The sequence below is a fragment of the Photobacterium lucens genome, from assembly GCF_009873615.1.
GTDB classification, from domain to species: domain Bacteria; phylum Pseudomonadota; class Gammaproteobacteria; order Enterobacterales; family Vibrionaceae; genus Photobacterium; species Photobacterium lucens.
In genome coordinates this window covers 1-57,671 of record NZ_SSMG01000391.1, presented here as the reverse complement: position 1 = coordinate 57,671, position 57,671 = coordinate 1, and the positions used below count along the sequence as shown (strand labels likewise).

The following is a 57,671-nucleotide window of genomic DNA, read 5'->3' as shown; positions in this document are numbered from 1 at the left end:
ATCGCTCAATATGACTATCAGTGGTGAGCGATAACTCGACTTCAACAATGATCCCAATCGCACCGTAACCACTAATGGTGCCATAGAATAGCTCACTGTGCTGCGTGGGAGAGGCAACAACGGCGGTGCCATCTTCTAATAACAGTAGGATTTCATTAACCGATAAAACCAAAGGCCCTAAACCAACATAGCGACCATGACAATTGACGCTCAGTGAGCCACCTACTGTGAAATTGGCATAGGTCTGCATGATTTTGACTGCCAGCCCATCATCTTTAATTGCTGCTTGTATATCTCGCCAACGAGCCCCAGCTTGAACACGGATTGTTTTGGCTTCGACATTAAGATCAAGAATGCGATTTAAACCTCGCATATCTATATGCAAAGAACCTTCATGGGCGATTTGTCCCCCCATACTATAACGTCCACCACCAATGGATATGGGTTTAGTGGTGGTGTTTAACATTGTTTGTAGCTGCTCTATTGTTCCTGGACTATAAACCTCATCCACTGCAATCGGGTAAAGCCGTGAAACTTCTTTGATGACATTGGTATAGTTTGGCTGCTGGCCTGCGTGAGCTTTATCGCTTAAGACATAACGCATTCTCAGCAAGATAGGTAAGCCATGCTGCTGATTGAGTGCTTCAGAGCCTGATTGTGACACTTGCGTAAAGCCGTAATCGTTATAGAAGCGAATAGCACCTTTATTGCACTCTGTCACATCTAACTCGATATAACGGTAACCTTGTTGTTTTAATTGCAGGCAAAGAGCATCAAGGATCGCCGTACCGATCCCTTGCCCACGGGCGGACTCACAAACCGCAATATTATTGATATAAAACGCTCCTTCTGAGGGTAAAGGTACATAGTCTTCTAGCGCGTTACGTACGGTTGTGAGCAGATGAGCTTTTAATGTTAGTGGTATTGCTATCAATAGCTGGATAGCGCCCATAAATTCTTGTTGTTTAAGCTGGTGGCGAGAATAGCCAAGCACCGCGCCTTTGATTTCGCTGTGTTGTGAATACGTCCAACCAAAGCGATAACTAAACAAACCACTAGAATGTGAATAGAGTTTTCGCAATACCGCTAATGCTGTGGCTTTATCGCCAAACATAAACTGCATCAGTTCATGGCTGCTGTCATAGATACAGTGGATAAGAGCGTCGCTATCAGACGGATTAGCGCGTTTGAGTGGGGATAATGAGGCTTGCTGTTGGGTCATAGTGTAATGCTTCCTATGCATGCCAAAGAAATGCTTCAGCTTTATAGTGAAAACAAGCAAGATCCAAGTGACTTAATAGCAGTATGTGTTGTTTTGGGATGGATGATTAAGCCTGTTGAAATATTTCGTGTGCTTGCAATACCGTATGGGATCAAATGTAAGTCTGGTTCATATTTAGTTTATTGTTAAATAAAAAGAATGAGACAGTCTTGCTGCTAAACGGATGAACAGATTGGTTCATAGTGGTATGATTATCGGCTGTTTTGCCTGTGATACTTGGATGAGTAATGAATTTTGACCGTATTGTGTGTTTCGACCTCGAAATGTGTTGTTGGAATGATGGCCGCACATCCAGAACCGGTGAAATCATCGAGATTGGAGTTGCCGAGCTGGATCTCAACACAGGAAAAATCGTTCGCAGAGCACAGCATTATGTGAGACCTGCCAAAGATGAAATCTCCCCGTTTTGTACTGAGCTAACCGGCATTAAGCCTGAAATTGTGGAAAAGAACGGTAAACCGCTTTCCGTGATCTTAAAATCGATCGAGCAGAAATTTGGTGGTCGCCATAAAATTTATGCCGCATGGGGACATGACGATCGTATTTTGAAAAAAGAGTGCTTAGCTAAAGATTTAAAAGTGCCGTTTCGAGAGTATTTGAACTTAGCAACCCTCTTTAAGCTGCAGCGTCATGTAACCAATAAGCGTTTAGGCCAACGTGCTGCGATGGAAATTGCAGGTGTTGAATGGGAAGGGCGTCAGCATTCAGGTTATGTGGATGCGTATAACTTGGCTCGCCTTGCAGCGACAATGTTTTGTGACAAAGAGTCCGATCAGGCTCAGTAATTGTTTGTTACCATCATTGAATGTGTTTTTGTAAAGCCGACTGATAAAGTCGGCTTTGTTGTTTATATACCCAAGTGACAGCCTTGTTCTTTTATTTATTAAAGAGTATTACCCAATGTCAGAACTTTATTCAAAACATGCCGTTAAGTACGATCAGGTGATCCAAGCAAATATCTACAATGCCATGTATGACTTTCCCATGATGAAGACACTAATTGGTGAGGTGCAAGGCAAAGATATTATCGATCTTGGTTGTGGCTCTGGGGTTTACGCCAACTATTTTGTTCAGCAGCAAGCAGGGCAAGTAACCTGTATTGATTATTCTGCAGAGATGATCGAATTAGTGAAAAACAAGCTGGGTAATAGGGTGAATGCTTACTCGCACAATGTAGCAGAAGGATTGCCTTTCGTTGCCGATCAAAGTGCAGATTTAGTCGTCAGTGCATTGATGATCCACTACCTTGAAGATTTAGCTGCACTTTGCCAAGAAGTCCATCGAGTACTCAAGCAAGGTGGAGAGTTTGTTTTTTCAACCCATCATCCGTTTGCTGATTTTGAATGTTCACTGTCTGGTAATTACTTTGAACGTGAGTTTATTCGTGAAACATGGGACACAGTAGGCGAGCCTGTTGAAGTGGCGTTTTATCGTCGCTCACTGGTGGAAATTACTCATGCGTTAACCGCTAACGGTTTTGTGATTACAGCATTAAGCGAAGGTGAGGTGTTGGAAGAAGCGAAAGCAATTTGTGAAAAGACGTATCAGTATTTAACCACTAAGCCTAACTTCTTGTTTGTTCGTGCTGTAAAAGCCTGATGTATTTCTCACCTCTCTACTTATCGAGAGAGGTGAGTACTTGCTACTCTTTGATCACTTGGGTACTTTCACCACGCTCTTGCTTATCTTGTTGCTGGGCAAAATCGGCAAGTTGTTGAAACTGAGTTGGCTGCCAAACAATGGCATTTTTAAGTGCTGGTGGTAGCTTGCTAAAGGTTGGTTCGTTGCCAACTTTGTGTAAATACAATTCAGCCCACTGAGTGCTGCTATCTCCGTTACTTAATTGGTTTGATAATGTCAGTGGGGTACCGCCTTTCACTCCATTAGGGTGTAACGTTAAGCCTAACTGATAGTCTCGTTTCATCACGACCCATTTTTGTGGTAAACGTGCTTCGTGATCCCACCATCGTCCATTTAGCTGCTGAATTTGGTGTTTAGTTTCTTGAGTTGAAACACTGCCTAATTGTTGTAACTGCGCGGCAAATGCTGTCGTCATCGCTTGGGCAAAGCCTTCTGGTGACAACTTAGGTTGTTGGGTTAACACTTGTTTAGCCGTAATAGCACCTAACATATTGGAATAGAGATCTTCGGGTGAAAAAGCTGAGACCAACTCAGGAAAGCCGATGATAGATTGATAGCCAAACCATTGGGCGATTTCATGCCATTGTGCTAAACGAAAAGCAAGTAATGCGGCAAGCGTTAGGCTGTATTCATGCCTTTCTTGCGTAGTAAGTGTTTGCTTACTTTCTTTAAGGCGAATATGGCGAGCACGTAATTCAGCAGGTAGGATAATACGATGATCTGTACCTAGATACTGGTGGATTTGCTGATATAAGTAGTAGGTAAAATCAGCGGTATCACGGACATGGGCGGTATCAATAAATCCGCCTTTTGTCGTGTAGATCAGCCCGTTAGTTTCATCACCCAACCCAAGTAAACTGGTGATCACGTTCTGAGAGCCATCATTGTAACGGTGTTTGCCGAGTCCTTTCTTATCAACAATATTTTCAACGGTAAAAAAAGGCACTGGTACCCCAAGCAACTCTGTTTTGAGATCTTGCCCAAAAGCACAGCAAGGACGCACCCCAACGGGCGCATCTAAAGCATGACTATAAGGACTCATGAGTAGAGCAATGAGGCTAAATCCTGCAAAAAATGGAGAGGTTATTTTCATTAAAAGGCTTCATTAATGTGAAAATAAAAACCTGAGCTGTCTTTACCAAGGGCATAATCAATACGAACATTGATCCGAGGCTTAAAAGCGAAACGATAGCCTACACCAAAGCTAGGCAATAACTTACTTGATAGTAATTGCTCACTTTTATTTGCAATATTACCGCCACCTAGCCAAGTCACCATACCATGACGATGATTAAAGCGATGTCGCCATTCTATTTGTCCTGATAGTAAATAACGATCACGGTATTGCCCTGTGTAGTAACCACGCATTCGTTCATCGTTACCCATCTCAGCATAGCCATACCAAGGAATATCACCATCTACTCGCTGCCCGTAGACATCCCAAGCCAGAATGTTATTGCTATCAAGTTGAACATATTGGCGGTAATTCAGGGTCAGGCGTGTGTAATTTTGATCAGAGCCTAATGCGGTTTTGTAATCGACCCATTCCGCAAACCACAATTGTCCACGGTATGGGTTGGGTTCAAAGTCTCGGCTGTCATATTCCAACGCAATGCTTATACCACTGCTTTGTTGATTTGAAAGTTTGTACTCACCAACCCCATTTGTCTTTTCTAAGGTTTGTTGTGAATAATGTTGATAGTCCCAACCTAAACTCACGTATTGATGAGGTAAAAACTGGTATGACACCTTTGGCGCAAGTTTGATTATCTGACCATTATACTCACGTTTATTGTTGTCGTTTTGTGCCGCAGCTTTTCCTACTCCCCAGTAATGTTGAGGGGAATGGCTGATCCATGCATCACAGATCAAGCGCAGTTTGTCTTGCTTTAAGTAGCTGCGATTTTCAACCCCTAAACCATAAGAGCCTGTTGAGGAGATGTAGGATTTGATTGCCAAGGTGGAATATGGTGTCTCTGGCGTCCAGTCGTTAGGTGAGTAAAGTCCTACTGCCGCCATACCAAACCCTACCCCTTGTTCTGGGTTAGCAAACGGCCCTGGCAATACTCCCCAATCAATACCTTCTGAAGTATCAATTGTTTCACTTGAACCAAGTTTTTCCAGCAGTTGATCTACCCAGCCGGACTGTGTTGTTTCAGCATGGGCTAGGTAAGAAAAGCTACTAACAATCAATAACGGGGAAAGCTGCCAAGGTTTCATGGTTGATCTCTGACCTAAAAACGAAAATCAATGGAGGTGAAAATACTGGTACGATCGCCAAAGCCGGCTTCAGCCAAAAAGTACAAACTTGGGCTGACTTGATATTGCATACCTACGATTGGGTTCCAAGGTGTCGACAGTTGTTGCTCGATATGGAAAGTGCCATCTTTCACTAAAGGATGTAATGCTGCGGGTAAATCTAAATCGGTGAGTTTTCCTGATAAAGATTGCTCAACGTTTTGATACATAGCGCCACCCCAAACTCGTAGTGGTACGCCTTGTTGATAAAAGTCGTAACCGATACGAGGACTGATCACCCATGCTGATATACTGCCGTCGATGACGGTTAGCTCAGTTTCGGTATAGCTAATATCAACTAAGCCAAAGATTTGCTTATATCCCCCCGCCAGTACTACACCACCACCATATAAGTAACCATCGAGATCAAGCTTGAAGTTATCTATACGACCTTTAATGTGGTGATCTGGACGATTGGGGAGTAAAGGCTTAATAGCAACATCGTAGTTTACTGCGGTCTCTGATGTGCCCGTCATCTTGCCACCGAGTACATACAGGTTCAGAAACGGAAATAACCACATATCAGCACGTAGGGTAACGACTTCACTGGTTTGTGAGCCTTGTTCAGCTTGCATATCGATATTACGCACAAAAGAAGGCAGTTCTAGACCATTAAAACCAATGCTCGTCACGTCAATGTTTTGCTCTAACGCCATGTAGCTTAAGTTAAAACCAATCGGTTTTGGGAGTTCATAGCCAAGAGCTTCCGCTTTTTCTTTCCAAAGAGGGAGAGTAAAAGATTGAGCGTAAGAGAAAGAAGAAGCTAACGTTAAGCTACCGAGCAGAAGAGAGTGCGTTAATCGCATGTGTGCTATGCCCATAAAAAGAGATAATGGCGCGCATTCTAAAGGGCTATTTTTATCTAGTATACGTAATAGCATGGCTATAACGTAACCAGATGTAACATAACTATACCTTTTTGTTTATAGGGCGATTTTATTTGCCATTTACTGCTTGCTTGTGGCGGAAATCACAGAATTAAACCTAAGTGTATTTCCGCTATGTTCGCTTTCCTTTTTGCCTGATTTGATAAAACACTGATTTATATATGGTTAATAAAAAAACTATGACATAGATCTGTTGTTTCTTTCCATTTCCACTTTGAAATGGAAATCAATCATCTACACATTAATGCAGCGTATTAATATGATGACTGCATTCAATAAGTGGTGACACTTATATTACTAAGGAGAGATAGAGTGTCTGGAAATAATTATTCGGTCGATTACAGTATTTATGAATTGGAATGCGAAGAAACCTATAAAAAAGCAATTTCACTTTTAAAAGAAAATAATATTTTTCCTGATGCTATTCAGCAACAAATGTTATTTACACACTTAAAAGCAATGGTTATTCGCTCTTATACAAAAGAGTCGCTACCAGAAATTGAAGTCGATATGTTTGAAGATATTTCCCCGCTATCTCATCAATTATCAGCAGATGTGGTTTCTTGGTTCCCTACCTTAGCGTACGAAGAAACCTATTTATTATCAGTCCACTTTGAAGTGGCAAAAGAAAACGAATTGACGTGTGAATTAGGAGCGTAATTATGACAACTATTAAAGTAGTGATCGGTGATCGTTTAGGTAAAGGTCAAAAAGTAGGTTTGGGTGTGGAAGCGGCTGGTGGCTCAGTGACTGTGATCCCTGGTATGGCAGCAGATATGAAGCTGGGTGATGTGATGCATCAAGAGCAAGCAGACTTCGGTATTTCATTCTGTGGTAGCGGTGGTGCAGGTGCAATTACGGCACAAACTAAATACGGTTACAAAGCACGTTACGGTATGCGTTCTGTTGAAGAAGGGGTAACGGCAATTAATGAAGGTTGTAATGTTTTAGGCTTTGGCTTTATGGATAAAGAAGAGCTAGGTCAAAAGTTAGTTGAAGCGTTTATTAAAAAGCATCACGGTTAATATGAAAAAATCTATTACTACGACGGTTGAAGTTAGTGGTAAAGGAAATACAAAACAATCAGCTTTTAGTTCTGCACTAAATAATGTTCAAAAAACAATTCTAAAAGAAACTAATAACGTTATTTTACGAATTGAACCCGTGGATGTTGAAATAATAAGTGCAGAACATAAAAAGACAACTGAGAAGTTTATGTTCTTTTTCTTACCACGAGAAAAATCTATTTATTCCATCACTATTAATGTCACAGTAAATATTACATTAATAGAAACAGATGAATTAAATTTCGAACAAATCTAATTATTAGCTACGAACATTATTTGTGTCTACATATAAAGGTATATAAATGTTCTTCATTATTTTAATAAAGTCACTAATTATTGGTGCATTAGTGGGTGTCGGTGTGGGTGTCGGCGCTGCTCGTATGTATCACGCTCCAACTATTCAAGGTATGGGCGCATTCCGTACCTTAGGGGAATTAAACTCGTGTGAAGGGGATCCAGCTTCTCACTTCTCTTTCGGTTTAGGCTTTTTCTTCAATGCTTGGGCATCATCAGTTGCTGCTGGTGCATTCACTCAAGACGTTGATCACCGCATCTTACCGAACTGGGGCGCAGCCGCATTGATGGTGAAAAACCGTGATGTTACCCAAACCCTACATGATCCGAAGAAGATGGGTATTGCCTGCGGCATCATCGGTATGATCGTCGTGGCATTTCTTAACTCAACCGCATCTGCAGTTCCTGAAAGCTTGCAAATTACCGCCGTTAAAGTGCTGGTACCAGCTGCAAATATGCTGGTTAACGTAGCAATGCCGGTGATCTTCTGGTTAGCAGCGATTGAAGCTGGTAAACGCTCTGGTTTTTGGGCAACGATTTTCGGTGGTTTGGCACAAATGATCATGGGTAACGCCGTACCTGGTTTGGTACTGGGTATCTTGATTGGTAAAGGTGTCGAAGACAGTGGCTGGAATAAAGTCACGAAAAGCATGTTGTTTGCCGTTATCACACTGTTTGTTCTAAGTGGTTTCTTCCGTGGCTTTGATATTGCGGTATTAGAATCCTTTAGCCTAACTGTGCCTGATTGGCTGCATTACATCCACGGAAGTATCAGCGGTAAATAACCGAGTCGGAGTTGAAGAAAATGGACGATAAATTAAAGAATAATTTTTGGTACGCTGACTGGTCTTTCCCATTCTTTGTTGGCTTGCTGTCATCAGGTGTTTTTGCTGGTACACACATGTACTACCTCTACGGTATCGGTGCTTTTAACGAGGTGGCTTTTGTTGCCATGTTAAGAGCGGGTATGGATACCGGTGTTTACGGTGCCGTAGCGGCGTTTGGTGCAAGTTTCCTTTTTGCTCGCATCATTGAAGGCTCACTGGTGGGTATCTTAGATATCGGTGGTGCGATTCAAACCGGTATTGGTTTAGGTGTACCAGCACTACTATTAGGCGCAGGTATTGTATACCCACTTGAAAACTTTGCAGCTTCACTGGTTGTGGGGTTCTTCCTTGGTGTCGCTATTGGCTATGTGATCATCTTAGCGCGTAAGTACACCATCAACCAAAGTAACTCGACTTACGGTGCCGATGTCATGATGGGCGCAGGTAACTCATCGGGTCGCTTCTTAGGTCCTCTGATTGTGTTATCAGCAATTGCAGCATCACTACCAATCGGTATTGGCTCTTTAATCGGTGCGCTTGCTTTCTATCAATGGAACAAACCTATTACAGGTGGTGCGATTATCGGTGCAATGGTGTTTGGTTCACTGTTCCCTGTTGCTATCAGTTAATCCTTGAAAGGTTGTGCTCTGCATGTTGGGTGCAGAGCACAATAAAGGCAAAGCAATGTATGACGTATTAATTAAGCAAGGCAAGTTAGTGAGTGGCGAAGTGGTGGATGTTGCGGTTCTGAACGGCAAGATTGCAGCACAGGGTCAGCTGAATGTAACAGCAAAAAAGGTGGTGGATTTAGCGGGTGATTTTTATATCAGCGCAGGATGGATTGATGGTCATACCCATTGTTATTCCAAATCACCAATTTATAACGATGAACCGGACTTAGTCGGGGTTGAGACTGGCGTTACCACCGTGATTGATGCTGGTAGCGTAGGTGCCGATGATGTGGATGATTTCTATCACTGTTGTCAGCAAGTAAAAACCAATGTTTACAGTATCTTAAATATTTCTCGAATTGGTTTGCTGCGACAAAACGAATTAGCCGATATGGCAGATATTGATGGTGAGTTAGTGAAACAAGCCGTCAATCAGTATCCCGACTTTATCGTTGGGATCAAAGCCCGAATGAGTGGCAGTGTGGTGGAAGCCAATGGTTTAAAACCGTTGATCAAAGCTAAAGAAATCCAACGTGATCAATGCCCATTACCTTTGATGGTACACATTGGTAATAACCCACCTAATTTAGATGACGTAGCGGATTTATTAGGTGAAGGGGACATCATTACCCATTGCTATAACGGCAAACCGAATCGCATTTTAACGGCAGAAGGTGAATTAAAACCGTCGATGCAACGTGCACTTGAGCGTGGCGTGAAACTCGATGTGGGACACGGTGGGGCAAGTTTTAGTTTTGCAGTAGCCGAGCAAGCGATTAAACAAGGGATTTACCCTGACATGATCAGCTCTGATATTTATTGTAAGAATCGTATTCATGGCCCGGTGCGCAGTCTCGCTCACATTATGGATAAGTTTTTAGCGATTGGTTTACCGCTACAACAAGTGATTGATTGCGTCACAGTAAACGCTGCCAAGTTACTGAAATTAGAAAATAAAGGGCAGTTAGAAATCGGCAAAGATGCAGATTTAACGTTTTTCCATTTAAACACTGAAACCGTTGAGCTGGTGGATTCTGACAATGATCAGCGCAGTGGCAAGACGAGCTTAAAACCTGCCGCAGCCATGGTTGCTGGCAAGATCATGGCGACAAATTACGGAGTAGGATTCGATGTCTTCAATTCATGAGAAATACCAATTAAAAGAAGTCATTAATGCGTCAGGTCGTATGACTATTTTAGGTGTTTCGACACCAACAGAAACCGTGATGGATGCGGTGCGTGATGGTCTTGGCCAGTATTTTGAAATGAAAGATCTGGTGGTGAAAACCGGTGCTTACATTGCCAAGTTGCTCAATGTAGAAGATGCGATTGTGGTTTCTTGTGCCTCTGCGGGAATCGCTCAATCTGTGGCTGCAGTGATTGTGAAAGACGATCCGTATTTACTCGAAAATCTACACGCTCACGCTCATAACGTGGCGTCAGAAATTGTGATGCCAAAAGGCCACAACGTTAACTTTGGTGCACCAGTCGGCACCATGGTGACATTAGGTGGTGGCACACTAAAAGAAGCGGGCTATGCCAATGAGTGTTCGCCTGCTCAGTTAGCCGCCATGATCTCCCCGCAAACAGCTGCGATTTTATACATCAAATCTCATCACTGTGTACAAAAGAGCATCTTATCCGTCGCAGAAGCGGCAGCCGTTGCCAAACAGCATAACTTACCTTTGATTGTGGATGCCGCAGCCGAAGAAGATTTGCAGTGTTACTACAACATGGGCGCTGATCTGGTGATTTACAGTGGTGCAAAAGCCATTGAAGGGCCAACCAGTGGCTTAGTGGTGGGACGTAGCCAATACATTGGATGGGTGCGTAAGCAGTCACTAGGTATCGGGCGTGCGATGAAAGTCGGTAAAGAAGGTATTTTAGGTTTAACCCATGCCATTACCGAGTACCTGCAAACAGAAAAAGAAACGGGTCAGCAAATGGTCGCCAAAATGGAACACTTTGTGGCGCAGTTAAATACCCTTAACGGCATTGATAGCCGTGTGGTTTGGGACAGTGCAGGACGTGACATTGCACGTGCAGAAATCCGTTTTAATGAAACGGTACTCGCAATGACAACGCCTGAGATTGTGGCACGACTTCAGGGCGGTGATCCTGCCATTTATTGTCGTGGCTACAAAGCCAATGACGGCATCATCGAAATTGATGTACGCAGTGTCACAAGCGCACAACTTGACGTTATTTATCAGAATATTAAAGCATTATTTTAAATTTGTAAGAGAACACCACTATGTCATTGAAAGCAAAATTCTACAAAAACCGCGTATGTTTAAACGTGCTGGCTGGCTCTATTGATAACGCTGCAGAAATCTATGATGCCGCAGAAGGTCATGTTTTAGTTGGCGTACTATCTAAGAACTACCCTGATGTACAAACAGCGGTGGAAGAGATGAAAAAATACAGCGATAAGATCAATAACGCTGTATCTGTTGGTCTAGGTGCTGGCGATCCAAACCAATCGATGATGGTTTCGCTGATCTCTCAGCATATTCAGCCACAACACATTAATCAGGTATTTACAGGCGTGGCAACCAGCCGTGCATTAGTTGGTCAAGATCAAAGCATTGTGAACGGCTTAATTTCACCAACGGGCACTGTGGGTATGGTGAAGATCTCAACCGGTCCTCTAAGCTCATGCAATAAAGAAGCGATCGTACCTGTGGAATCAGCGATTGCGATGCTGAAAGACATGGGCGGTAGCTCAGTGAAATACTTCCCAATGGGCGGTTTAGAAACCCGTGAAGAGTTCGCCTATGTTGCAAAAGCATGTGCTGAGCAAGACTTCTGGTTAGAGCCAACGGGCGGGATTGATTTAGAAAACTTTGAAGAGATCATGCAAATTGCGCTAGATGCGGGTGTCACTAAGATCATTCCACATATCTACAGCTCAATTATCGATAAAGAAACGGGCAATACTCGCCCTGAAGATGTACGTACTTTACTTGAGATGACTAAGAACTTGTTAAAGTAACGTGATCGGATTTAACGGGCCGGAAACGGTCCGTTAATATTTGTAAGTCTATGAAATATTGTGAAACAGTTAATATTTAGAAACCAATGTGAATATGATCGAGCTCTTATGACGCATTGTTTTCAAATGTTAGCCTCCGTAGTTAAACGGACATCATTTAACGGATTATTCAATGATTCAATTCCCTTATCCTCGCCTTAATTTAATTTTTGATGCACTGCTGAACCAAACGTTACCTCAGCAAGAGTTAGCGCAACGTTTTGATGTATCTACCAGAACGATCCGCACTGATATTTCAGCATTAAATGACACCTTAGCGCACTACGGTGCTCAGTTGTTATTGCGTCGAGGGGAAGGGTATTACATTGATATTTACGATCAGCAACGTTACAGCAATATCACCCAACAAACCCAACAAATGAAGCAGTCACCACGCAGTGTTAAAGATCGGGTGACACATTTGATGCTACGTTTATTGAACCAGCAAGATGGCTGTAAATTGGATGATTTAGCTAATCAGTGGTTTGTCAGTCGGACTTGTTTGCAAGCCGATATGACTGAAGTGCGTGAGTTGTTTCAGTCTTACCATTTAGAGATCGACAGCAAGCCCCATTACGGGCTGTTTGTGTTTGGTAAAGAGTCATCAATACGTGCCTGTATTGCCCATATCTTGTTTCAATTTAAGTCATCAGATCCGACGTTTATCAATTTGTGTGAGCTGTTTTACCCTGAGTGTGATTTTACTCAATTAGAGCAACCTCTTTTAACGGCCATGCAGCAGCACAGTATTAATTTGACCGATGAAGGGCTACATCAATTAACGGTTTACTGTGGCGTAGCGATCAGCCGTTTAAAACGAGGCTTAGGTTGCGATCAAACGCCTTGTGCTAATGTGCCCAATAATGCATTAGCGGCAGCTGAAGAAATTGCAGCGTTAATGGCTTCTGAAACTCAAACGACCATCGATCCTTGTGAGATAAATCATCTAGCGATCCAAATTGCTGCTCGTCGTGTCACAGGGATCAAACATTGGCATGTGGAAAATCGTAATGACAGTGATGCCGATGCGTTTATTGATCATTTACTGGTCTTTATTAACGATCACTTTAATTACAACCTGCTCAATGATCCGCAGCTAAAGCATGATCTTTTGGCGCATGTACACCCAATGTTACTGCGTGTTGAGCATCAAATTACGATAGCTAATCCACTGGCTGAGCATATAAAGCGTTATTATCCGCTTGCTTATGATATGACGGTGGGGGCGGTATCAAGCTGGGACGGGCGACAAATTCCGGATGGTGAAATTAGCTTTTTAGTGATGCATATTGGTGTTGGTATAGAACGTAACTATGTGCAGAAAAATGAAAGGCAGCCAACCGTGTTATTGGTGTGTGATTCAGGAACGTCAGTGATCCGGATGTTGGAATCACAATTGCTTAAAGCGATCCCGCAGTTGGTGATCCATAAAATGCACTCGATCCGTGAATATGATGCGTTGCATGAAGTTACCGAAGACTTTGTCATTTCTACTGAAAAGTTGGCGGTAAAAAATAAGCCGACCATGGAATTTTCACCGATCGCAAGTACCTTTCAATTAGAGCAATTGAATAAACTGGTGCATGAGAACCGTAACCATATTAATGCGTTAGGTAAGTTCTTTCAGCCGAGTTTCTTTTCTCGTATTGAAACACCAATGACCCAACATCAGCTTTTTGCACAATTGTCGGCAGAGTTAGAAGCAAAAGGGATCGTGCCAAGTCATTTCTATCCTTCAGTGATTGAGCGTGAAAATATTACCTCGACCATGTTAGGTGAAGGTATAGCGATCCCGCATTCACTTGGTCTGTGTGCTAAGCAAAGTGCGGTTTATACTGTTCTTGCTCCGCAAGGGATCGAGTGGGGAGACGGGAAACATGCCTATGTGATTTTCCTCTTTGCGATTAATAAAGATGATTATGAAGAAGCCATGGGGCTTTATGATCTCTTTGTCACCTTAATGAAGAGTAAAGCGGTTGATCAGTTACTGACATGTCATTCATTTGAGCACTTTACCCATGTCGCTAATGAGTGCTGGAATAGCTGCAAAAAAGATTGGTAATTTATCACCTGTGAGTGGTTGTTATAACAGAAGGAAATAATGTGATTATTCGTTTAATGGAAGAGGCTGATTTACAGCAAGCAGCACAGGTGCATCAACAGGCGTTTGTGCGTCAGCAACGCTCTTATGAGTGGATCAAATGTAATTTTAATGCTGCTCCACGTTTTTTAAATTTTGTCGCAGAGCTTAATGGTGAAGTGGTGGGTTACATTGTGTGGGGGCAAAAAAGCGGTTTTCGCCCTGAAGTGATTTTAGAACTAGAGCAGCTTGCCGTTTTACCTAGTCATCACAACCAAGGGATTGCGACACAACTGATCACTCAATCGCTACCACAAGTGAAACAGCTATTAGCGGAGCAAGACAGTAAATTAAAGCACATTATGGTCAATACTCGTGCAGATAACTATGCGCAACAGATCTATCAGAAGCTATTAGGTGCAGAAGTGGAAATGACGATCAAATCGCTCTACTCCGCCGATGAAGTGTTTATGATCGCCCGTAACGTTTGCCCGAACTAATACTGCTTTTCACTTTATCTCAACGCCGTATTTGCCCTCATATCTAAACAAGATAGCCGTTAAACTGGCTATCTTGTTTTGTTTTAGGCTTTATTATCAGTAAAGGCGTTTTATCGGTGAGAAAGCATATGTCGCATCAGTTAGAAGAATTGGATCTCAATTTAATACGGTTATTAAAAGCGGTGGTGGAACATCGCAGTATTAAATTGGCAGCGATGCAGTTAGGGATCTCACAGCCAAGTGCCAGCCGTGGCGTGGTGAGGCTTAAACAGTTCTTTAATGATCCGCTGTTTGTGCGCAAAGCCCACGGGGTTGAGCCATCCCCCCTTGCGATCCGTCTGGCTGATGAATTTGACAACATCTTAGCGCCAATAGAAAAAGTGTTACTGGAGTTCTCTGAATTTAAGCCAGAAACCTATCAAGGCTCGATTTCTATTGTGGTTGATCCCTATTTGATGGATGAGCACGGTCAGCACTTATTATCTTACTGCCATAAAGCGTTTCCACAGGCGTCATTGGTATTTTCGAATTGGGATAGCATCAGTCAAGATGACATGTTGGAAGGCAAAGTCGATTACTGCATTCTGGATCAAGAAACGGACATTGCGAAAGACATTTACATGCAGCCACTCTTTAAGGAAAAGCGAGTGATCTTGGCGAAAAAAGATCATCCGACACTTCAGCTAGATAGTAATGATTGGGCATCGGTGGCGTCATTACCATTAGTCTCTCTGCCAGCACCTGCCGCTTATAAGCCGTTGTGTACCGTTGAATCTGAATATCAGCGCATGGGTTATGAGCCAAAAGTGTTACTCAAAACCTTCAATTTACGGGTCGCTTGCCAAATGCTGTTAGAAACCAATGCGATCATGTTTGCCAGTGAAAGTACTGCCGATTTAATGTCGGAACTACGTGCCTATCCGATGCCTATAGTGAACCGTAATTTCAGTCATTTTGTGGTCTCTGGCGGTTATCTTCAAACTCACCGTAATTATCCGCTTTACCAACATTTACATCAGGTGATACAGGCTGCCTTCGGTTAAATGTTTTGATCATTTGTGTTTCATTTCCCCATAAAGAGATATTCAAAACTGAATATCTCAATTACCTATTGCGTTTTTGTGCTCTGCGGTAATCTTGCTAGTAGATACATTAACTTTATGTATTTTCACTACGAGAATGCGTGAAATTTGATGCTATCTACCTAAAAAATAGCATAGCGGAGTCAATCATGTGGTTAGCACGGATATTCTTATTATTAGCCATTGCCGCAGAAGTGGCGGGCACCAGTACCATGAGCCTTATTTCCAGTGAAGGGGGAAATTGGGGTTACTGGGTGATGTATGCACTGATTTGTGTGTCGTATTTCTTCTTATCATTGGCAGCGAAAAAGATCGCTATTGGTGTGGCCTATGCGGTTTGGGAAGGGCTAGGTATTGCGCTTATTACAATGGTTTCGGTGTTTGTGTTTGATGCGCAGTTAAATACACAAGAGCTGATAGGTTTAGCCATGGCAACCGTCGGGATCGTATTAGTGACACTCGGTGAAAGCCATAACGATAACAATCATAAAAGTCATTCACCCACCAGCGTGTCGGCATAACAACAGGAGGCAATAAAATGAGTCAATTTTTCACATTATCATTTGGTTTTGTTGTCCTTGCTGCGTTTGTCGATATTTTAGCGAACATGGCATTAACCCGATCAAACGGTTTTAGCCGTAAACGCTGGGGCATTACTGCCATTATGCTAGTCATGTTGGCATTTACCCTGTTAGCGCAAGCGGTGAAAGAGATCGACTTAGCGGTAGCGTATGCGTCATGGGGAGCGATTGGTATTTTAGGTACGGCGATAGGTGGCTCGCTATTGTTTAAGCAAAAACTCAAGCCTATCGGTTGGGTCGGGATTGCGGTGGTGATCGCTGCGGTGATTGTGATGAAAACAGCGTAATTGCGTATTTAAAAAATATATAAAGCCCAATGCGATATTTAATCCATTGGGCTTTTTGCTGCCTTTTTCTACTGTGAATATTGGGAAAAAGCATTACTCGCTGAAATTCAACATGTTCTGCTCGAATGGCTGAAATCACCTTGCTTTCAGTGCTGATTAATATGTCCGACAAAAGAGTTATGATGTCCGATTAGAGATATATGTATCTTAAAAGACGTGACAGAATAGCCTCGTTAATGATTCAGATGTAGGTATCTGGACTAGAAAAATTTGAGAAAGGCAGACAATGTTCTATCTATTACCCTTAATTACCGTTGCAATATGGGCAGGGAACGCCATTGTCAACAAGATGGCATTCAGTGTCATTGATCCCGGTGCGATATCGTTTTATCGCTGGTTCTTCGCATTAGTCATGTTAACTCCTTTTGTTGCTAAATCTGTTTGGCGTGATCGTGCGGTGATTAAACCTTATCTAGCGAAATTAGCATTCCTTGGTTTATTAGGCATGGTGCTAAACCAATCGTTAGGTTACTTCGCAGCAGCAACAACCACGGCAACGAATATTGCCCTGATCATTTCATTAGTGCCTTTGATCAGCATGTTCTTGAGCGTACCGTTATTAGGACAGCGTTTATCACCGTTTGCCTTAGTTGGCGCAGTGCTATCACTGAGTGGTTTAGTGTTGATGCTAAGTCACGGTCATGTCGAAAGTTTAGTGTCACAAGGTATCAAGCAAGGTGACTTCTTAATGCTGATCGCAGCGTTAGTTTATGCACTGTACTGCGTGCTACTAAAGCGTTGGAAAATGCCATTCTCGACGTGGAAATCTGTGTATGTGCAGTGTCTATTTGCAGTTATGATGTTAACGCCACTACTACTTAGTAGCGATCGTATGGCAATCACCGCACCTGCTGTACCGCTGATTGCTTATGCTGCATTGCTTGCATCAGTGATTGCGCCTTGGTTATGGATGCTATCGATTGAACGTTTAGGTGCCGATCGCACAGCGATGTTTATGAACCTATTGCCAATTATGGCGGCAGGCATTGCGAGCGTGATGCTCAACGAGCAATTAGAGTCTTACCATTACATCGGTGGCATCATGGTGTTAACCGGTGTGGCACTAGCTCAGAAACGCATTAAAGCGAAGAAAGCGAAAGTGGCAATGACCCCTGCTTAAGCTCTAAGTTGATATAAAAACGCCGTTGTACTCAAGCTTATTCAAGTTGTGTACAACGGCGTTTTTTTATGTCTGATTTTTACGTCAGAGAGTTAACTTGAGCCATTAAAGGAAAGCCAACAATGGCGAGATACAGAGCAAAATACCGGTAATAATGATCAAGTAAGTCGCTGTGCCTTTGTATTTGTTCAATGTTGGCACCTTGTACACCAAGTATGCTGGGATCAAACAGCCAACGATGCCGAAGATTGGCGAACAAATAGAAGTGAACGATAAGATCGGTAGGTTCAATGCCACTGCCGTCCATGCGATCAGAATAATAAATACTGTGGTCAGTTTATTGACTAACTCAGTATTGATTTCTTCATGGGTATACTTACGTTCAAGGATGTTCATTGCCAGCCCTTTACACGCTTCTTTAAATGCCAAGAACACCCCAAAGAACGACGTCACGACCGCAAAGATGTTGATCACGATACCCACAATCGTTGCCCAGCTACCCGGGAAGTAGTGAGCAATCATTGCCAATGCCGAGATATTCTCTTTCATGGCATGTTGGGCTTCCGTTTGGCTGATAGCAAAGGTAAACGACACTGCAAAGAAGAACACCACCACAAATAAAATACTAAAGGCAATGGTCATCGCACGTGAGGCTTTATAACGCGCCACTTCAATGGATTTTTCATGTGAACGGTATGAAATCACCATTGGGCTTAATGATTGAATAAACAAAATCGAGGTGAGGGTAAATGGTAAGGTGATGATTGCATCTTTGATCATCTTGCCCCAGTCACCAACAGCAGTAATGTTGCTAAAATTCCATTGTGGGATCAGTAGTACGCCCATTACAGCGACTAAAGCAATCACGGTAACTGCCATAAAACCAGAGATCTTAAACAGGAACTTTTCACTTTTCGAGCCAATGTAACTCAGCAAGCAGATCAACGCTAAACCATAGAAAATATTGTGGTTTAAATGGCTCTCCGTTACCCCAAAGGTATGTAAATAAGAGGCACTGTCATTGGTAATGGCAAGGGAGTACACCAATACCCAAATCACCAGCATGATGAAATATAAAATGCCTAATGCGATACCCCAGTTTTTACCTAGGTAACCGCTGATCACCCCTGGGTAGTCGGTACATTTTTTTGATTCAGCAAGAGTATTGATAAAGAGTTTCTGAAACAAATACATGGCAGGGTAGCCAATCACAGAAGACAGTAAAAAGACCCATAGGCCCATTACGCCAACTTGCACAGGGAGAAAAACAATTCCCGCACCAATTGCCATACCGATGCTCATTACAATCCAACCAATATCAACACTGTCGAACTTAGTGGCAGCTTTCCATTGTTGAGGTGTCATGTTGGCTTGTTGATAGAGAGGACGTTCTTTATCAAGGGTGGTGTCTACTTCAGATCTAGTCATATATTCCAGCTTATAATCATTGTTATGCTGACAGCGAATGATCGGATTATGGATCTGGTGTTATATTTCCTAAATAACTAAAAGTTATAACATATCTCTTAAAAAGATATAGAACAGGTAATATCCTGCTTTTAATGATTGTTTTGTTTTTAGTAACTAACAGGGAGGAAAACTTACTCTTTTTAAGAAGAAAAAAGCAAAGCTATTTAAGTGCAGGAAAGCACCACCAACGAGCTATCAAACGCTGGTGGTGTGAAGAATGATTACTTATTAACCATGATATCAAGGATTTGAACATCAGTATGGGTCATTGCCCCATTCGCAAGCGCAGATAAATTGCGGATCGTACTATCGACATCATCGGCCACAATGCCTTCACAGCCTGTAACACGAATACCATCCAATGCCATTAATGCCGATTTCACAGCAGATCCTGCGGCAGAAGAGACCTTCATGGCACAGCTTGCTTTCGCACCATCACAAATGATGCCCGTGATATCACCGATCATGCTACAAATCGCAGCACTGATCTGCTCAAAGTTGCCGCCTAATAGCCAAGTAATACCGGATACTGCCCCCATTGATGCCGTGGTTGCACCGCACAATGCCGATAGCTTGTTTTGATGACTCTTAATGTAAATCGCCATTAGGTGAGACAGCATCAAGGCACGAATTAAATGCTCGTGATCAGCGTTAATAAAATCAGCGACCGCAACCACAGGCATGGTTGCAGCAATACCTTGGTTACCGGAGCCTGAGTTGCTCATAGCAGGCTTCATCGCACCGCCCATACGGGCATCAGATGCGGCAGCCGTACGACGTAACACATCGGTTAATAGGCCGCTAGAGAGTAAACCACGATCAACATTGCGCTGGAACGTTGCGCCAATTTCTAACCCGTATTTGCTGTTTAACCCCTCATGCGATAGCGCATCGTTAAGCTCGAAGGCTTGTTCAATAAACGCAATATCATCAAGCGGTGCTTGGGTGGCAAAATCAAACACATCTTGCGCACATGCATCAATAAAAGGATTGTGATGATTGTCGTCAACTTGCTTGGTTTGCGGCTGTGCTCGGAATGTCGTAATGCCATCAAGCTCAATGGCTAATACTTGGGTATGAGTATCGGCAATCGTCACCGTAGCGCAGTGATCTTGGCTGTAGATACTCACTTGGGCATAAAGAATGTTGCTGACATCTGCCACACCAACACTCACCTTGTTGGCATTTAATAACGATTTAGCTTGCTCAACATCGCTGTCAGTAATGTCTTTTAATACTTCGAGTTGAGCTTGGCTGTTACCTGCAAGTGCACCAATTGCAGCTGCGATGGCTAAACCTGCCATGCCAGTGCCCGGTACCATTACTCCCATGCCGTTTTTCATTAGATTTGGTGATACTTTCACTTCAATGTGAGTGATGGTGCGATCTTGTGATGGAAATTGCTCCATTGCGATAGCTGCGGCAAGTGCCACAGAAACAGGTTCGGTACAACCTAATGCAGGAACCACATCACGTTTGATCACGTTAATAAATGCAGGCCAAAGATCCGTTCTCATCACAACCACCTTTACGCTCCAACGGGAGAAAAATAAGACAAAAAGAAGAAATAGAAAGCAGGTGTTGTCCTTTATCCCTTTTATTAATAAGGGTATGGAAAACGAGGCAAATATACGCTCGATATCGAAGAAAAAAATTGCCAATTTCGGGTAAAATTGAGCTAGAAAGAGAAAGGTTTTCTCCCATTTGAACCTAAAATAGTGCCTTTGCAAGCGATATCACATATTTTGTAGTGATGGTTTTCGCAAGGAGCTATCGCTAATTTGTATGTTTTTATGTCGAGATTGTAAGAAACATACGTTTTTAAATAAGAAATATGATTTATCAGTAGCGCAAGATAGGGGTTTATAGGTATGATCGCCGCGCAAAAATAAGGTTGATGGAAACATCAGCCTTTTATTTTTGATGAAAAGGAAAACGTTTGCGTTGCATCGCCTCAGACGTTTTTAGCTGAAAAAAGCATCGTTACATAGATTAAATAGGAATTTACCATGTCTGCTGACAGCACACATCAACGCCCATCTCATTCTGAGCCTCAAAGTAAACTGGATCGTTACTTTGAAATTTCTGCTCGTGGTAGCAATGTTAAACAGGAAGTGATTGCAGGTTTAACCACCTTTTTAGCCATGGTGTATTCCGTGATTGTGGTGCCAAGCATGTTAGGTGCGGCAGGGTTTAATCAGGGCGCTGTTTTTATTGCTACCTGTTTGGTAGCGGCATTTGGTTCATTATTAATGGGCTTATGGGCACGTTTACCTATGGCCATTGGCTGTGCGATTTCATTAACGGCCTTTACTGCATTTAGCCTTGTATTAGGGCAAGGGGTGAGCATTCCTGTTGCCTTGGGTGCAGTGTTTTTAATGGGTGTGGTGTTCACGCTTATTACCGTTACTGGCGTTCGTAGCTGGATCATGAAGAACATGCCAAACGGTATTGCTCACGGTACAGGTATTGGTATTGGTCTATTTCTATTATTGATCGCAGCGAACGGTGTTGGCCTTGTGATCAAAAACCCAGCCGAAGGTTTACCTGTTGCGTTTGGTGATTTCACTGCATTTCCCGTGATCATGTCGATTTTGGGTCTAGCGGCAATTTTAGGTTTAGAAAAGCGTCGTGTACCGGGTGGCATTTTATTGGTGATCATTGCCATTTCTATTATCGGCTTGATCTTCGATCCAAAAGTGACGTTCCACGGTTTCTTCGCACTGCCAACATTCGGTCAAGATGGTGAATCGCTACTGGGCTCAATGGATATCATGGGCGCATTAAATCCAGTGATTTTACCAACTGTACTGGCATTGGTAATGACCGCTATTTTTGATGCAACAGGCACTATTCGCGCCGTTGCAGGACAAGCGAACTTACTTAACGAGCGTGGTCATATCATCAGTGGTGGTAAAGCCCTAACCGCAGACTCAGTCAGTAGCATCTTTGCAGGTTTCGTCGGTGGCTCACCAGCCGCGGTATACATTGAATCAGCAGCAGGTACAGCAGCAGGTGGTAAAACGGGCTTAACCGCAACAACGGTTGGCGTATTGTTCCTGTTTATGTTGTTCTTAGCGCCGCTTAGCTACCTAGTCCCTGCTTACGCAACAGCACCAGCACTTATGTATGTTGGTCTATTGATGCTAAGTAACGTTAGCAAGCTAGACATGGAAGATTCTGTTGATGCGTTATCTGGCCTATTGTGTGCCGTGTTTATCGTGCTTACCTGTAATATCGTAACAGGTATCATGCTTGGCTTTGCTGCACTAGTGGTGGGTCGCCTTATCTCTGGTGAAGTGAAAAAGCTCAATATCGGTACAGTATTAATTGCGATTGCGCTAGTCGTATTCTACGCTGGTGGCTGGGCGATTTAATCGAACCTTAGATATTTCCGTCTATACTGAATAAATAACTAAAAACCCACGCTTTGTGGGTTTTTTTATACATAAAAGCTGAAAAAACATTGTTTTTTATCTGCCAAAATGTACTATCATCGGTTCATATTATTCTATACCCAAGCATCTTGAAGTCGCTTGGGTATATGCGTTTACATTCACAGGCGTATTTATGAAAAAGACGTTATTAACACTGTTGTTCGCATCTTGCTTCAGCACAGCAGCAAATGCATGTACTGGTATTACACTGGGTACAACAGGTAATGATCATATCCAAGCTCGTACTATCGAGTGGGGTCATAGTGATTTAAACAGTAAGCTAATTGTGTCTCCACGCGATTACAGCTACACCTCAACCATGCCAGATCAAAAGCAAGGTCTAACATGGAAGAGCAAATACGGTTTTGCTGGTATTTCAGTAAGTGATGATCGCTTCATTGCGGAAGGTATTAACGAGAAAGGTTTAACAGCTGGTCTGTTCTACTTCCGTGGTTACGGCTCTCTTGCGAAATACGATCCGAAAGATACTGCAAACAACATCACAGATATGGACTTTGTTCGCTGGATGTTAAGCCAATACTCAACAGTTGCAGAAGTTGAAGCGGCACTAAGCAAAATCAAGATCGTAACAGTGTACTTTGATGAGCAAGGTAATCCTTCGCCAACAGCACACTGGCGTGTTTCTGATAAGCAAGGCAACAGCATTGTTATCGAAATTATGGATCACGGCAAAATCAACATTCATAAGAACACAGCTAAAGTGCTAACCAACTCGCCAGACTACAACTGGCAAGTAACGAACCTAAACAACTACATTAATTTGCATCCGGGTATCAGTGCTCCTCAGAAAATTAATGGTGTAGAAGCACAATCGTTTGGTGTGGGTTCTAACTTTGTTGGTCTACCGGGTGACATTTCGCCACCATCACGCTTTGTACGTGCGGCATTCTATGTAAATAGCGCACCAGTGATGAAAACGTCACAACAAGCGGTATCGCAAGCGTTCCATATTCTGAACAACTTCGATATCCCAATTGGTAGTGAGTTTAACGATAAGTCGCACATTCCAGATCTACCAAGTGCGACACAGTGGACATCGGTTATCGATCAAGGCAATGGTTTGTTGTTCTACAAAACCATGCACGACAGCACTATCCGCCGTGTGGATTTATCAAAGCTAGACTTCAATGCGAAAACTGAGCACAAGCAGCCGCTAGATAACGGTAAGTTCTCTTACCAAGATGTGGTTGTGAAGTAATTCAGGCATAAGTTGAAATAAACAAAAGGGCAGAGTTTCTGCCCTTTTTTGCGTCTATTTAAAAGCATGACGTGGTGCAATTAATAGAGAATATAATATTTATAGTTTCGGTTTTATAGAATATTGTATTAACGGTCTTTTTCTATTTTATATAAGGAGATAAAAATGGGAATTAAACCGGGACCAAAACGAAGAAATGAAGATGGAACACCGGATAAAAGACAGCGTGTGCGTCCAGAAAACCAAAATAAGCACCCAAAACTTAAACCCCATCAGCATGAGAAGGGTGATTAACTATATAAGGCAGCTTCTAAATGTAAGCTGCTTTTTATTATGGGGATCAGATACGTATATTATTAAAATAGACTATTTATAATCAATTAGTTAAGTAGGTTATTATTATGATATTGGTCAGATAAGTAATCTAATCATACGTAGTAAAATGCCTCGATAACTATCGTGGGGTATACGTATGTTTAAGAACATAAAATCAATAAAAAATTTCGGTATTTTTAAGAATACTAAGACCAATGCTGGTCAGCCTTTCTATCAATTCAATCTGTTCTATGGTTTTAACTATTCAGGGAAGACAACATTATCACGTATTTTCCGTGCAGTGCAGTTAGGTGAAATGCCAGAAGGGTTTGAAACAGGTTCCTTTGAAATTGAACAGCATGAAAGCACTCCAATCAAAAGCAACGCAATCCAAAAGGTTGAGAATTTACGTGTATTCAATTCAGATTACATAGCAAAGAATGTTAATTTCGATGAATCAAGTGTTAACCCTGTTTTGATTGTTGGTGAACGCAACATCGACTTAGAAAATGAAATTCAAGAACTTGAAGCAGCTATTCCCGCCAAAGAACGAGAACGCGAAAACAATTCAATATCAGCGATTGATAAAGAAAAAGAAAAGAACAAACGACTTACAGCTGTTGGTCGCAATGTCACAGACTTAAACATTCTTGGCAGATCGACCTTCAATGCTGCAAGTGTAAAATCAATGCTTAGTCGTGCAACTGCTGAAGATAAACTTACACCTGAGCAATTAGGTGCGTACATAGATACAGCAAAAGCCATTGCCGTTGATAGTGCGCCTAAAGCAATAATTACTGTACCTGATATGACTACTGCTTTCACTGAAATCGAAGACATCTTGCGCACGTCAGTTACTCAGACAACCATTGCTCAATTAGATGCGGACAAGAAGCTAAGGGACTGGGTTGAAGACGGTATTGAACATCACAAAGGTCACACGACTTGTCAGTTCTGTCAAAGCCCTATTCCCCCAGAGCGATTAGAAGAACTAAATACGTACTTCTCCAAAGCGTATAAAGATTTAAGTCAGCGAATTGATTCTGCTATTGCATCGGTAAAAGCAAAATCATTAACTTCCAGCATCCCTAAAACTAGCCAGTTGTATCCTGACTTACAGATAGGATTTGATAATCTTAGAAATGAAGTTGAGCCACTGAATGAATCGGTTGAAACTGTAAAGCTATCACTAATTAATTTGCTGACAGATAAAAGAGAACACATGGCAGAAGTTGTTCCTTTCAATGCTTCAGATTACCCATTGCCAGATGCAAAAGAGTTACTTGATAAATTCAATGCGCCAATCGAAGCGCATAACGGAAGAGCCTCTAATCATTCAACTGAACAGCAGCAAGCTATTGAAGCGATCAAGCGTCACTATGTCTATCAAGAGACGCAGGATTATGACCACCCACAAGCAGTAATAGATGTCAAAGCATTTCAAGATGCAGCTAAAGCATCGCAAGATGACATCACTGCTATGAATGCACGTATCGCTGTCATCAAAGCTGAACTGAATAATATTAAGCAAGGCGCTCAAAGCCTTAATGACAATCTAAGGCAGTACTTCGGCAAGACGGATATTGAAATTAAGCCAATTGATGGTACATATAAGTTCATGCGTGAGGAACGAGAAGCCAAGCACTTATCTGATGGTGAACGTACGGCTATTGCTTTTGCATACTTTATAACGCAGCTTGAAGATGAAGCACTGAAAGATATTAAGCCAATTGTATATCTAGATGATCCTATCTGTAGCCTTGATTCAAACCATATCTATAACGTTCTTGGGATCATTAAAAGTAAGTTGAATCATGAGCATGTAGAGCAGCTTTTCATATCTACGCATAATTTTGAGTTCTTCAATCTAGTGAAGATGTGGATGTCTTACTATCGTGTCACGAAAGGCAACCAGAAACGTTCTCAGTACTTCTTGATTAACCGTAAAGGCGATCATTCGCAAATTGATCAGTTGCCTGATCTATTGAAGAACCATAGGTCTGAATATGCTTATTTGATAAGTAAAGTCAAAGAAGCTGTCGCACAACCACAGAATTGTGATGCTATTTCTGTTCAGTCGTATGTCAGAAAAATAATGGAAGTTTATTTTTCGTTTAGGTTCAATCTAGCTGATTTTAGAAAGCAAGGGATAGATCATATTGCCCCTAATTTATTGAAAGGTATTGATGATGCAGAAGTGAAGTCAAACGCTTTATATGAGTACATGAATGAAAAGTGTCATGCCAAGTCAATGGAGCTTGGTACGCAACTTCCAGGCGCCGTACAGCCTCAATTGGTGGCAATTTGGGACATAATCTGTATTGCCATTGAAACTAATGATAAGCCACACTATGACGCTTATTTTGCCTGACTCTGTAGAGTAGAGTTTTATCTTATTTGTGTAACAAAAAGCCTCACAGTGAATATTCATCATGAGGCTTTTTTGTCATTTTTAGCTCAGATTACCAAGTGTATTTAATACCTGTGCGGTAACGTGTTTGGCGGTTATCGGTGTAACGGCTTTGGCTTACGTTACCCACTTCAATAAATGGACGCCACATGGTGCCTTCTGCTGTTTTGTAGGTGTACATCAAGCGGAAGTTATGTAGGTAGTTAGTGTCTTTGTCATCAAATTGTGGTAGTGCGGCGCTTTCCATTTCTTTCCATACTTGGAATTCGTATTGGAAATCCCAGTCATTGGTGTTGTAGCCAAGCCAGAAGTCAGCTTGTTGAATTTTAGATACATAAGCTTCACCAGCAGTGTTGTTCATGCTGTAGTCCCAAAGTTTCCACTTGTATCGACCTTGTACACGAATACCGTTATCGAAGCGGTAATTTAAACGAGCGTATGGTACATACACTAAACCATCTGAAGTGAAATCTAGCGACAAGCCACCAATACCTACCAAGTTAGGATTGAGTTTGGTGTAGTAAAACGCTGAGAATTCAGAGCCGTTCATGGTCATGCCATCGAACATAGTGTCTTTTTGATCGTTGTTATAACGTGCGTCTAATTCAAAGCCGATATTCTTGCCGGTATCTAAGAAAGCTTTAATGCGATCACCATGTTTTTTAGCACCATCACGGTATTCGTGGCGGTATTCAATGGTGGTTTTATAATCGTTCGCAAAGGTGAAGCCAGAAGCTGAAACTAGGGTAGTTGCTAGCAGTACTTTAGTAATGGTGTTCATGGATTGTCCTTAATTTATATTAATGTGCTTACGCTTGGTTATTGTTGTGATGCGGCGTAAACAGTGTTGTTTAGGGTGTTAAACGTAATGGAACGGGATCATAAATACGCATTGGCACTGTGTGCTGGAACGGTTGTTGGTCGCCACGGATCGCCAGTGTGCTCAAGCCAAGGCATTAACTCGTCTTGAATTAACTTCTCAATCAGCATTGGGTTGGCTGCGGCAATGTTTTCCATTTGATAAGGATCGATCTGGTTATCGTGCAGCACGTAAGTCAAAGGTTTTCCGACTTTACGATCGATCATTAAGGTGTAGCGTGAGGTGCGGATCCCACGTCGACCATAAGACTGACCGCCATACGGCATAAAGGTGTAGAACTGGGAGCTTGGCTCTTTATCGCCTTTGATGCCTTTAATGGTATTGGCGAAGTTTGTGCCTTCTACGGTATCTGGGATCAGATCTTCCATGCCCATTAAACCTAATAAGGTTGGGTAAATATCAGGAGCTGAGAACAGTAGATCATGTTGTTGCGCGTTGATCTTACCCGGCCAGCGGAAAATCATTGGAATACGCATCGCTTCATCGTAGTGAACGTTCTTGGTTGGTTGACCATTTGAGCCCATGCAACAACCGTGATCAGAGAAGAACACCACAAGCGTATCTTCGGTTAGGTTTAAGCGATCTAGCTCATCAATAATGCGTCCGAATTGCTCATCAACGCCGTTTACCATCGCCATGTATTCTTTAAAGTATTTAGGGCCATAGCCTTCTTGGTAGGCTTTATCCCATTGCACGTTCGGGCGGTTATTCAGTTGTTGTGAGGTTTTGCCACTAAAACGATCAAGGTATTTTTGTGGAACTTGATCATAAGGAGAATGTGGCGGGTTCATGGAAACCACTAGGGTAAATGGCTGTGAGCTATCACGGTATTGACCGTTTTCATTGCGTAAGTATTTGATCGCAATATCAGCTTCGTGCTCTGGGCTCCATTGATTGATATGTAGTGGCTTATCTCGTGGGGTTTCATTCGTCCAATAGATTGGATTCATGTGTAAGTCATAAGTACCGTAGGCATACCAGAAATCAAAGCCATGACGACGATCTGGGGCTGTCCAATCGTTCCAGTAACGTCCTTCCATTGGGTTATTGTAACTTGGTACAAACGGCGTTTCTGGCGCATCTAAGTGCCATTTACCGATGTAACCCATGCTGTAACCTTGTTGTTTCAGCAGATCAGACCAAGTAACGGTGTTTTTCTTTAGCTCAATACCAAAGTCTTTACCGCCAAATTGCCCTTCAACACCTGTATGGCTATTGCCTTGAATACCGTTGCGATACGGGTATTGCCCTGTCATTAACATGCCACGAAATGGGGTACATAACGGGAAGTTAGAAACCGCTTGGCGTAGTACGGTACTTTGACGGGCAAATTTATCTAAATTTGGCGTCATGGATGGGTCTTGTTGCATGAAGCCTAAAGCGTGCGTACGAAATTCATCAGGAAAGATGATGACGAGGTTTGGCTTTTTTTGTGAGCCGCTTGCGCTTGCTTTCGGTGATGTCGCTGCTTGGGTGTAGCCAGCCGACAAAGTTGCAGCAACAGCGCCACTGGCAGCCATTCCTTTTAGTAATCTCCTACGTGATATAGACATTAACAAATCCTTATTAATTGAAAATATATATTGCGAGAGTATTTGTGCTTTGAATTACTTCGGATCGTAAGGTAATGAAAGTAAATTGACTGCGTTATTGATCACATAAAAGAAAATGAAAGCTAAAAGATGTAATTATTTGCTCTGTTGCACGGATAAATTTCGTTAAGTCTAGGTATTTTATAAATTTAGATGATAGGAGAGTTGGTTTATTGACTTTCGTTCTATATGATAGAAGCACTTCCGTAATGTTACGTAAGATAAAAATGAAACACATCGAAAGATTGTGAAAGGGTTCAAAAGTTTTATCTTTCTGCGTTGTGACATTGTTTTTTAGGTGTAAGCTGAATTCGAAATCAAATGAAAGCTAGTAGTTTGGTTTCACAAGGAGACAAAAGTGAAAAGTGCAATCGAAAGGCGAATGGAAATCGTCACCGTGGTTAATCAAGATGGTAAAGCCCGTGTTGAGGATCTCGCCGAAAAATTTAATGTCTCAAGTGTCACTATTCGCAGTGATCTGAGTTTCTTAGAAAAGAATGGTTATGTGGTGCGCTCTCATGGCGCTGCAATTCCAAACTCAGGTGTGATTGCTGAATTAACGATTCATGAAAAGCGTCGTAATAATGCCGGAGTTAAATCTCTTCTTGGAAAAGCGGCTGCTCAACTGATCCATAGTGGTGACACAGTCATTCTAGATTCTGGGACAACAACACGTGAAATCGCTGCCAGTTTAAAGGGGATGGATAACGTTGTTGTCATGACTAACGGTCTGGATGTGGCAATGGAGTTGTCTTCAGCACCCGGTGTTGAGGTTTTGATGTCAGGTGGTGTTCTTCGTAAAGAAGCACTGTCTTTTTCGGGCTCACAAGCAGAAGCTGGCCTTAAAAATTACCGCTTTGATAAGGTGTTTTTAGGTGTTGATGGTTTCGATTTGCGAGCAGGTATCACCACACACAGCGAACAAGAAGCGAGTTTAAATCGTTTGATGTGTGAAATTTCTGAACAAGTGATTGCGGTGGCGGATTCTTCTAAGTTTGGTAAGCGTAGCTGCCACATGATCCGCGAGTTTGGAAATATTGATATCTTGGTAACAGATTCCGGTATCCCTGAAGATTACCTTGCTGGTCTTCGTGATATGCGCGTTGAAGTTATTATTGTCGAAAAGGAAAACTGACCATTAACTCCATGATCACATTACAGATGTTGATTGTGGAGTTAATTAATGAACACCCTGCAAAGCCTCGTTCAACGTCACAAAGCTGGAAGCCAAGTCGGTATTTATGCGGTGTGTTCTGCACACCCTCTGGTGATTGACGCAGCTATTCTTCAAGCGCAGAACGACAATTCTGTATTGTTGATCGAAGCGACTTCCAACCAAGTTGATCAATTTGGTGGTTATACAGGTATGACACCTGTGGACTTTCGCAATTTCGTTTTAGCGAAAGCCAAGCATTACGATTTCCCTTCATCTAACGTCATTTTCGGTGGCGATCATTTAGGTCCTAATCGCTGGCAACACCTACCTGCTGAAGAAGCGATGCAAAAATCAGAAGATCTGATCGCCGCTTACGTCAGTGCTGGTTTTAAGAAAATCCATTTAGATTGCAGCATGGCGTGTGCTGATGATGTTAGCCCGTTATCGGATGAGACTGTGGCACAGCGTGCGGCACGTTTAGCTGTGGTTGCGGAAAGCACAGCAATAGCGACTTTCGGTTCAAGTGATTTGGTTTACGTGATTGGTACAGAAGTACCAGTACCGGGCGGTGCTGCTGAAACCTTGAATACGGTCGATGTCACTTCACCGCAAGCCGCAACGAAAACAATCGAAACCCATCGTAATGCATTCGACTCTTTCAATATAGGTCATATATGGCCGCGTGTGATTGGTTTAGTGGTGCAACCTGGGGTGGAATTTGATCATATTGGGGTTATTGATTATTGCTCAGAAAAAGCAAATTTACTGAGTAAGGTTGTCGATGATTATCCGCAAATGGTGTTTGAAGCCCACTCCACTGATTACCAAACTCAGCAAGCGTATAACGAACTGGTTCGCGATCATTTTGCCATTTTAAAAGTAGGCCCTGCACTGACGTTTGCGATGCGTGAAGCCCTGTTTAATTTGTGCGAAATCGAAGCTGAAATTATTCCCAAAGCCCATTGCTCTAATTTGCGCGAGTTAATCGAAACTCGGATGTGTGAAGCACCAGAGCATTGGCAAAAGTATTACCACGGCAGTGAATCTGAGCAGCGTTTTTCTCGTTGTTTTAGTTTCAGTGATCGGATGCGTTATTACTGGCCTGATGATGTGATTAATCAGGCGCAAGCCACCTTATTTAGAAATTTATCTCGGGTCGATATTCCGTTGCCCCTTCTTAGTCAATATATGCCAATGCAGTTTCAACATGTCCGTGAAGGATTGATCTCGTTAGATCCTAACTCATTGGTATTAGACACAATTCGTCAAGTATTACGTGCTTATTCAAAAGCATGTTCAGAACAAGTAGTCGTAGAGGTTTAAACACATGGAACAGTATTTAGGTTATTCAGAGTCGGATTTAGCGCAGTTATCAGGATATTGGACTGCTAAAGAGATCTCTCAGCAACCGGAGAGTTGGCTAAGAACCAATGCGATTATTCAAGAGTGCCAAATGCAAATTCGTGACTTTATGGATAAGGCATTTTCACATTCGAATTTACGCATTGTTTTAACTGGTGCTGGGACATCAGCTTTTGCTGGACGTTCGTTGGCACTTGGGCTTTCTCAGCATTTAAAGCGTCGTGTTGAAGCGGTATCAACCACCGATATTGTGTCCAATCCTAACCAGTGTTTTGCGGAAGATATTCCAACGCTGCTGGTGTCATTTGCTCGCTCTGGTAATAGCCCAGAAAGTGTGGCGGCAGTTGAGCTTGCTAATCAAACATTGTCGCAGTGTTACCACCTGGTACTGACCTGTAATGGGGAAGGAAAGTTATACAAACGTTGCAAGAATGATGCGCAATCATTTGCACTTCTAATGCCAAGCGAAACAAATGATCAATCTTTTGCCATGACATCAAGTTTTTCATCAATGATGCTGGCGGCTTTTTCGGTTTTAATGTATGACAACGTTTACACGAAAGATATCGAAAGCATTTGTAAGTGTTCTGTGGGTTTGATCAAAGATTTAAATCAACAAATCAAGGATACTGCTAACCATAGCTTCGAAAGGGTTATTTATTTAGGCAGTGGTGGCCTACAAGGACTCGCACAAGAGTCGGCGCTGAAATTACTGGAGCTGACCGCAGGTAAAGTGGTTGCAATGTACGATTCGCCATTGGGTTTCCGCCACGGTCCTAAATCGATTGTGAATGAGAACACCATGATTGTGGTTTTCATCAGTAATGACCCTTACACCCGTAACTATGATCTGGATCTGTTAGCTGAAATCTGCCGCGATAACATCGCAGCGCATGTGGTTGCTATTACGGCACAAGCGGATGTACTTGAAACGCAAGCTGAAGTGATTCAAGTACCGAATATGGATGATGTGACAGATATTGAATTGCTTTTCCCTTATATGTTGTACGCCCAAATGTATGCATTTCATCGTGCGGTTGCGCTTGGGAATACACCTGATAACCCTTGTCCTACTGGTGAAGTGAACCGGGTAGTGCAGGGTGTGACGATTCATAATTTATAAAATTAACGTGAATAATTATTAAAGGTAGAACAATCATGACAACGCCAAATATTGTATGGACACGAATTGATGAACGTTTGTTACATGGTCAAATTCGTATTACGTGGGGTAAACATTCTGGTGCAAACCTTATTTTGGTTGCCAATGACGATGCCGCTGAAGGTCCAAATGCCGCTTTCATGCAAGCAGGTATGAAAGCATCAGCAGGTGGTGAATATGCGGTTCGTTTCTTCTCGATTCAAAAAACCATTGATGTGATCCACAAAGCATCAGCGCAACAAAAAATCTTCATCCTTTGTAATAACCCAACTGACGTTGCACGTTTAGTGGAAGGTGGTGTGCCAATTACACACTGTAATGTTGGCAACATGCACTACCACGAAGGTAAACGCCAAATTAATAAAACGGTGTCTGTGGATGACAAAGACATCAATGCGTTCGAACGCATGGTGGCAAAAGGGGTAACGTGTACGATTCAAAACACCCCAGATCAAAACCCTATCAATGTACTTGAACTGGCGATGAGCGCGGCATAACAGCGACAGCCTAATCCAAACGTGTAATTAAGGAATAAATCATGTTTTTAGAAGCTACGTTAGTAGCGGTATGGGCATTTTTCTGTGGTATCGATAAATACGATGTCGCATTAAACATTCACCGTCCGCTGATCACTGGGCCAGTTGTTGGCTTCATTATGGGTGACATGCAAATTGGCTTGATCGCTGGTGCAACATTGGAATTAGCATGGCTAGGTCTCGTGCCTAACGCAGGTGCTCAGCCGCCAGATGTAACCCTAGGTACGATTGCAGCAGTTGCTTTTGCGGTAATGACAGGTCAGTCAGCAGAAGTAGCAATGGGTGTCGGTATGCCGATTGCGGTATTGATGCAGATGTTGGTGATTGGTTTCTTCGCAATGACATCATTCACTATGGGTAAAGCGGATCGCTACGCAGAGCGTGGAGATTCAGCTGGCATCGATAAGCTACTTATTACCACCATTTCGTTACGTGCGATGCTCTATGCCTTAGTTGCCTTCATCACCGTTTACTTTGGTGAGCATGCAGCAACCTGGATTGATGAAAATGCACCAAAAGCGTTACTAACAGGTCTTGGTATTGGCGCGAAAATGGTTCCTGCGATTGGTTTCGCAATGCTACTTAAGATCATGTGGTCAAAGGAAGTGGCAGGTGTGTTCTTCATCGGCTTCGTAATGACAACGTACCTAAAACTACCAATTATGGCTGTCGCAATCATCGGCGCATCCATTGCAGCACTTTACTACTTCTTTAGCGGTTCAAACAACGGTGGCTCAAACAACCAAGTAGAGGAATTTGAAGATGGCATCTGATATCACTGCGGGCACACTTCGCGATAAAAACACGGAACAACATGTCAATTTGGTTGATGATATCGATGCATACCAAGACACCACACCACGTAAAGTGATCACTAAAAAAGATCTGTGGTTATGTTCAATCCGCGGCTTATTCATGGAAGGTAACTTTAACTTCGAACGTATGCAGGCTGGTGGCTTTGCTTACTCGATTATTCCAGCGTTAAAGAAAATCCACGGTAACAACAAAGCGGACTTGGCGAAGGCATTAAAGAATCATCTTCAGTTTTTCAATGCGTCACCGAAATTGTTCACCTTCTTGCTTGGTACTGCCATTGCGATGGAAGAGAACAAAGAAAAGCCATCAACAGTGAACGTTATGAAAGTGGCTGGTATGGGACCAACAGGTGGTATCGGTGATGCTATCGACCACATGACCTTGATGCCATTAACCCTAGCGTTAGGTGCGTCAATTGCTATGGAAGGCTCGATTGCAGGTCCATTCGTGTTCTTCTTCTTGTACCAAATTGTTCACTTTGCAGTGTACTTCGGTTTGATGTTCATGGGCTATAAAGCCGGTACGGCAGCAATGGTCAGCATGAGTGATTCAACCGAGAAGCTGGCAAAAGCGGCCAATATTATGGGTATCTTCGTGATTGGTGCGCTCTCCGCCACCTTTATCAAGGTACAGACCACCGCCTCGGTCGAATTGGGTGGCAAGGTGGTCGAGCTGCAATCGGCACTGTTCGATAAGATCATGCCAAACCTGCTACCACTGGCATTAGTGTTCTTTATGCTCAAGCTGGTGAAGGGAACAGGTTTCTGGGCTAAACCGCCAGTGCTAATTTTCTCAACCCTCGCTGCCGGTGTTATCGGTCACTTAGTCGGTATTTTGTAACACATCCACATCAACGGTGAGTGCATCACCAATACGTTTGAGGGGGAAAGTGCTCCCCCTCCTTTTTCAAAGGAAAGGATCATGATTGGTATTGTTGTTTCGGGTCATATTCATTTTGCTTCAGGTATGGAAACGGCGGTGCGCGCCATTGCTGGTGAACAAGAGCAAATGCTGTTTATTGATTTTGTAGAAGGCATGTCGACACAAGAATTAGAGCAGTCATTACGCCAAGCGGTACAAGATGTGGATAGTGGTGATGGTGTGCTGATCTTAACGGATATTCCTGGTGGTTCGCCTGCAAACCGTGCATTAGAAATCATGATGGATACGCCAAATGTTGAGCTGATCGGTGGTGCGAATTTACCGATGATCGCCAATGCTGCTTTTGAGCGTGATGATGCTGAGTTAACTGAGCTTGTCGATACCTTACTGGATATTGGTATGTCATGTATGAAGGACATGCGCCGTGAGTTAAATAGCATCATGGAGCAGCCTACTGAACTTGAATGTGAAGATGGACTGTAATGATGCGATTTGCTCTTCATCCACAACGAATTTTTACGCCAACAGGGATTGCTTACAATCAGTACGTTATTGTTAATGATGGGAAAATTGAAGCGATCACCGAAACAAAACCGCTTGATTGTGATGTAACAGAGCTTGAAGGGCAAACTTTAGTGCCGGGCTTTATTGATATTCATATTCACGGTCGAGCTGGGGCGGATGTGATGGATGCAACCCCACAAGCACTACAAACCATTGCTGATGCTTTACCGAAAACCGGTGTGGTGGCATGGGTTGGCACCACAGTAACTGCGCCCTGGCAAGACATCATCAACGCACTGCAACAAGTACGTGAGTTTTGTCAGCAACCAAAGCAAGTGGGCGCCAAGTTATTAGGCAGTTTTCTCGAAGGGCCGTATTTCACAGAAGCGTATCGAGGCTCGCATCCAACCCAGTATTTACAAGCGCCAAGCATTGCAGCGTTAGCAGAATTAAAAGAAGTGGCGGGTGATTCGCTGATCCGTGTGGCACTAGCGCCTGAATATCAAGGCTCAGATGAAGCGATTCAGTGGCTAACTGCCGAAGGGATCAAAACATCCATTGCCCATACCAGTGCCAACTTAGAGCAAGTGACTACAGCGCATCAACATGGCGCAGATTGTGGCGTGCATTTATTTAACGGCATGAGTGGTTTACATCATCGTGAGCCGGGTTGTGCTGGGGCGGTGCTGTTTCACGACATGTTAGCAGAGCTGATCGCAGATGGTATTCATGTTCACCCTGTGATGATGCAACTGGCATATCGGATGAAAGGTTATCAGAAGCTAGCGTTAATCACCGACTGTATGCGTGCTGGTGGATTAAGTGATGGTAAGTACCAACTTGGCGCACAGATGATCACCGTTACTAATGGTGAAGCACGTACCGATGATGGTTCACTAGCAGGCAGTACTTGCAGCTTAGATCAAGCACTTCGCAACATGATCATGCTGGCGGGTGTCCCTGAATGGGAAGCTGTGCAAATGGCAACGTCAGTGCCAGCCAAATATTTAGGGATTGATGACAAGTTAGGGTTTATCAAACCCGGTTATAACGCCAGTTTTGCGCTATTAGATCCACAATTTCAAATTCAAGCGACCTTGATTGATGGACAGTGGCAGTAAGCCACCGCTCAAGGTACGAGATTATCGTCACTCATCACTTAAGAAGCGAGTGAGTGAATAACATGATTTACGAGGTTATACATGGAAATTCGTCAACCTATTCATAGTCAACACGCAAAGCAATTAGATACTGAAGGTTTACGTGAACAGTTTTTAATTGAAAACATGTTCCAAGCAGGTCAAATCAATCTAACTTACAGCCATATCGATCGCATCATCGTGGGTGCGGCTGTGCCGACTGACAGTGCGATTGCCTTTGAAGGCGGTAAAGAGATCGGGGTTGATTTCTTTTTGCAGCGTCGTGAGCTAGGTGTGATCAACATTGGTGAAGCTGGCCTTGTGATTGTCGATGGTGAAACCTTTGAAATTGGTGCACGTGAAGCGATTTATGTCGGTATGGGCGCACAAGATATCCGCTTTGAAAGTGTCATGGCGGATAAACCAGCGCGTTTTTACCTAAACTGTGCACCTGCACATCACAGCTACCCAACCCGTAAAATCACCCGTGAAGACGCATCACCAGAGCAGATCGGTAGCCAAGAGAACTGTAACGTTCGCACTATCTACAAATACCTTCACCCGTCTGTATTACCGACCTGCCAGCTATTAATGGGCATGACGGAATTAGCACCGGGTAGCCTATGGAATACCATGCCTTGCCATACTCATGAACGCCGTATGGAAGTGTATCTGTATTTTGATATGAGCCAAGACAACATCGTGTTCCATTACATGGGGGAGCCACAAGAAACACGCCACCTTGTGGTACGCAATGAACAAGCGGTGATCAGCCCAAGCTGGTCTATTCACTCAGGTGTAGGTACTGCAGCTTACACCTTTATTTGGGGCATGGTGGGTGAGAACCAAACGTTCCACGACATGGACCATGTAGCGATGGCTGATTTGAAATAAGTCTGTTTTCGCCACCTTTCTATTACTGATTAAAACGAGATGCAAAGCGTAGCTAAGTCATAACGGTGGCTTGGTCGGGACTTTGCATCTTCAAAAAGGATTTAACATGAATAATCTATTTGATTTAACAGGTAAAGTTGCCATCGTTACAGGTTGTAATACAGGCTTAGGTCAAGGCATGGCGCTAGGTTTAGCGAAAGCAGGTGCTGATATTGTGGGTATTGGTCATCAAGCCGCGCCTGAAACCCAAGCGCAAGTGGAAGCATTGGGTCGTAAATTTCACTACATCACTGCCAATTTAATGCAGCAAGATCGCCTAGAAGCGATTGTGGCAGAAGCAGTCGAAGTGATGGGTAAAGTAGATATCTTAATTAACAACGCTGGCATTATCCGCCGTGAAGATCTGCTGAAGTTCTCTGAAAGTGATTGGGATGATGTGATCAACATTAACCAAAAGACATTGTTCTTCTTATCGCAAGCTGTAGCTAAACGCTTTGTTGAGCAAGGCAATGGCGGAAAGATCATCAATATCGCCTCTATGTTGTCGTTCCAAGGCGGGATCCGAGTGCCGTCATACACAGCAAGTAAATCAGCGGTGATGGGTTTAACTCGTGCGTTGGCGACAGAGCTTGCGCAGTACAACATTAACGTTAATGCGATTGCTCCGGGTTACATGGCGACCGATAACACTGAAGCGCTGCGTGCAGATGAAGCACGTAATGCGGCTATTTTAGAGCGTATTCCTGCCAGTCGTTGGGGCTTACCGTCTGATCTTGAAGGTCCTGCGGTGTTCTTAGCATCAAGCGCAAGTGATTACGTTAATGGTTACACCATTGCAGTAGACGGTGGCTGGTTAGCTCGTTAAGGAGAAGCATGATGACGGCATTAGGATCAAAACAAGATATTTTGACAGCAATGAAACGTGTTTACCGCTACCAAGCACAAAATCAAACTCGTAGCGTGGTACGTCGCAGTGGTAAAACCCGTTTTATTAAAGATACGGATTGGGAACGTGGGGTATTTTGGTCATGTGTGTCAGCGGCATGGTTGGCAACTGACGATACGGAATACCTTGATGGTGTGATGAACTACACCTTACATACAGGCTTTAGAACTGGCCCTAATGATCGTTTCGCTGATGATCATATTTGCTGTCAGGCTTACCTTGATGTTTACCCTGTGGTGAATCAACCAGAAGCATTAGAGCCAACCATTAAAGCACTAGATGTAATGGTGAATACGCCAGAGCAAGGACGTAAAGATTGGTGGTGGTGTGATTCTCTGTTTATGGCTCCACCAAGTTTTGCCGCACTGACACAAGTCACTGGCGAGACGAAATATTTAGACTACATGAACACCGCTTTCTGGGATTCCGTTGAGCACTTAAAAGATCCAGAAACAGGACTGTTTTATCGTGACTATCGCTATATCCCAGATGGCAAAGACAGTGAATTACGTGAAGCGAATGGTGAAAAAGTCTTTTGGAGCCGTGGCATTGGTTGGGTATTAGCTGCTGTTCCTCGTTTAATGGCTCGTATGCCCGAAGATTATGCCGAGCGTGAGCGTTACTTGGCGCTATTTACTGATTTAGCCGCTGAAGTAATTAAATACCAACAAGCAGACGGTTTTTGGCGTACCAGCTTATTAGATCCACAAAGCTATCTTGCTAAAGAGAGCAGTGCGACTGCCTTGTTTGTTTACGGTTTAGCGTGGGGTATTAAGCAAGGCTTATTAGATGCTGAAACCTATCTCCCTGTGGTTGAAAAGGCATGGGCTGCACTACAAACCTGTATTCATGATAACGGCATGATCGGTTGGGTACAGCTGCCAGCGTTTAACCCTCGTGATGTACAGTTTGAACACAATATCGATTACGGTGCTGGGGCGTTTTTATTGGCGGGCACTGCTGTTGTTGAATTAGTAAATTAATAAAAAATATAAGTTTTAAAGGCTAGGTAAATTGAGCCGATGGTAATAACGCTTTTGTTATGATCATCGGCTTTTCTGTTTTTTAAGAGAGTGTTTTATAAAATTAGGCGGGAATAACATAAAGCGATTTTCGTTTATTTGCTGTCACTATTTTCGTTTGTGATATGTTGTCCGATACCGATTTTTTGTGTTTATGCTAAAAGCAAAATATTGATCTTCGTTGTGTTTCGTTTTCTTTCTTTTGTTATTTTCTATCGACAAAATAAAAACAAAAGGACCTACAATGAAAACGTTATCACTACTCTCTGTTTCTATTGCCCTTGCTCTTACCCCAAGTGTTGTTTCGGCAACGGTTAGCGATGTGGCATTGCATCAATCGATTGATCAAGCAGCGACTTTCCAAATATCAACCTTGCAAACCACGTCATCTGAACAAGAAGCCTTTCATCAATTGCGTTTAAAGTGGTCAGAAAGCTTTTTAGGTGCACCGAGTGCTGCTTTTGATGACAAGCTAAAGCAAATGGTGATCACAACCAATAATGGCGCTCAAAAGCATTGGGATAGTATTAATACTGATGCTGCTCGGGTTTCATTGTGGAATGATTTAGCACTTGATGATCAAACCGAAGCGGGTAAAAAAGTATTAGGGGCAAATTTACGTACTTCCTATCAACGTCTTTTTATTATGGCGAAAGCGTATCAATTACGTGATGGTGCGCTGCAACATAATCCGCAGTTACTTGAAGCGATCATTGATGGTTTAACCTTCTTAAATCAGCATTATTACAAAGTAGGTGTGAAAGAGTGGGGTAACTGGTGGCATTGGGAGCTAGGGACGCCAAAAGATATTCATAATATTCTTGTGGTGTTATATGAGCAGCTTCCGCCAGCGTTAATTGCCTCTTATCTTGATGCCACTCGCTACTTTACTCCGCTTCCAACTCATTTAGGTGCAGGACCAGGGGCTGACACATCAAGTAACCCTCATTACCGTGAATCAACAGGTGGCAACCGTACTGACAATACCCTGGTGGTGTTATTACGTGGGATTTTAGCGAACGACAGTACCGAAATTACCGCAGCGATCAATGCGCTTTCTCCTGTGGTGAACTATGTCGAACAAAGCGATGGTTTCTATCAAGATGGTAGCTTCTTACAGCATTACGATATTGCTTATAACGGTACTTACGGCAATGTGCTTTTGGGCGGGCTCGGGGCGCAAATGAGCTTGGTTGCCAATACGCCGTGGCAAGTGACCGATCCCAAATTACAAGAGATCTATCCGTTAATCTTTAAGAGTTATGCCCCATTGCTTTACCGTGGCACCATGATGGAATTTGTTAATGGTCGTGCTATTTCTCGCCCTCAAGAGCAAGGACATGGTGTCGGTCATAACGTATTAGCATCGCTACTGCATTATATTGATGGTGCGCCTGCACAGTATGTCACACCGCTTAAACAGTTAATTAAAACCCAGATCAGCCAAGATACGTATATCGACTTTTTTGAATCACTTAACCACGTTGGTAACTATCAAAAAGCACAGCAGTTAGTCCAAGATGAAACGATTGTTGCAAAAGATAATCAACTGGGCTTTTTCGCTTTCCCTGCGATGGATCGTGTGGTCTATCGTACCGATGATTGGGCATTTAGCCTTGCGATGCATTCAAGTCGTTTAGGTAACTTTGAATGTATGAATAACGAAAACCGCAAAGGTTGGTTTACTGGTGACGGCATGGGTTATTTCTATAATCAGCAGCTCGATCATTACCATAATTACTGGCCTACCATTGATAGCTATCGTTTAGCTGGCACTACGGTTGATGATCAGGTGATGGGTGACTGTGAAGGTCAACGTAACCAAATCAAAGGCGGTCGTAAATCACAGATGGAGTGGGTCGGCTCGGTAAAATTAGACGATGCTGGTAGTGCTGGTATGGATTTCTCTAACTGGAATGACACCTTAACGGCTAAAAAATCGTGGTTTATGTTTGAAGATATGGTGGTGATGCTGGGTTCTAATATTGAATCGAGCATAGGTGCGAATGTGACGACAACCGTTGCCAATCGCAAGCTTTTGGAGCTAGGGCAAACCAATATATTAGTCAATGGTGCTCATTGGCAAGCAGATCAGAATACAACAGTAAAAAGTTTGCTGATTGATAACCCAAGTGTGGAAGACAGTGCATTAGGTTATGTGTTCTTAACCCCGACAGAATTGGCGGTAAAACGTGATGTTCGCCAAGGTAATTGGAGTGAGATCGGCACTAAAACGGGCGATGTTAGTGCTGAGTTTGTCACGGCAACTATCGATCATTCTCCAGCCTTAAATAGCTACGCTTATGTTGTGCTGCCTGATAGTGATCTTGATGATATCGCTGAGTTTGTTGAAGAGAAGCCAATCAAGGTATTAAGACAAGATGACGTTGCCCACATTATTAAAAACAAAGAAGACAAAGTGATTGCCGCCAATGTTTGGCAACCACAAGCGGTTAAGATCACATCGCAGATCACCGCTGTGGGGAAAATGGCATTAATGGTGGAGAAAGACGATGGCGAGCATCATATTGCGATCAGCGATCCGCTACAAACGCAAGCCTTGCTTGAACTTGAGTTTAAAAAGCCAGTGAAGATTAAGTCAGATCCAGAGCAGCGCTTACAACTTGGTGATCGCCGCACGCTAGTCATTGATGTGACTGGATTAAAAGGTCGCAGCTATGCCTTTACGGTGAAATAGCAATGAAGGATGGAGCTGGATTACCAGCTCCATTTTTTATGTTAGAGGGCATAAAAGAAAGACAGTAAGCCTAAGATCACCAGTAATAGCCCTGATACTAAATCATTATATTTACCTAGCCATTTGCCGATCACATTGTTACCTAAATGGTTACCGAGATAAGTCAGTAAGATACTGGTAACAAACGTCAGTATTGTGATTAAGTTGATATTAAGTCGAGACACACTTCCTAGTATCCCCACGCCAATATTATTAATGGATAGCAATATTCCTAATCCAATTGCCGCTTTGATCCCAAGCTCTTTGGTGTCGTCATGGCGTGTTTTTTTATTGTTCGAGAAGCTATTACCAATAGACCAAAGTCCAAGTCCGATAAAAACAATCGAACCAATATCTGATGATTCTTGATGCGAGATCAAATGGGTTAACCATTGCCCCAATACCATTGAAAGGTAAGTCACGATGGCTGTGATCAGCGCAATAATAATATTGGGTACTAAGGCAATACGTTTGTTTTGTACGCCATAAGAAAACCCAATAACAAAGTTATCGAGGTTAGAAGAAAGGCTGAACAGTAAAGCGAGTATGAAGGGCATAACAGTAGAATGAAAAAGTGGTTTTATATGCGATTCCATCACTGCGTACGAGTACTTTTGTTGCAGAGTTAAGTTGCATTTTTGTCTAGGGGATTGATAACTGAAATTACGGATATTTCCTTAGCTTTCAAATCTAAAAAAGAATAATACTTAGCTTTCATTTGTTTTTGTTGTTGTGATCTTTATCTGCTTTATCTTTCGTATTCTTTCGTAATATAGCGGCATTATGAAAGTATAAGTAAGAAAAGGAAAGAACATGACAGCAGCACGCTTTCACATGATGGCAAAACCAACCAGTTATCGCTGTAACTTAAAATGTGAATATTGCTTTTATCTGGAAAAAGAAGCGATGCTCGATGAAGTAAGCGGATGTGGAAGCACTGGATCTCAGCAACCAGATGTGATGCCTGAGCATGTTTTAAAACGTTATATTCGTGATTATATTGCCTCGCAAGATAGCGATCAGATCGATTTCTCATGGCAAGGTGGAGAGCCAACCCTTGCTGGGCTTGATTTCTACCGCAATGTGGTGAAATACCAGCGTCAATATGCCAACGGAAAAACCATCACCAATAGTTTTCAAACCAACGCTGTTGCTATCAATAAACAGTGGGCGCAATTTTTTGCCGACAACCAGTTTTTAATTGGGGTATCTATCGATGGTACACCTGATATTCATGATAAATACCGTATTTCAGTCAATGGTAAACCGACCTTTGAACGGGTAAAGCGTGCCATTGAATATCTACTTGAGTATCAAGTGGAATTTAACGTCCTCACGGTGATTAATGATCAGAACTGGGATAAAGGTGCTCAGACTTATCAGTTTTTAAAATCATTGGGTGCTCGTCATTTACAGTTTATTCCCATTGTTGAAGTGGAAGGCTCTGCACAGGGCTCATCTCATCATTACGCTACCGCCAAAGATGCATCACTAACCCATTTCTCTGTGCCTTCTCATGGCTATGGTCAGTTCATGACAGAGGTTTTCGATGAATGGCTAAAAGAAGATGTAGGCACTGTTTATGTACGTATGTTTGATAGTGTATTAGCGACATGGCTGGGCTATCCAGCATCGGTTTGTGTCCAGTCGAAAAACTGTGGTCAGGCGATGGTGATTGAAGCTAATGGCGATGTTTATTCCTGTGATCACTATGTTTATCCGGCTAACCGTTTAGGGAATGTGGCTGAATTGTCATTAACGAAGATGGCAACCAGTAAACAACAACAACGTTTTGGACAAGCTAAGTCCAGCAAATTAACCGAGCAGTGCCAAAGCTGTGAAGCCCATGGCTTATGTTATGGCGGCTGCCCGAAACACCGTATTGTTCAGCAAGATGGGCAAAAACATAAACACAATTACTTGTGCCCGTCGTATCAAAAGATCTTCCGTCATACTGCACCTGCAATGCACTTAATGAGCCAAGCAATCCGGCAAGGGGGAACGGCCGCCGATGCCTTGCCGATGATTGCCCATGCTCGTGGTCAACATGCTTTCTCGTAACATCCTGTTTTTGTAACACCTTATAAATACACAATTAATCCAATATTAATAACGATTGAGACAAGGAGTGAATCATGGATCTGTCCTCGATGAAGAAGACAGTGGTTGCCAGTTTAGTTGCCACAGCATGTGTTGTCGCACCGGTTACCACCTTTGCCGCTAAACCTGCCGAGCAACCAAACGTGTTGTTAGTGATCATGGATGACTTAGGTACGGGTCAGTTAGATTTTGCTTTAGACAGTTTAGATAAAGCAGAGTTAGCGAAACGCCCTGTGCCAGCACGTTATCAAGGCGATCTAGATAAGATGATTGATGCGGCTAAACGAGCCATGCCAAATGTGGCACAGCTGGCGCAAAACGGGGTGAAGATGACCAATGCTTTTGTGGCGCATCCTGTGTGTGGCCCTTCTCGTGCGGGAATTTTCACGGGTCGTTATCCAACCAGCTTTGGTACATACAGTAATGATGATGCGTTGCAGGGTATTCCGCTCGACATCAAATTATTGCCTGCATTATTTCAAGAAAATGGCTATCGCACTGCCAACATTGGTAAGTGGCACAATGCGAAAATAGCCAGCAAAAATAAGGTCGCAGCAGAAGCGCAAACACGTGACTATCACGATATTCAAATTCCGGTGGTCGGTGAAGGTTTTGGACCCGAAGAGCGTGGTTTTGATTACTCCTATAGCTTCTATGCATCGGGCGCTGCGCTGTGGAATTCTCCGGCAATTTATCAAAATGGTAAGAACATTCCTGCTCCGGGCTATTTAACCCATAACCTGACCAATGAAACCCTGAAATTCATTGAGCAAAGTGGCGATAAGCCGTTCTTTATTAACCTTGCTTACAGCGTGCCGCACATTCCGCTAGAGCAAGCGTCACCGGCAAAATACATGGATCGCTTTAATACTGGTAACGTTGAAGCGGATAAATATTTTGCTGCGATCAATGCTGCTGATGAAGGTTTAGGTCAGATCATGGATCTGCTTAAACAAAAAGGCGAGCTAGAGAATACCTTGATCTTCTTCTTGTCTGATAACGGTGCGGTACATGAATCGCCAATGCCAATGAATGGCATGGATCGTGGCTATAAAGGACAGATGTATAACGGTGGGGTACGTGTTCCTTTCGTCGCATCTTGGCCGAAACATATTCCTGCTGGTGGCAAGAGCGATACCTTAATTTCAGCACTTGATATTCTGCCTACCGCTTTAAAAGCTGCGGGTATTACGATCCCGCAAGAGATGAAAGTCGATGGTCAAGACATCATGCCGGTACTGGCTGGTAAAGCTGAGCAATCACCGCATGATTATATCTACTGGGCAGGTCCGGGTGCGAAGCACTACAGTGAAGAAAATGATGGTTTTTGGTACGGTTACTGGAAGTGGATCACATATGAAAGCGATACGATCCCGAATAATCCAAACCTTGAAAAACTATCAAAAGGCTCATGGGCGATCCGTGATCAAGACTGGGCATTGTATTTCTACGATGATGGTTCAAATAAGGTGAAACTGTTCAATGACAAGTTAGATCCGTCAGAGTCACAAGATTTAGCGACCAAACACCCAGAGAAAGTCGCTGAAATGAAAAATGCATTTTATGACTGGATCAAAAACAAGCCTAAACCTGTGGCATGGGGACAAGATCGCTACCATGTGTTAACTGAATCAGCTAAACCTGCGCCAGCATTAGCGCAGAAGTAATGTGAGTTAACCTAACCAAGAAAGTCATGACAAGGTGCATGGCTTTCTTATTGTTTCGTTTATAAGTGACGGGTTCATCCTTTTTTATTCTGCATTATTTTTTAAGTCGCTTTGATTATATGTCATGGAAGGAAAAGCAAATGACGACAAAAACACCTGAAAAACAGCCTTCAACCTCTTCTTCTGAGCATATTGAATCTCGAATTAAACACATTGTTGCTACTGAGCGTCCGAAAGTGCCTTATGAACACCCTGATGCGAAGATGTATTGGCATTTGTTTAAGCAGCGTTTGATCCGCTTAAAAATGAAAAAGCCTGCTTATGATAAGCACGATCAGCAATTACAGACATTATTTCAGCAACAAACCGACCTCAAATTGTTATGTGATAACTTAACCAAGTATGTGACGGAAGCGTTTTGTCACTACAGCGTTTGGGAGCATAGCCATGCTTATTATCCTGGTAGACCAAGCCAGCAAAGCGCCAGAACCGATGCCGTTGAAGGCGTGAGTCGTGTATTACCAGTATTAGCGGCATGGCTGCATTTTAGCAATGAATCACAGATGAGCGGGTTAGATGGACAACGCATTGATGTAGTAAAAGTGCTCTCTCAAGCATTTCTGGCGGGTACTGATCCTAAACATCCCGGCTATTGGGGCGTATTACATGATTGCGATCAGAGGGTGTGTGAATCAGCCGATCTAGCACTCGCGTTATGGCTATCAAAAGAGTGGGTATGGCAGCACTATAGCGAGGTGGAGCAGCAGCAGATAAGCCGATGGTTTAAGCAAGTGAACAGTCTAATAACGGTCGATAATAACTGGCACTTATTTCCATTAACGGTGCAGTTTGTTCTAAAAGCCCTGACGGGTGAAGACTGTATCGATCACGATAAATATCAACGTATTAAAGTGTTTTTTGTCGGTGGTGGCTGGTTCCGTGATGGTGCGAAAGGCAATTATGATTACTACAACGCATGGGGATTTCACTACTCACTCTATTGGCTCGATCAAATCGACCCGAATTTCGACCCTGAATTTATCCATCAATCGTTGAGTGATTTTGTCGAAGGTTATCGTTATTTCTTTACCCCAAAAGGCTTACCTTTCTTTGGTCGCAGCGCTTGTTATCGCTTAGCCGCAGCAGCGCCTTTGTTAGCCGCAGTTGATCAACATAGCTCTGCGATTTCGATGGGTGAAGCGAAACGGGCTTTTCGTTTAAATCTAAATTACTTCATCGGTAATGGTGCGATGCAGTATGGCGCACCGACTCAAGGTTTATTCCATGATGATGGACGTTTAGTCGATAACTACAGCGGCCCTGCCAGCAGTTTTTGGTCGATGCGTGGATTAATTATTGCGTTATACATGGGCAACCGTTGCCAACTATGGCAAGCAGAAGAAAGCCCACTGATGATAGAACAACAAAGCTATGACTTTGATATTGAAGCGATCCAAGCCAATGTTAAAGGCATTGCTGAAACTCAAGAAATTGTGGTGACGTTTAAACAGGAATATACCGAGCAGCAAGATCCGTTATCACGTCGGTTAGAGTCTCAGTCTTATGCCAATAAAGCGCTTGAAATGCTATTAGGCCGAGCAGAGCGACCTAAAAACAATTTATTGCGCAAAGGGATCACCAGTTATAGCTCGAAGATGTCACATTTCTTTTAAACCGCATTTTAAAGCATAAATAAAACAACCGAAGTTGGGCGTTGCTCTGCTTCGGTTTTTTTGTGTTTTATCCGCTTTGTCCTTTTTATCAACGTTGTCATTTAGTCTTTTTTGTTAGCTTCGTAAGTTAACGAAAGTTTATTTGTCTTTATTTTATTATTTATTTTCGATTTGAAAGTGGTTATGTGATCAAGAACGCTTTATTTGCATTTGTTTTCGAATAATATCTTTATCGAAAGTTAACGAAGGATTGAGGTTTTCTATGTTTTTGGTTTCATCTCGCGAAATGCTGCACAAAGCGCAACTGGGTGGCTACGCTGTCCCTGCGTTTAATATTCATAACCTAGAGACGGTGCAAGTAGTTGTCGAAACAGCTGCCGAGATGCGTTCGCCAGTTATTTTGGCTGGGACGCCAGGTACCTACAGTTACGCAGGTACAGACTATCTGGTTGGTATTTGTAAAGAAGCGGCAAAACGTTTTGAAATGCCAATTTCGCTGCATCTTGATCACCATGAATCTTTTTCTGATATTCGCCAAAAAGTAGAGGCGGGTATTAAGTCAGCCATGATCGATGGCTCGCACCATAGCTTTGAAGAAAACATCGCCCTGACTCGTCAAGTGGTTGAGTTTTGTCACCGTTGGGACTGTTCGGTTGAAGCTGAGCTTGGTCGTCTTGGTGGACAAGAAGATGACTTAATCGTGGATGAGAAAGATGCGCTTTATACTGATCCTGATGCTGCTGTTGAGTTTATTCGTGCAACGGGTGTAGATTCATTAGCGATTGCGATTGGTACAGCACACGGCATGTATAAAGAAGTGCCTCGCCTTGATTTCGACCGTTTAGGCATGATTCGTAGTAAAACAGATACGCCATTAGTGCTACATGGTGCATCAGGTGTGCCGGATGCCGATGTACGTCGCTGTATCGAATTGGGTATTACTAAAGTGAACGTGGCAACAGAGCTTAAAATTGCGTTCTCTGATGCAGTAAAACAGTACTTTATTGAAAATCCAAAAGCGAATGATCCTCGTCATTACATCATTCCGGGCAAAAACGCGATGAAACAAGTCGTGCTAGATAAGATCCGCGTTTGTGGTAGTGAAGGTAAGCTGTAACAACTGAGTCACCCTTTCATGGTTATCGAAACTAAATGAAACTCAGACTGAACGAATGCGCTTAGCGCCCGTTATTAGCTATGTTTAACTTCCCCCATAATTCGTTAAACATAGCTTTTTTTATTTCTGCATTGGAGAAAATCATGGAATCACTCCAGTCACTCTCTAAAAAAATCGCGATTATTGGCGAGTGTATGATTGAACTTAGTGGTCAGCCATTCGCCCAACAGGAGCAGCGTTTTGGCGGTGATACATTAAATACCGCTATTTATTTATCTCGCTTATTACCGCAACTTGCTCCGACCTATATCACCGCACTTGGCCTTGATAATTACAGTAATCACATGATCCATGCTTGGCAAAAAGAAGGGATCAATTGTAATTATGTACTGCGTGAAACTCACAAATTACCGGGCATGTATGCCATTGAAATCGATCCAAATGGCGAGCGCAGTTTCCACTATTGGCGAAATGATTCAGCAGCTCGACAAATGTGCGACCATCCCCAATTTCGTGCAGCTGTTGAGTACATGAAAAGCTGTGATTTAGTGTACTTATCTGGGATTTCGCTAGCGATTTTACCTGATCACGGCAAGATGAAGTTACTTGCAGCATTGGCTGATGTGCGTAACGCTGGAGTGAAAATCGCTATCGATTCTAACTACCGTCCTCGTTTATGGCGTAGTCGTCAAAATGCCAAAGAATGGATGTCTCAGCTCTATAACGTGGCTGATATTGCGCTGGTAACAGCAGATGATGAAGACTTACTTCATGGCACCGTTAATAGCTCACCTGAGGCGATTGCTAAACGCTTATCTAATGTTGAACAAGTAGTGGTGAAGCTCGGTAAAGACGGTGCGCAGTGGTTTGAACTTGGACAATCGGGCATCGTGCAAGGTAATGTGGTTGATAATGTTGTTGATACTACCGCAGCTGGTGATTCATTTAATGCTGCGTTCTTAGCAGCTTGGGCATTAGGTATGCCAATGAGTGAATGTTGCCATTGGGGTAATCAGCTTGCGGCACAAGTGATTCAGCACAAAGGGGCGGTGATCCCTGAAACTTATACACGTTCTTTAACAAAATTGATGGATGAAAACTTATGATGACTCAAGCATGGATAGCAAAATTACGTGATTTAAAAGTAATGCCAGTGATCCAAATTGATAATGCCGATGACGCAGTACCGTTAGCCAAAGTATTGGTTGAAAATGGCCTACCTGCGGCTGAAATTACCTTTAGAACCGCCGCTGCTGCTGAATCGATTCGTCGTATTCGTGAAGAGTTCCCAGAGATTGTGCTGTGTGCAGGAACGGTATTAACCAAAGAGCAAGTCGATGCTGCCATTGAAGCGGGGGCTGATTTTGTTATTAGCCCTGGGTTTAACCCAACGACGGTTAAATATTGTATTGAAAACAATATTAAGATGATCCCAGGTGTGAATAACCCAAGCCTTGTTGAGCAAGCGTTAGAACTTGGTGTAACAGCGCTAAAGTTTTTCCCTGCAGAAGCTTCTGGCGGTATTAACATGCTTAAATCCTTAACCGGTCCATATGGTCAAATTGAGTTGATGCCAACAGGTGGGGTAAATCCACAAAACCTGTTGGATTACTTAGCCATTCCTCAAGTGGTTGCTTGTGGCGGAACATGGATTGCACCAACGGCAGCGATCAATGCCCATGATTGGGATAGCATTGCTCACAACGTACGTGAAGCGGTGAAGTTGACTCAGCAATAGGAGAGTAAAATGTCTGAAACTAAACGTGTTGCTGTGTTATTGGCTGATGGTTTTGAAGAAGGGGAAGCGGTTGTCTTTATCGATATCATGCGTCGATTAGACATTGAGGTTGACGTGCTATCGTGCATGGAAACTACAGCTCTCAATACTTACTTTAAAACTAAAATCACTGCAGATTTTACTTTAGCTGATAAATTTGATGACACTTACGATGCAGTCATGATGCCGGGTGGCCCGCAAGGAACCGATAATCTGTCAGCAAACCCGAATGTGATTGCGTTCCTAAAACGCCATATTGAAACCAATAAGTACATTTGCGCTTTGTGCTCATCGGGCGCCAAAGTATTAGCAGCGCACCATTTATTGCAAGGTCGTCCGTATACAACAGGCGATAAATTGGCGGATAAATTTGACGATGGGGATTTCCAGCTAAAGAAAGTGGTGGTTGCTGATAACTTCATTACTGGGCGAGGTTTAGGTGTGAGCTTTGAGTTTGCTTTCACTGTTGCCAAATACCTGCTTGCTGATAATCAAGAGAAAGTCGATTGGCAGGCAAACCACATCTACTTTGATCATTGGCCTTTATAACAGCGTTTTGATTGCAATGTTTGAGTATAAGAAAGGGTAACTTAGGTTGCCCTTTTTTGGGTGGAGAGTATTTATCAACAGCTTCAAGATAGAGATTGCATACCTGCATATCAAATATGGATTATTGAAAAGATCATAAATGCAATCTTGCATTTTATTCATCAATGAAAACACCTATTACATACGTGTGAATTGATTATTTACTCTGTTAAACCGTAGTTTTTATAATGCTATTGAGACTATGGTTTTGAGCTTAATTTATTAATATTCAATTGGTTAAGATTGTTTTTTGGAAGTGGAGGATAAGTGACTATATAAACAAGAATTGAAACTAATTAAGCATGATGTTCAGTTTTTCTTAATGCTCCATTTATGAATAACTAACGTTTCATTTTTACTATGATGACAAATAATCGAAAGTTGATAAATTAAAAACATCAACGGGGCGCATGGTTCCGTCGCTATTTAATATTTTGATTTAAGGTGTAGTAATTATGAAAGTAGTAGTAGAAATTTTAGAAGCTGGTAAATACCGTGATGTTGCATGGGAAGGTGAGTTTGTTTCAGCTAAAGGTGAACTACGTGCTGTTACTCCTTCATACGCTGCACAGTTAATTAAACAATCAAAAGCAGCACTTTATACTGACGCTGATGGTGAGATGTCATTTACCTATAAATAACTTAAATATGTTAAACGGTATATTTAAGTTTTTTAGCTAAAAGCAAGGAGACTCAAGTTATGAGTCTCCTTTTTCTTTATTCTTTGGATGATTTTTAATCATTATTTACAATGTAAATTTAAAAATTGATGGTATCAAAATGCGGATTTGCGGTATTGGCATGCATAGAAGCAAGATGATCTAACACGATGGTCGATACGGTATTATCCACTCTGAGTTCAATACATTCTTCTCTCTGAGCGTTGTAGCAAGTATCTTGCGCAATGCCTGTCACAGTTTCACCATTTCTATAAGTAAGACTGATATTTAGGTGGAGCATGCAGGCAATTTCAATGTAATCGTGTTGGTGACAACTTATCATAATAATTGCTCCTATCTATTTCTTAATAATGGTGATTTTAGATTACTGTGTGTATTAAGACTATTCAAAATCTGCGCGTAATATTTTGTATTTTTACGTGTCGGCTCAATGTTTTTCTTTTATTTACAGGTCATTACTTTGTAAATAACCACTCCGATCGTCTTTCTAAATTAATAATATAATTATTTATAGTCTTATGTGAAAAAAGCGATAGTGATTTTAGCTCATTAAAAAAGAGTCGTGGGCTTTATACAGTATGGTTCTCATCTTGTAATGTGAGGCTTGTTTTTATTATCTCTGTTGTATATCTGTGGATCTTTTTGTTTTGTTTTTTATTTAAATTTCAATAACTTGCTGGTTTTCTTGTGTTGTTGGTATCGAAGGTTTAAATCAATAGTTATGGATATCATTTGCATCACAATGATGTTTTCAATAACTGTGTAGAGTGTGATATTGGTGAGTATTAAAGTAGCCGTATTATTGCAAGGTACATAAAAGTACGCCATATAACACGGTTTTAACATTTTGAAATTGCCGCTAGCAATGTATCGCTTATATATATTGATAACTAAAATGAGTTTTTAAACATTAAAATATATAGCGTTACTCTTATTAAGCAGTTTGGTTGGTATTTAAAGCTTATTTTAGTTCTGAAAGATAGCGACATCGTATTCTAAAAGGAATTAATAATGACGAAAATAACTCCAATAGCGTTACTGCTGGTGGGCTTCACTGCATCAAGCAGTTATGCCATGAATCCACAGCCAGATCCTGAAAATCCGGGCGGTTATATTATTGAGCGCTCAGAGATCAAAGCCGCAGAAGATGCAAAAACGGCCGACCCAATGTATGACGTATGGGCTAAAGCCTTAGAGACCCGTCCAAATATCATTGTAGAAGCTATCTACCCAGATGCTGCAACCAACCCTGATAACGTAAAACGAGTTGAGCGCGTGTTCCCTGAAACGGAGTGGAACTTCTTAACTCAAATGGCGGCACCTGAATATACCTATACGCGTTTCTTACGTGCGATTGGTAAATTCCCTGCGTTCTGTGGCGACTATACCGATGGTCGAGATGCTGACAAGATTTGTAAAACTTCTATTGTGACGGCTTTTGCTCACTTTGCACAAGAAACTGGCGGTCACATTAGTAAAGATAACTATTCAGATAACCCATTAGCATTGGAAGAGTGGCAACAAGCATTAGTGCATGTGCGTGAAATGGGATGGTCTGAAGGTCAAGCGGGTTATACCACGGGATGTGGTCAGAACGATTGGCAAAATCAGCGTTGGCCGTGCTCTGATGGTCAGGGGTATTTCGGACGAGGTGCAAAACAGCTTTCTTACCATTTTAACTATGGTGCTTTCTCGGAAGTGATGTTTGACGGTGACGCTACAGTCTTACTGAATAATCCAGGTTTAGTTGCTGACTCATGGTTAAACCTCGCTTCTGCCATTTGGTTTTTCTTAACGCCGCAAGCGCCCAAACCTGCCATGTTGCATGTGATTGACCGCACTTGGAAACCATCACAACGTGAATTAGATGCAGGTATTACTTATGGCTTTGGTACGACGATTAACGTGATCAATGGTGGTATTGAATGTGGTGAGCAAAATAAAGATAAAGGCCAACCTGTTAACCGTATTCGCTATTGGGAAGGCTTAGCGGAGCATTACGAAATTGCTATCGCCGCTGATGAGAAAAATACTTGTTGGCAGCAAACACCTTATGGCAGTTTAAACCTAAATGGTGCAACTGATGTGCTTTATACCAACTGGGATGCAAACTGGAAATATTACTCAGATCGTCCAGGCGGTGTTTCATTTGAGTGTGAGCTAGTCGGTTTCCAAACGGCTTATTCAGCGTTAGTTGAAGGTGACTACGAAAAATGTGTAGAAAACTTCTATGGCTCTCACGCCAATTGGCCTGATGTTCGTGTGGTTGATAAATTACCAGATACCGACAAGCCTGTTGATCCTGTAGACCCTCCTGTTGATGGTGTTGCTGCATGGGAAAGCAATAAAGTGTACGTTGGTGGCGACAAGGTGAGTTATCAAGGTGCTGTCTATAAAGCTAAATGGTGGACACAAGGCGATAACCCTGCAAGCGGTGGCCCTTGGGCACTAGAAAGTGGTACTCCTGTAGCACCAGATCCGGTTGACCCTGTAGAGCCACCAGTAGATCCCGTTGACCCGGTTGATCCTGTGGAACCACCTGTCGACCCAGTAGAACCTGTGGATCCGCCTGTAACAGGATCGCCAGCATGGGATGCGAGTGCAATCTATGTTGGTGGTGACAAGGTCAGCTATCAAGGTAGTGAATACCAAGCAAAATGGTGGACGACGGGAAATAAACCTGATGCAGGTGATCCTTGGAAAAAGCTATAAAAACGCGAAGTAAATGAATCAACACCCCGCAGCTAACTACTTCGGGGTGTTTTTTTATAAAGTGATATTCTCAAAAGGATAGTTAAAAGGCTGTTGAATAATGATCCTATTGTCGTCGAGCGAAATGACCTCTACCAGTAATTTTGTGATATCGGGAGTGATGAACAATTCTCCTTCATAACTGCCTTCTATGATTGCTGTAGCAACGATGCGATCCTCGTAATTAAGGATGTAATTGTTATCATCATCGACACGGTAATTTCGATAGATATTGACGTATACATCGCTTGCTAATGGATTATTAACGTCCACAGAAATAGTGCGCAGATCACCTGAAAAGTTGACATCATTCGCGACATCTAAAGTTGGGAAGGTCTCTTTATCTTGTTCATCTGCACGCTCTTCCTCGTTAGAGCCATCACTATTATTTTCAATTTCATCCTCAATCTCATCGAGCAGATTTCCGATTTGGTTGATTGAGTCTTCAACCGTATCGTTAACTTGGTTCACAATCTGATTAGCTTGATCGATAGGACTTTCCGTTAAACAGCCTGATAGAGAAATAGAAGCAATAATCATCCCTCCAACGTAAAAATACTTCATGTTCATTACTCCTCAGGTAGTGAATAGACTTTTGATGCTTCAGGGCGAATAAACCATGTCTTATCGGTTGTCCCATTACTATTGATATAGTCTTCAATTTTAGGGTAAGCCGCTAAAATGCTTTTCCCTTCTATCGGATTATCCCATTGCGATGGAATGAGAATGGCAAAAGGGATCCCTGAGTTATTACGATAACTGTTGCAGTTATTTTCGACACCACAACTGACACTGGCATTCTCTGATTGATCATTACCGCTTTTAAATAAGCTTGTATTGGCTTTGGTAGTTGGTGAAAAGTCTTTTAAATGTATTTCTAAACTACGAGAAGGTGGGCTAGGGAAGCCATGGCCATCATTCGGTGCAGCAAAGATAAACGGGTTGAGATAGGGATGTAAGTGTTCTGGATAATCAACTGGAGTCGTGAATTTGATTGCCATAGAAGCTTGAACCGTCACTTCTTTATCCAGATCACAATCAGCATAGACACGCAAAAAACCATTTTCACATTCAGAGCTAAAATATTCTTTTATTGCATCGGTAAAGATCAAAACCGCTTCATCATCAGGGCTATCAGGCTCTTCTAAAACGGAAGATTTGTATTCGTTGTTGATAATGACATAGCTACTATTGGCATCAATACTTGAGGCCGAAATCCCATCAAGTTTGATAGCAAAGCCATTGTTATAGCCAGCACCGTAGGCTTGTAATTTAATATCAATGTTAAGCCTTGATAGCTTGCCCGTGACGGTTTCTTGAATGTGACCAACACGGTACTGAATGACAATATCATTAAAATCATAATCATCTTGATTTGGCCAACGATCTTCAAAAGCTAAGGTTGCGTAGGTACCTTGAGATGGGTACCAGAAATAACTTTCTTGAGTGTCGTAACTGGTGATGGTGAGAGGGTAGTCTTCAACTTCACCACGACCGCCAGCACCTTGCACCAAGATATTCGGCGCGTCATTTAATCGAAATCGTGCCCATGTTTGATTTGTTATAGCTGCATCACTTGGGACATTAATCGCTAGTGTATGAGCACCACCAGTAAGAGCTACATCTTGGATAACATTTTCATTTATATCGAAATTACCGTTGTTATCCCAATCGATCCATGCAGATAAATAACCAGTGGCAAAGCCACCAACTTGCGCGGTAATAAATGTATTGGCACCTTGATGTAAGCTCGGAGTCGTAAACGTTATCCCTTGATCATCGTCATCGCTGCCATTGTTATCAAAAAACGGATAAAACTGAGCCAGTAAATCTTGATCGGGTTTCGCCCCAAGATAAAGATGTGTTGATACTTCATGGCGAGCACCATTGACCGATAGTGAAGTGCCGTATGAGTTAGGAGCATCCCCAAAATCATACCCATTAACAGCAAGTACAGCCTCACTGCATCGTGCAATATCGACGGTATTCTCTACATTCGGTAGCGTTTGTAGCACTTCGTAATGGAAACTTTCCTCATTATCAAAAGGCGTTAAATCATCAAAGATAAATGATTCACCTGTTTGCGCATCAATAATGTACAACATGCCATTACTATCAAAGAATTGACCACTAAAAGTTCGTAGTCCTTTAAGCCCAGTGGCTGCTGTGATAGCAATATGATTGTTTTCTAGTGATTGTGAAAGATCGAAGCGATGAATATTTTTACTATCATCAAGGGCATAGACTACCCCCTCAGGGTGAACGGCAAGATCAGATAAATTATAAATAGCGTGCTGTGCTAACAATAATTGGGTTGCGATTTGCGTTGATAGATCAACTCGCCATAATCCTTGTGATTTAGCATACAGATAAAGCTGATTGTTATGGATATCGCCCGCGCTATAGTCATGTTGAGGCAGATCTTCTATTCCTATGGTTTCAGCCACAAAACCATTATTTATCCGGACAATATTTTCTCCCATTACCCCATAAATATAATTATCAGTAGCATTAAACCCTAACGCATCGAATTTGTTGCTAATAGCACCTGCGTTACTGGTTTGTCGATCGATATCGACAAAAGAGACATTCGCTGTGTCGTGAAAAAGGTAGCCTATCGTAGGACAAGAAGAAAAAGGGTTAGCGGTACTTGGACTGCTATAGGTGATAAACAAAAAGGGTAAAGCTAAAGCAATAAAATGAGACTTCATTATTACCTCACATCATATTGAGATAAATAAAACAGGGGGACTGTTCTTGTCCATCAACATTAGTGCCAGATTTTTATTGCTTACATAACAAAAGCTTGAAAAATATATAGCTAAATTTTCTTTAGTGTTTGCAAAACGCTATGAATAATAAAAAGCGGACATATTTGTTTTCATCCGTCATAAAATAGTCAGAAAACGATCTAGACTTCTTTTTCAAAAGCAAGAGCACTGTTGCTTTTTTGAGTGCTAGTTGCATATTTGGTTGAAAAGTGACTACTTGAACCTTTTTTCGATTTTTTCCCTTTACAGCAGCAGGTTAGCTAGATATTATTCTTCGCAATTACGGAGAGATGGCTGAGTGGTTGAAAGCACCGGTCTTGAAAACCGGCATACGTTAATAGCGTATCTAGGGTTCAA

The 57,671-nt window shown here is 42.5% G+C and carries 53 protein-coding genes (1 of these 53 running past the window's edge); 41 read left to right on the top strand and 12 right to left on the bottom strand.

Features of this window, described 5'->3' with window-relative positions; genetic code table 11:
* Positions 1 to 1,222, bottom strand: the beginning of a protein-coding gene (locus E5A76_RS16265) for a GNAT family N-acetyltransferase (RefSeq protein WP_161119554.1). The gene continues 1,661 nt to the left of window position 1, outside the view; the window shows 1,222 of its 2,883 coding nt (coding positions 1-1,222); the start codon lies at positions 1,220 to 1,222; the stop codon falls past the left edge of the window.
* 287 nt (positions 1,223 to 1,509) lie between these two features.
* Between E5A76_RS16265 and E5A76_RS16260 the strand changes: the two genes are divergently transcribed.
* Both E5A76_RS16260 and E5A76_RS16255 read left to right on the top strand, forming a co-directional pair.
* Positions 1,510 to 2,067: a 3'-5' exonuclease gene (locus tag E5A76_RS16260; protein ID WP_008988559.1), complete on the top strand. Its 558-nt coding sequence runs from the start codon at positions 1,510 to 1,512 to the stop codon at positions 2,065 to 2,067.
* Positions 2,068 to 2,182: 115 nt separating this feature from the next.
* Entirely contained in the window at positions 2,183 to 2,881 is a 699-nt protein-coding gene (locus E5A76_RS16255; RefSeq protein ID WP_161119553.1) for a class I SAM-dependent methyltransferase, read from the top strand.
* Positions 2,882 to 2,924: 43 nt separating this feature from the next.
* Here E5A76_RS16255 and E5A76_RS16250 read toward each other — a convergent pair whose 3' ends face one another.
* Genes E5A76_RS16250 through E5A76_RS16240 form a run of 3 tightly spaced genes read right to left on the bottom strand, consistent with a single transcriptional unit; the run spans position 2,925 to position 6,027 of the window.
* On the bottom strand, positions 2,925 to 4,016 hold the full coding sequence (locus E5A76_RS16250) for a DUF4056 domain-containing protein (protein WP_161119552.1): 1,092 nt from the start codon (positions 4,014 to 4,016) through the stop codon (positions 2,925 to 2,927).
* Positions 4,016 to 5,143 (bottom strand): BamA/TamA family outer membrane protein, encoded by a 1,128-nt coding sequence (locus E5A76_RS16245; protein ID WP_161119551.1) that lies wholly within the window; start codon positions 5,141 to 5,143, stop codon positions 4,016 to 4,018. The genes E5A76_RS16250 and E5A76_RS16245 overlap by 1 nt, the downstream gene beginning before the upstream one ends.
* 14 nt (positions 5,144 to 5,157) lie before the next feature.
* Positions 5,158 to 6,027: a TonB-dependent receptor gene (locus E5A76_RS16240; RefSeq protein ID WP_161119550.1), complete on the bottom strand. Its 870-nt coding sequence runs from the start codon at positions 6,025 to 6,027 to the stop codon at positions 5,158 to 5,160.
* A 393-nt stretch (positions 6,028 to 6,420) separates the two neighbouring features.
* On the opposite strand from E5A76_RS16240, the gene E5A76_RS16235 reads away from it, so the two are divergent.
* The 14 genes from E5A76_RS16235 to E5A76_RS16170 all read left to right on the top strand — a co-directional run bounded on the left by E5A76_RS16235 (position 6,421) and on the right by E5A76_RS16170 (position 17,711).
* Positions 6,421 to 6,768 (top strand): transcriptional regulator, encoded by a 348-nt coding sequence (locus E5A76_RS16235; RefSeq protein WP_107217188.1) that lies wholly within the window; start codon positions 6,421 to 6,423, stop codon positions 6,766 to 6,768.
* Positions 6,769 to 6,770: 2 nt separating this feature from the next.
* A complete protein-coding gene (locus E5A76_RS16230) occupies positions 6,771 to 7,133 on the top strand; it encodes a glycine-rich SFCGS family protein (RefSeq protein ID WP_053986716.1) in 363 nt (120 codons plus the stop codon).
* A 1-nt stretch (position 7,134) separates the two neighbouring features.
* Complete coding sequence (locus E5A76_RS16225; protein WP_161119549.1) at positions 7,135 to 7,431, top strand: DUF4312 family protein; 297 nt, start codon at positions 7,135 to 7,137, stop codon at positions 7,429 to 7,431.
* Positions 7,432 to 7,477: 46 nt separating this feature from the next.
* Positions 7,478 to 8,254, top strand: coding sequence for a DUF4311 domain-containing protein (locus E5A76_RS16220; protein ID WP_107291428.1), 777 nt, complete (start codon positions 7,478 to 7,480; stop codon positions 8,252 to 8,254).
* A 20-nt stretch (positions 8,255 to 8,274) separates the two neighbouring features.
* Entirely contained in the window at positions 8,275 to 8,925 is a 651-nt protein-coding gene (locus tag E5A76_RS16215; protein ID WP_053986713.1) for a DUF4310 family protein, read from the top strand.
* Between the two features lie 55 nt (positions 8,926 to 8,980).
* Positions 8,981 to 10,114, top strand: coding sequence for an amidohydrolase/deacetylase family metallohydrolase (locus tag E5A76_RS16210; protein WP_161119557.1), 1,134 nt, complete (start codon positions 8,981 to 8,983; stop codon positions 10,112 to 10,114).
* Positions 10,098 to 11,201: a DgaE family pyridoxal phosphate-dependent ammonia lyase gene (locus tag E5A76_RS16205; RefSeq protein ID WP_161119548.1), complete on the top strand. Its 1,104-nt coding sequence runs from the start codon at positions 10,098 to 10,100 to the stop codon at positions 11,199 to 11,201. Before E5A76_RS16210 ends, E5A76_RS16205 begins: the two co-directional genes overlap by 17 nt.
* 20 nt (positions 11,202 to 11,221) lie before the next feature.
* Entirely contained in the window at positions 11,222 to 11,962 is a 741-nt protein-coding gene (gene dagF, locus E5A76_RS16200; RefSeq protein WP_053986711.1) for a 2-dehydro-3-deoxy-phosphogluconate aldolase, read from the top strand.
* A 172-nt stretch (positions 11,963 to 12,134) separates the two neighbouring features.
* Positions 12,135 to 14,063, top strand: coding sequence for a BglG family transcription antiterminator (locus E5A76_RS16195; RefSeq protein WP_161119547.1), 1,929 nt, complete (start codon positions 12,135 to 12,137; stop codon positions 14,061 to 14,063).
* Positions 14,064 to 14,119: 56 nt separating this feature from the next.
* On the top strand, positions 14,120 to 14,581 hold the full coding sequence (locus E5A76_RS16190) for a GNAT family N-acetyltransferase (RefSeq protein WP_187695667.1): 462 nt from the start codon (positions 14,120 to 14,122) through the stop codon (positions 14,579 to 14,581).
* A gap of 128 nt (positions 14,582 to 14,709) precedes the next feature.
* The gene (locus E5A76_RS16185) at positions 14,710 to 15,624 is read left to right on the top strand and encodes a LysR family transcriptional regulator (RefSeq protein ID WP_053986708.1); all 915 of its coding nucleotides are present in this window, start codon (positions 14,710 to 14,712) and stop codon (positions 15,622 to 15,624) included.
* Positions 15,625 to 15,812: 188 nt separating this feature from the next.
* Positions 15,813 to 16,184: an SMR family transporter gene (locus E5A76_RS16180; RefSeq protein WP_107166490.1), complete on the top strand. Its 372-nt coding sequence runs from the start codon at positions 15,813 to 15,815 to the stop codon at positions 16,182 to 16,184.
* 17 nt (positions 16,185 to 16,201) lie between these two features.
* Positions 16,202 to 16,531: an SMR family transporter gene (locus E5A76_RS16175; protein ID WP_161119546.1), complete on the top strand. Its 330-nt coding sequence runs from the start codon at positions 16,202 to 16,204 to the stop codon at positions 16,529 to 16,531.
* 286 nt (positions 16,532 to 16,817) lie between these two features.
* Positions 16,818 to 17,711 carry a DMT family transporter gene (locus E5A76_RS16170; RefSeq protein WP_161119545.1) on the top strand — a complete coding sequence of 298 codons (894 nt, stop codon included), beginning with the start codon at positions 16,818 to 16,820 and terminating at the stop codon, positions 17,709 to 17,711.
* A gap of 105 nt (positions 17,712 to 17,816) precedes the next feature.
* On the opposite strand, the gene E5A76_RS16165 is transcribed toward E5A76_RS16170, so the two are convergent.
* Together E5A76_RS16165 and E5A76_RS16160 are read right to left on the bottom strand one after the other, a co-directional pair.
* Positions 17,817 to 19,076: an amino acid permease gene (locus E5A76_RS16165; protein WP_237458755.1), complete on the bottom strand. Its 1,260-nt coding sequence runs from the start codon at positions 19,074 to 19,076 to the stop codon at positions 17,817 to 17,819.
* 326 nt (positions 19,077 to 19,402) lie between these two features.
* A complete protein-coding gene (locus tag E5A76_RS16160; RefSeq protein WP_161119543.1) occupies positions 19,403 to 20,698 on the bottom strand; it encodes an L-cysteine desulfidase family protein in 1,296 nt (431 codons plus the stop codon).
* 492 nt (positions 20,699 to 21,190) lie between these two features.
* Between E5A76_RS16160 and E5A76_RS16155 the strand changes: the two genes are divergently transcribed.
* From E5A76_RS16155 to E5A76_RS16145, 4 genes are all read left to right on the top strand, one after another.
* Positions 21,191 to 22,558, top strand: coding sequence for an NCS2 family permease (locus tag E5A76_RS16155; protein WP_161119542.1), 1,368 nt, complete (start codon positions 21,191 to 21,193; stop codon positions 22,556 to 22,558).
* A gap of 193 nt (positions 22,559 to 22,751) precedes the next feature.
* Positions 22,752 to 23,837, top strand: coding sequence for a linear amide C-N hydrolase (locus E5A76_RS16150; protein ID WP_161119541.1), 1,086 nt, complete (start codon positions 22,752 to 22,754; stop codon positions 23,835 to 23,837).
* Between the two features lie 165 nt (positions 23,838 to 24,002).
* Entirely contained in the window at positions 24,003 to 24,131 is a 129-nt protein-coding gene (locus tag E5A76_RS20725) for a hypothetical protein (protein WP_262383669.1), read from the top strand.
* A 178-nt stretch (positions 24,132 to 24,309) separates the two neighbouring features.
* A complete protein-coding gene (locus E5A76_RS16145) occupies positions 24,310 to 26,523 on the top strand; it encodes an AAA family ATPase (RefSeq protein ID WP_161119540.1) in 2,214 nt (737 codons plus the stop codon).
* A 91-nt stretch (positions 26,524 to 26,614) separates the two neighbouring features.
* Here E5A76_RS16145 and E5A76_RS16140 read toward each other — a convergent pair whose 3' ends face one another.
* Positions 26,615 to 27,343: an oligogalacturonate-specific porin KdgM family protein gene (locus E5A76_RS16140; protein ID WP_008988541.1), complete on the bottom strand. Its 729-nt coding sequence runs from the start codon at positions 27,341 to 27,343 to the stop codon at positions 26,615 to 26,617.
* A gap of 98 nt (positions 27,344 to 27,441) precedes the next feature.
* Entirely contained in the window at positions 27,442 to 28,995 is a 1,554-nt protein-coding gene (locus E5A76_RS16135) for a sulfatase-like hydrolase/transferase (RefSeq protein ID WP_161119539.1), read from the bottom strand.
* Positions 28,996 to 29,392: 397 nt separating this feature from the next.
* Here E5A76_RS16135 and agaR point away from each other — a divergent pair, with 397 nt between their 5' ends.
* The 12 genes from agaR (at position 29,393) to E5A76_RS16075 (ending at position 42,151) form a co-directional block, all read left to right on the top strand.
* Positions 29,393 to 30,169 (top strand): transcriptional repressor AgaR, encoded by a 777-nt coding sequence (gene agaR / locus E5A76_RS16130; RefSeq protein ID WP_053986698.1) that lies wholly within the window; start codon positions 29,393 to 29,395, stop codon positions 30,167 to 30,169.
* Between the two features lie 48 nt (positions 30,170 to 30,217).
* Positions 30,218 to 31,513, top strand: coding sequence for a tagatose-bisphosphate aldolase subunit KbaZ (gene kbaZ, locus E5A76_RS16125; protein ID WP_161119538.1), 1,296 nt, complete (start codon positions 30,218 to 30,220; stop codon positions 31,511 to 31,513).
* Between the two features lie 4 nt (positions 31,514 to 31,517).
* A complete protein-coding gene (locus E5A76_RS16120) occupies positions 31,518 to 32,675 on the top strand; it encodes an SIS domain-containing protein (RefSeq protein WP_161119537.1) in 1,158 nt (385 codons plus the stop codon).
* Positions 32,676 to 32,710: 35 nt separating this feature from the next.
* Positions 32,711 to 33,211, top strand: coding sequence for a PTS N-acetylgalactosamine transporter subunit IIB (gene agaV, locus E5A76_RS16115; protein ID WP_107166481.1), 501 nt, complete (start codon positions 32,711 to 32,713; stop codon positions 33,209 to 33,211).
* Between the two features lie 41 nt (positions 33,212 to 33,252).
* Complete coding sequence (gene agaW / locus E5A76_RS16110) at positions 33,253 to 34,023, top strand: PTS N-acetylgalactosamine transporter subunit IIC (protein WP_008988535.1); 771 nt, start codon at positions 33,253 to 33,255, stop codon at positions 34,021 to 34,023.
* A complete protein-coding gene (locus E5A76_RS16105; RefSeq protein WP_053986693.1) occupies positions 34,013 to 34,906 on the top strand; it encodes a PTS system mannose/fructose/sorbose family transporter subunit IID in 894 nt (297 codons plus the stop codon). The genes agaW and E5A76_RS16105 overlap by 11 nt, the downstream gene beginning before the upstream one ends.
* Positions 34,907 to 34,987: 81 nt before the next feature.
* Positions 34,988 to 35,431 (top strand): PTS galactosamine/N-acetylgalactosamine transporter subunit IIA, encoded by a 444-nt coding sequence (agaF, locus tag E5A76_RS16100; RefSeq protein ID WP_144447065.1) that lies wholly within the window; start codon positions 34,988 to 34,990, stop codon positions 35,429 to 35,431.
* The gene (nagA, locus tag E5A76_RS16095; RefSeq protein ID WP_392397365.1) at positions 35,431 to 36,573 is read left to right on the top strand and encodes an N-acetylglucosamine-6-phosphate deacetylase; all 1,143 of its coding nucleotides are present in this window, start codon (positions 35,431 to 35,433) and stop codon (positions 36,571 to 36,573) included. Before agaF ends, nagA begins: the two co-directional genes overlap by 1 nt.
* A gap of 81 nt (positions 36,574 to 36,654) precedes the next feature.
* A complete protein-coding gene (gene kduI, locus E5A76_RS16090; protein ID WP_161119536.1) occupies positions 36,655 to 37,485 on the top strand; it encodes a 5-dehydro-4-deoxy-D-glucuronate isomerase in 831 nt (276 codons plus the stop codon).
* Between the two features lie 106 nt (positions 37,486 to 37,591).
* Positions 37,592 to 38,350, top strand: a complete 759-nt coding sequence (gene kduD / locus E5A76_RS16085) for a 2-dehydro-3-deoxy-D-gluconate 5-dehydrogenase KduD (RefSeq protein ID WP_023935011.1) — start codon at positions 37,592 to 37,594, stop codon at positions 38,348 to 38,350.
* A gap of 8 nt (positions 38,351 to 38,358) precedes the next feature.
* On the top strand, positions 38,359 to 39,414 hold the full coding sequence (locus E5A76_RS16080; protein WP_161119535.1) for a glycoside hydrolase family 88/105 protein: 1,056 nt from the start codon (positions 38,359 to 38,361) through the stop codon (positions 39,412 to 39,414).
* A 283-nt stretch (positions 39,415 to 39,697) separates the two neighbouring features.
* Positions 39,698 to 42,151, top strand: coding sequence for a polysaccharide lyase 8 family protein (locus E5A76_RS16075; protein WP_161119534.1), 2,454 nt, complete (start codon positions 39,698 to 39,700; stop codon positions 42,149 to 42,151).
* Between the two features lie 41 nt (positions 42,152 to 42,192).
* On the opposite strand, the gene E5A76_RS16070 is transcribed toward E5A76_RS16075, so the two are convergent.
* Complete coding sequence (locus tag E5A76_RS16070) at positions 42,193 to 42,747, bottom strand: manganese efflux pump MntP (RefSeq protein WP_053986688.1); 555 nt, start codon at positions 42,745 to 42,747, stop codon at positions 42,193 to 42,195.
* A gap of 256 nt (positions 42,748 to 43,003) precedes the next feature.
* Between E5A76_RS16070 and E5A76_RS16065 the strand changes: the two genes are divergently transcribed.
* The 8 genes from E5A76_RS16065 to E5A76_RS16030 all read left to right on the top strand — a co-directional run bounded on the left by E5A76_RS16065 (position 43,004) and on the right by E5A76_RS16030 (position 51,753).
* Entirely contained in the window at positions 43,004 to 44,251 is a 1,248-nt protein-coding gene (locus E5A76_RS16065) for an anaerobic sulfatase maturase (RefSeq protein WP_161119533.1), read from the top strand.
* 74 nt (positions 44,252 to 44,325) lie between these two features.
* Positions 44,326 to 45,957 (top strand): sulfatase family protein, encoded by a 1,632-nt coding sequence (locus E5A76_RS16060; protein ID WP_107166472.1) that lies wholly within the window; start codon positions 44,326 to 44,328, stop codon positions 45,955 to 45,957.
* Positions 45,958 to 46,097: 140 nt separating this feature from the next.
* Positions 46,098 to 47,630, top strand: a complete 1,533-nt coding sequence (locus E5A76_RS16055; RefSeq protein WP_187695665.1) for a DUF2264 domain-containing protein — start codon at positions 46,098 to 46,100, stop codon at positions 47,628 to 47,630.
* Positions 47,631 to 47,892: 262 nt separating this feature from the next.
* On the top strand, positions 47,893 to 48,747 hold the full coding sequence (locus E5A76_RS16050; RefSeq protein ID WP_161119532.1) for a tagatose bisphosphate family class II aldolase: 855 nt from the start codon (positions 47,893 to 47,895) through the stop codon (positions 48,745 to 48,747).
* A gap of 143 nt (positions 48,748 to 48,890) precedes the next feature.
* A complete protein-coding gene (locus E5A76_RS16045) occupies positions 48,891 to 49,853 on the top strand; it encodes a sugar kinase (RefSeq protein ID WP_161119531.1) in 963 nt (320 codons plus the stop codon).
* Positions 49,853 to 50,485, top strand: a complete 633-nt coding sequence (locus E5A76_RS16040) for a bifunctional 4-hydroxy-2-oxoglutarate aldolase/2-dehydro-3-deoxy-phosphogluconate aldolase (protein ID WP_107166505.1) — start codon at positions 49,853 to 49,855, stop codon at positions 50,483 to 50,485. The genes E5A76_RS16045 and E5A76_RS16040 overlap by 1 nt, the downstream gene beginning before the upstream one ends.
* 9 nt (positions 50,486 to 50,494) lie before the next feature.
* The gene (locus tag E5A76_RS16035) at positions 50,495 to 51,073 is read left to right on the top strand and encodes a DJ-1/PfpI family protein (RefSeq protein WP_161119530.1); all 579 of its coding nucleotides are present in this window, start codon (positions 50,495 to 50,497) and stop codon (positions 51,071 to 51,073) included.
* 494 nt (positions 51,074 to 51,567) lie between these two features.
* Positions 51,568 to 51,753, top strand: a complete 186-nt coding sequence (locus E5A76_RS16030) for a hypothetical protein (RefSeq protein ID WP_053986681.1) — start codon at positions 51,568 to 51,570, stop codon at positions 51,751 to 51,753.
* A 118-nt stretch (positions 51,754 to 51,871) separates the two neighbouring features.
* Here the strand turns inward: E5A76_RS16030 and E5A76_RS16025 are convergent, their stop codons facing one another.
* Positions 51,872 to 52,114 (bottom strand): Rho-binding antiterminator, encoded by a 243-nt coding sequence (locus E5A76_RS16025; RefSeq protein ID WP_053986680.1) that lies wholly within the window; start codon positions 52,112 to 52,114, stop codon positions 51,872 to 51,874.
* 689 nt (positions 52,115 to 52,803) lie between these two features.
* Between E5A76_RS16025 and E5A76_RS16020 the strand changes: the two genes are divergently transcribed.
* Positions 52,804 to 54,504, top strand: coding sequence for a chitinase (locus tag E5A76_RS16020; RefSeq protein ID WP_161119529.1), 1,701 nt, complete (start codon positions 52,804 to 52,806; stop codon positions 54,502 to 54,504).
* Positions 54,505 to 54,558: 54 nt separating this feature from the next.
* Here E5A76_RS16020 and E5A76_RS16015 read toward each other — a convergent pair whose 3' ends face one another.
* Together E5A76_RS16015 and E5A76_RS16010 are read right to left on the bottom strand one after the other, a co-directional pair.
* Positions 54,559 to 55,107: a hypothetical protein gene (locus tag E5A76_RS16015; protein WP_161119528.1), complete on the bottom strand. Its 549-nt coding sequence runs from the start codon at positions 55,105 to 55,107 to the stop codon at positions 54,559 to 54,561.
* Between the two features lie 5 nt (positions 55,108 to 55,112).
* Positions 55,113 to 57,254 (bottom strand): LruC domain-containing protein, encoded by a 2,142-nt coding sequence (locus E5A76_RS16010; protein ID WP_161119527.1) that lies wholly within the window; start codon positions 57,252 to 57,254, stop codon positions 55,113 to 55,115.
* Between the last annotated feature and the right edge of the window lie 417 nt (positions 57,255 to 57,671).

Excerpts from the sequence above, each read along its gene's own strand:
- E5A76_RS16030 (WP_053986681.1), top strand. The coding sequence starts at position 51,568 with ATGAAAGTAGTAGTAGAAATTTTAGAAGCTGGTAAATACCGTGATGTT.
- E5A76_RS16165 (WP_237458755.1), bottom strand. The coding sequence starts at position 19,076 with ATGACACCTCAACAATGGAAAGCTGCCACTAAGTTCGACAGTGTTGAT.
- E5A76_RS16230 (WP_053986716.1), top strand. The coding sequence starts at position 6,771 with ATGACAACTATTAAAGTAGTGATCGGTGATCGTTTAGGTAAAGGTCAA.
- E5A76_RS16205 (WP_161119548.1), top strand. The coding sequence starts at position 10,098 with ATGTCTTCAATTCATGAGAAATACCAATTAAAAGAAGTCATTAATGCG.
- E5A76_RS16025 (WP_053986680.1), bottom strand. The coding sequence starts at position 52,114 with ATGATAAGTTGTCACCAACACGATTACATTGAAATTGCCTGCATGCTC.
- E5A76_RS16135 (WP_161119539.1), bottom strand. The coding sequence starts at position 28,995 with ATGTCTATATCACGTAGGAGATTACTAAAAGGAATGGCTGCCAGTGGC.
- E5A76_RS16010 (WP_161119527.1), bottom strand. The coding sequence starts at position 57,254 with ATGAAGTCTCATTTTATTGCTTTAGCTTTACCCTTTTTGTTTATCACC.
- E5A76_RS16245 (WP_161119551.1), bottom strand. The coding sequence starts at position 5,143 with ATGAAACCTTGGCAGCTTTCCCCGTTATTGATTGTTAGTAGCTTTTCT.
- E5A76_RS16060 (WP_107166472.1), top strand. The coding sequence starts at position 44,326 with ATGGATCTGTCCTCGATGAAGAAGACAGTGGTTGCCAGTTTAGTTGCC.
- E5A76_RS16190 (WP_187695667.1), top strand. The coding sequence starts at position 14,120 with ATGGAAGAGGCTGATTTACAGCAAGCAGCACAGGTGCATCAACAGGCG.
- E5A76_RS16020 (WP_161119529.1), top strand. The coding sequence starts at position 52,804 with ATGACGAAAATAACTCCAATAGCGTTACTGCTGGTGGGCTTCACTGCA.
- E5A76_RS16050 (WP_161119532.1), top strand. The coding sequence starts at position 47,893 with ATGTTTTTGGTTTCATCTCGCGAAATGCTGCACAAAGCGCAACTGGGT.
- E5A76_RS16215 (WP_053986713.1), top strand. The coding sequence starts at position 8,275 with ATGGACGATAAATTAAAGAATAATTTTTGGTACGCTGACTGGTCTTTC.
- E5A76_RS20725 (WP_262383669.1), top strand. The coding sequence starts at position 24,003 with ATGGGAATTAAACCGGGACCAAAACGAAGAAATGAAGATGGAACACCG.
- nagA (WP_392397365.1), top strand. The coding sequence starts at position 35,431 with ATGATGCGATTTGCTCTTCATCCACAACGAATTTTTACGCCAACAGGG.
- E5A76_RS16260 (WP_008988559.1), top strand. The coding sequence starts at position 1,510 with ATGAATTTTGACCGTATTGTGTGTTTCGACCTCGAAATGTGTTGTTGG.
- E5A76_RS16065 (WP_161119533.1), top strand. The coding sequence starts at position 43,004 with ATGACAGCAGCACGCTTTCACATGATGGCAAAACCAACCAGTTATCGC.
- E5A76_RS16225 (WP_161119549.1), top strand. The coding sequence starts at position 7,135 with ATGAAAAAATCTATTACTACGACGGTTGAAGTTAGTGGTAAAGGAAAT.
- E5A76_RS16240 (WP_161119550.1), bottom strand. The coding sequence starts at position 6,027 with ATGCGATTAACGCACTCTCTTCTGCTCGGTAGCTTAACGTTAGCTTCT.
- E5A76_RS16210 (WP_161119557.1), top strand. The coding sequence starts at position 8,981 with ATGTATGACGTATTAATTAAGCAAGGCAAGTTAGTGAGTGGCGAAGTG.
- E5A76_RS16140 (WP_008988541.1), bottom strand. The coding sequence starts at position 27,343 with ATGAACACCATTACTAAAGTACTGCTAGCAACTACCCTAGTTTCAGCT.
- E5A76_RS16075 (WP_161119534.1), top strand. The coding sequence starts at position 39,698 with ATGAAAACGTTATCACTACTCTCTGTTTCTATTGCCCTTGCTCTTACC.
- agaF (WP_144447065.1), top strand. The coding sequence starts at position 34,988 with ATGATTGGTATTGTTGTTTCGGGTCATATTCATTTTGCTTCAGGTATG.
- E5A76_RS16255 (WP_161119553.1), top strand. The coding sequence starts at position 2,183 with ATGTCAGAACTTTATTCAAAACATGCCGTTAAGTACGATCAGGTGATC.
- E5A76_RS16185 (WP_053986708.1), top strand. The coding sequence starts at position 14,710 with ATGTCGCATCAGTTAGAAGAATTGGATCTCAATTTAATACGGTTATTA.
- E5A76_RS16070 (WP_053986688.1), bottom strand. The coding sequence starts at position 42,747 with ATGCCCTTCATACTCGCTTTACTGTTCAGCCTTTCTTCTAACCTCGAT.
- E5A76_RS16080 (WP_161119535.1), top strand. The coding sequence starts at position 38,359 with ATGATGACGGCATTAGGATCAAAACAAGATATTTTGACAGCAATGAAA.
- E5A76_RS16175 (WP_161119546.1), top strand. The coding sequence starts at position 16,202 with ATGAGTCAATTTTTCACATTATCATTTGGTTTTGTTGTCCTTGCTGCG.
- kduD (WP_023935011.1), top strand. The coding sequence starts at position 37,592 with ATGAATAATCTATTTGATTTAACAGGTAAAGTTGCCATCGTTACAGGT.
- E5A76_RS16180 (WP_107166490.1), top strand. The coding sequence starts at position 15,813 with ATGTGGTTAGCACGGATATTCTTATTATTAGCCATTGCCGCAGAAGTG.
- E5A76_RS16160 (WP_161119543.1), bottom strand. The coding sequence starts at position 20,698 with ATGAGAACGGATCTTTGGCCTGCATTTATTAACGTGATCAAACGTGAT.
- E5A76_RS16015 (WP_161119528.1), bottom strand. The coding sequence starts at position 55,107 with ATGAAGTATTTTTACGTTGGAGGGATGATTATTGCTTCTATTTCTCTA.
- E5A76_RS16195 (WP_161119547.1), top strand. The coding sequence starts at position 12,135 with ATGATTCAATTCCCTTATCCTCGCCTTAATTTAATTTTTGATGCACTG.
- kbaZ (WP_161119538.1), top strand. The coding sequence starts at position 30,218 with ATGAACACCCTGCAAAGCCTCGTTCAACGTCACAAAGCTGGAAGCCAA.
- E5A76_RS16105 (WP_053986693.1), top strand. The coding sequence starts at position 34,013 with ATGGCATCTGATATCACTGCGGGCACACTTCGCGATAAAAACACGGAA.
- E5A76_RS16220 (WP_107291428.1), top strand. The coding sequence starts at position 7,478 with ATGTTCTTCATTATTTTAATAAAGTCACTAATTATTGGTGCATTAGTG.
- agaV (WP_107166481.1), top strand. The coding sequence starts at position 32,711 with ATGACAACGCCAAATATTGTATGGACACGAATTGATGAACGTTTGTTA.
- dagF (WP_053986711.1), top strand. The coding sequence starts at position 11,222 with ATGTCATTGAAAGCAAAATTCTACAAAAACCGCGTATGTTTAAACGTG.
- E5A76_RS16250 (WP_161119552.1), bottom strand. The coding sequence starts at position 4,016 with ATGAAAATAACCTCTCCATTTTTTGCAGGATTTAGCCTCATTGCTCTA.
- E5A76_RS16045 (WP_161119531.1), top strand. The coding sequence starts at position 48,891 with ATGGAATCACTCCAGTCACTCTCTAAAAAAATCGCGATTATTGGCGAG.
- E5A76_RS16120 (WP_161119537.1), top strand. The coding sequence starts at position 31,518 with ATGGAACAGTATTTAGGTTATTCAGAGTCGGATTTAGCGCAGTTATCA.
- E5A76_RS16035 (WP_161119530.1), top strand. The coding sequence starts at position 50,495 with ATGTCTGAAACTAAACGTGTTGCTGTGTTATTGGCTGATGGTTTTGAA.
- E5A76_RS16155 (WP_161119542.1), top strand. The coding sequence starts at position 21,191 with ATGTCTGCTGACAGCACACATCAACGCCCATCTCATTCTGAGCCTCAA.
- agaW (WP_008988535.1), top strand. The coding sequence starts at position 33,253 with ATGTTTTTAGAAGCTACGTTAGTAGCGGTATGGGCATTTTTCTGTGGT.
- kduI (WP_161119536.1), top strand. The coding sequence starts at position 36,655 with ATGGAAATTCGTCAACCTATTCATAGTCAACACGCAAAGCAATTAGAT.
- E5A76_RS16170 (WP_161119545.1), top strand. The coding sequence starts at position 16,818 with ATGTTCTATCTATTACCCTTAATTACCGTTGCAATATGGGCAGGGAAC.
- E5A76_RS16145 (WP_161119540.1), top strand. The coding sequence starts at position 24,310 with ATGTTTAAGAACATAAAATCAATAAAAAATTTCGGTATTTTTAAGAAT.
- E5A76_RS16040 (WP_107166505.1), top strand. The coding sequence starts at position 49,853 with ATGACTCAAGCATGGATAGCAAAATTACGTGATTTAAAAGTAATGCCA.
- E5A76_RS16150 (WP_161119541.1), top strand. The coding sequence starts at position 22,752 with ATGAAAAAGACGTTATTAACACTGTTGTTCGCATCTTGCTTCAGCACA.
- E5A76_RS16055 (WP_187695665.1), top strand. The coding sequence starts at position 46,098 with ATGACGACAAAAACACCTGAAAAACAGCCTTCAACCTCTTCTTCTGAG.